Below are 57,671 nucleotides of genomic sequence, written 5' to 3' on the forward strand. Positions count from 1 at the left end.
GAAAAATCCAGCTGATTTATTCATTGAAAGAAAAGGCGATGAAGCGAATGTTTTTGAAATTTATAGCTAAGAAGTAACGATTCGCCCGCAAGACAGCTAAATTCGCCCGTAAGACAACCCATTCGCTTAATTAAGCTCAAAATAGGCGCGTGTCTAAAAAGGTGCTACCTTTTTGGACACCCCTTTTTTCATATTTATTTACTTTCACTCTTAAAAATCTAGCTTTATTTTATGTAAACGATGGGGAAATACCTCAAAGAAATTAATCTCCAAAGTACTCCTAAGGTATCTATAGTTGAAATGCTCGCTTATTATAATCAATATATTCTCATAATATAAATTTATTTTACTATGTACAAATCATGCCAAATTACCTAAAATGGAACAAAAGGAGGAATTTTAATGAAAAAATCCATGGCAGTAATTATTAGTGTGTTTGCTTTATTCCTAGCTTTTAGTATGGGAACATATGCCGCAACAAAGTATAAATTTACTTTTGATGGCAAAAATAAAGAGGTTGATGTGCAAATTATCAATAAGAAAGCGTATGTACCTTTAGATAGTGTTGTAGGCTTGTATGGTGGGAAGGCTACATATGATGACAAGACTAAGACTTATGCCGTTACATCAAAAGCACCAGAAAAAGACGCTCCTGCATCACAAGGCAGTCTGACAAAAACAATCAAAGATGTAACGATTCGAATCGACAAAATTGTTCAAGATGCAGATTCTTTAAAGGTTTATGTATCATACATTAATAAATCTAAGAAGGAAGCTATGACTGGCGATAGCTTAACAAAAATCGTAGCGAACGGAAAACAACATGGATTTGATTTCGACTTTAATTTTGACAGATATTACGATAAAGACGTACCTCACGCAGCCAATTTTATTGAACCTGGCGTGACTGAAAAGTCAGTTATTTTCTTTAAACCTGTAACAGCTGATAAAATTAATATTGTATTAAATGCAAATTTTGAAGATTACCGTTTCAACGACGTGAAAATTCAAAAATAAACAACTATGCCTAGGTACTCAATTTTATAATGAGCATCTGGGCATTTGTTTGAATAAACTTTATTAAAACTAAATCAAAGCCGTAAGCAACTAAATGCTTACGGCTTTTCATATAACGTATTTTTCTAATGATGGATAGCCCTACTATTTTCTTTCTCTTTGAATAGCAGATAGTGAGCAAACCCTTGATATACCTACTATTTACTATCGTCCATTTTCAGAACTGCCATGAAGGCCTCCTGTGGTACTTCCACAGAGCCAACTTGCTTCATGCGCTTTTTCCCTTCTTTTTGCTTATCAAGAAGCTTACGTTTACGGGAAATATCACCGCCGTAACATTTAGCGAGTACGTTTTTACGGATGGCTTTGATTGTGGAACGAGCCACAACTTTTTGTCCGATTGCCGCTTGGACAGGGACCTCGAATTGCTGTCTTGGAATTAATTCTTTCAACTTCTCTACAATTACTTTACCACGCTCATAAGCAAAGTCGCGGTGTACGATAAAGCTAAGTGCATCGACTTGCTCAGCGTTTAATAAAATATCCATTTTTACAAGCTTGGATGGCTTGTAGCCAATTAGCTCGTAATCGAATGATGCGTAGCCTTTCGTGTTTGACTTTAAGTAGTCAAAGAAATCATAAACGATTTCAGAAAGTGGAATTTCGTATTGGATGCTAACGCGTGATGTATCGATATAATCCATCCCCATGAAATTACCGCGCTTCATTTGGCAAAGCTCCATTACTGCGCCTACATAATCATTTGGCACCATAATTGTTGCCTTTACATATGGCTCTTCAATACGGTCGATTTTTTGTGGATCAGGCATCATTGATGGGTTATCCACACGAATCGACGAGCCACCTGTCATAAATACTTCATAAATAACAGAAGGTGCTGTTGTAATTAAATCGATATTAAATTCGCGCTCGATACGCTCTTGAATGATTTCCATATGCAGTAAGCCTAAGAAACCACAGCGGAAACCAAAGCCTAACGCTTGTGAAGTTTCTGGCTCATATTGTAAGGCAGAATCGTTTAGCTCTAATTTTTCTAGCGCATCACGCAAATCATTATATTTCGCTGTATCAATTGGGTATAAACCACAGAATACCATTGGATTTAACTTACGATAACCTGGTAACGCTTCGGTTGCCGCTTTATTGCCTGCAAATGTTACCGTATCCCCCACACGCGTATCGCCTACATTTTTAATCGATGCCGTTAAATAACCTACATCTCCAACCGTTAATTCCGCTTGTGGTACTGCTTTTGGTGTATGAATTCCTACCTCAATTACCTCAAATTCTGCACCTGTTGCCATCATGCGGATTTTATCGCCAGGCTTTACTGTACCATTCATGATTCGAATTGAAATAATAACACCTTTATACGCATCGTAAACAGAGTCAAAAATAAGCGCTTGTAGTGACGCTTCTGGGTCACCTGTAGGTGCTGGCACTTTTTCAACGATTTGCTCTAAAATCTCTTCGATTCCGATACCTGCTTTCGCTGATGCTAAAACTGCATCCGATGCATCTAAACCAATCACATCTTCAATTTCCTGTTTGACGCGCTCTGGGTCAGCCGCTGGTAAGTCGATTTTATTAATAACAGGCATAATTTCTAAATCATTATCTAATGCTAAATAAACGTTCGCGAGTGTCTGTGCTTCGATACCTTGTGCTGCATCGACAACTAAAATAGCACCTTCACATGCGGCTAAGGAACGCGATACTTCATATGTAAAGTCGACGTGTCCCGGTGTATCAATTAAATGGAATGTATATGTTTCTCCATCTTTTGCTACATATTTTAACTGTACTGCATTTAATTTAATCGTAATGCCACGCTCACGCTCTAAATCCATTGAGTCTAGCAATTGCGATTTCATTTCGCGCTGTGTCACGGTTTTTGTTGATTCTAAAAGTCGGTCTGCTAATGTTGATTTCCCATGATCAATATGGGCAATAATCGAGAAATTTCGGATATTCTCTTGGCGTTTCAAACGTTCTTCTCGGTTCATATAATTGTTCTCTCCTAAGTGTAAACTATTTTAAATTATACTATGAACAACACACAAAGCACAACATTAGACTGAATGGAAATGCGATTATATCAACATTTCAGAGATATGTATGACGCTAATATGCCCAATTCAAAGCAAAAATCCTATGTAAGTAAATCATCGAGTGTGCTTTAATACGCTTTATTTTTCTTTGAAATTTACTGCGATTATCAGCAATTAGCTCTACTTATATGTTCTCCCTTCATAGAAATACAGGAATAGCTAGGCTAGCTATTCCTGTACTCATGTCAAAAATGTTCTACTCGTCTTCCACTACTACAAAAGCCGTCTCACTCTCTACACCTGTAGCAGATACCGCCATAATGCCGTATGTGTAGCTACGCTTAGCAAGGGCTGTCTTGTCCACAAATGTTGTGAAGCCATTCGTATTATAAACAACATCCACTATATTTCTAGAGTCCTCGTAAGAGCCTTCCTCGTTGCCCATAAAGCGATAAATGACATACTTACGTGGCTGTGTTATGTTTTCATCTATAATTTCAATTTTGCGACCAGCTGCTTCCTTCGTCACCTGTACAAAAGTTGGCTCGGCAGGTATTGTGTCACCGCTCCAAGATATGTCAGGTGTTAGTGCCGTATAGTTATAGAGTTGCTGATTGACAATTGTTGCATAGCCTAGTTTATTGTTTTGCATACTTTTCAAAGAAAAATGCATTTGCCCCATAGCTGCTGATTTTTCTGCACGGTTCGCCGTAATTTGACTTGGCAGCTCCATTTTATTTTTCCATGCAGCATCACTGTCATTGCCTACCTTATAATCCGCAAGCCCAATATATAAATTCACAGGGTGTGTCTTCGCATATGTTTGCACTTCATGACTCCACCAATCAAGAAGCGTCCCATATTTTGCAACAGCTAATGTTCTTGACCAATAAATTTGTGGCGTAATGTAATCGACCGTCCCATTTTTAATCCATGTTCTTACGTCCGCATATAAATCATCATAATTATTGACACCTGCTCGTGTATCGCTTCCTGTTTTATCAAGCGATTTGTTACGCCATACACCGAATGGTGAGATACCAAACTGAACATGTGGCTTCGTATCTTTAATTGCTATATAAAGATTTTTCACAAGCTGGTTAACATTATTTCGTCGCCAATCCTCGACTTTTTTAAAGGAACCACCATATTTTTTATAGGCTGCTTGATCTGGAAAGGCTTCCTTCGCAATTTTATACGGATAGAAATAATCATCCATATGAATGGCATCAATATCATAATTAGCTACTAGCTCTTTTACGGTTTTCACTAAGTAATCTTGCACCTCTGGCAAACCAGGATTTAAATAATATTGCTTGCCATATTTCACAACCCAGCCTGGATTTTTTCTTGCAACATTATCAGGCGCAAGGTCCGTTAATTTTTGACTAGACATTGTCACACGATATGGGTTCATCCATGCGTGTAATTCCATCCCACGTTTATGTGCCTCCTCTACCATAATCGCTAAAGGGTCGTATCCTGGATTTGTCCCTTGCTTTTTCCCTGTTATGTAAGTTGACCATGGTGCTAGCTTTGACGGATACATTGCGTCATTTGTTGGCCTTACTTGATAAATGACCGTATTGAGTTTATTGGCTTTTAATTGATCCAATGTTTGACGTACCCAAGCCGTATATTGCGTCTCATTCATGCCTGCTTTCATATCAATATTCAATACTGTTGAAATCCATACCGCACGCATTTCTCTCTTAGGCTGTGTTGTACTTGCTGATGCTGGATGAACAGCAATTGTTGATAGACATAAAACAAAAATCATCGTGACTAAATGTACAATTCTCCATTTACTATGTTTCTTTTTCATAATTCCTCCATCTTATTATTTTTCTATTTTAGTATACGTCAAGTGCTTTGATGAATGCAAAAAACTGCGAGGAAGCAGCTTTCTCGACAGTTGATTTACCCAGTTCAAAAGTAACAATTTGCCCAACGAATAAACAAATTCGCTCAACCAACACCTATTTACGTTGAGATACACACGCAAAACCAAAAACAGAGGCATGTCACTTTTCGGACATGCCCCCACCCTATTCCTCATCCATCATAACTAGCTCTTGCGGCGTTTCCTTCTTCGCACTAAAGTGAATTAACGTATCGGAAAAACGATCAAGCAATACCATAAAATCTTCCTTAGCAGATTCAGGAATTCGATCTGCGATATGGAACATGTCATCGAAGCATTCTTTTAAGATGTACTCCGTATACTGTTGATACAATGCATAGCCTTCACTCGAAGGCTTGACATAAATATCTTTGCGATTGCCACTTAAGCGATATTTTTCGAGCAAACCTTTTTCCGCTAGATTTTTGACATTTTTAGAAAAAGCGCTCCGACTAACTCCTAGACGTTCCGCCATTTCAGACATTTTCTGATCCTCATCATCCGCTTCAATAATATATTCTAAGGTTTGAATTTGTGAAGCAGTCAGCAGTATATTTGTCCCATAAGTAAACTGCCGCTTATACGTGTTAGAGTAAGCATTTCCATATTTAATCATCTTTTCTATTAAAGCTCGATGATTACCCATCCATTCTAATTTCATAAAATAAACCTTTTCCTTGCTTAAATTTATCCCGCATTTGCGAGTGGTGAGACAAAGGAAAAGTCCCCTGCTTCACTTTATTGAATCATATCACACCACCATATCATTAGAATAGAGATGGAACTTGTTATATGCGCTTTTCAATCCAGGAAATGGCTTCCTCAATTACCTCATCACGAGCAGTTTCATTAAAGATTTCATGCATTAAATGTGCATAAATTTTTAGCGATTTATCTGTTGAAGCAATATCCCCATATAAAATAAGCGAATCTTCGTCACTAATAATACCATCATTTGCCCCATGCATAATGAAAACAGGGTCGATGAATTGCTGCGCATTGACTTTCAACCACTCTACACCCTCAATCAGGTTGTTTAATAAATCAACAGAGATTTGCTTTTCAACAAGTGGATCATTAGCATAAGCGGTTACCACTTCTGGATTACCACAAACCCCATCGCCAAGTTCATTTGGCAAATACGTGCCTAAAGGAAGGTCAATCGGCGTTTCACCGAAAATCTTTTTCGTATAACGCGTCAATGCCCCCGACAAGACAATTCCCTTCACTTTGCCAGGATATTTCGTACCGAAAGCCGTAGTCGCAAACCCCCCCATGCTATGACCAATCACAAACACAGGAACATTTGGATTCTCCTGTAAAGCCACATCAACAACACTATTGACATCATCAATAATTTCATTAAAATCACTGTAAAATATGCGCTTGCCCTCTGACCGAGCATGTCCACGATGGTCAAAGCGATAGACATTAAAACCGCGCGCAATTAGCTTCTCTGTTACATAATCATAGCGGTTTGCATGCTCACACAAGCCATGGACGACAACAACAGCTGCCTTCGCATTGTCCACTAAATCCTTTTTCAAATAAAGCTTCGTACCATCAAATGATGCTAACATTGTTTCTCCCATGCTAATTCCCCCATTTCCTTTGTTTCCTTAAGAAATAAAATAGTTTCCTAAGGATACAATTATCATATCACCTTCAGAATTATCTGTCTATAAGTTAGCAAAGCAAATGTTCGGTGCTAAAATTAATGGTATGGAAAAACCGCTCACAACAAAGGTCTCTCATTTAGATATTGTAGAGCTTTTAGTGAAGGACCAAGCTACTCACACTATGAATGATTGGATTAATTTTGCTAATAGCTCCAAAGCCCAATTTGAAATTAATAAGGAATTAGCATAAAGCTCAAAAAGATGGTCAGCCAAAAGCTAACCATCTTTTTAGTTTACACTCTTCTCTCAATCCAAGAAATCGCCTCTTCCATCACTTCATCGCGCACTGTTTCATTGAAAATTTCATGCATTAACTGTGCGTAAATTTTTAATGATTTCGATGGGATTTATACGGAATAAAGCAAAAGTGGCACTCTTTCAGACACCACTTTGTTCGCCTGCATTAATTTTCGCAATCGCTTGCGCTAATACCGCCACCGTACGTAAAATTTCTTCCTCTGTATTATCAATGCCGCCAAGCTCGACTAGCAGCATTTTATGAAATAAATCTTGGTTATACACACCATCTACGCCCGCACCCGATTTTTTCATTACACCTCTTGAAATACCTGGCACAATATTTTCCATTGCTGTATGGAGTGCTTCTGCATATTTTAAATTGCCCTCGTAGCCAGGATGATCTAAACCAACCACAAACGCCACTTTCGCAAAATTCATTTCAGGCGTTTCTAATGTTGTCACCTTTCGCCCGACTGCATCACGATGAAAATCGATGACCAAATCATATAAATTTGTTGTAAGCTCTTCCTTAATGTAAGGGCGTACAACCCGATATGCTTGATGAAAATCTGAACCTTGCTGTTTCATTACATTCATCACATCTACATCGAGTACAGTTCCTTTTAAATGGTTCAATTGAAAATGATTGAGCATCGCTTGCTGCATTGAGAAAATATTTGTTTGTTCATCATATACTGCCTGCATGCCCGTTTTGCTTTCTACAGCGGGCTTGTAAGCTTCATGAGAATGGGTATAAACAAAAAGAATCTCCAAAGGCTTTGGTGTAGTATTTACAGGAAGCGGATTTAAATTTGTTGCAGCGGCATAAACGACCTTTTTTTCAGGTGCTGGTTTCGGTTCATTTACAGCCATTTGGTTATTCGGAAAAGGAAGCTGTCCTATCAAAATTGGTAGCAAAAATAAAATAAAGAGCAGTATCAAAAAGCGTTGCATCACTTTCATCGCTTGCACCCCCTCCTTCCACTACTCTATGGAGGGAGGGGACTATTTAGAACTTAGGAATTCGTTAAATCGAATAAGCTATTTGAGATTAAAAGAGCATATTGCATGAGCCATATATCGACTTCCTTTGGCGTTACGATAAAGCGCTCCTGTGCATGAAATACTTCCTCGAAAAGCTGCCTTTTATCATCAATCGACCATGTCGACCACTCACCAAAAATCGGCTTGACTAAATTTAAATCTGCATCCTTTGTATCTCCGCGCCAGCCTGTTACTGAAAGCTTGCCCGATGGCTTGCCACGCTCGCTAATACGTGTGGCAATTGTGCGAAATACAGTATCGACTGCATCTGCTAGCAAGACTGTCGCCTCCACAACAGTTGGAATACCGATAGCTAAAACAGGCACACCTAGCACTTCCTGCGAAATTTCTGCACGTTGATTGCCAACACCTGACCCTGGATGAATGCCTGTATCTGTTAATTGAATCGTTCGACAAAGTCGCTTGCTACTTCTTGTCGCTAACGCATCAATAACAATAACGGCAGCTGGCTTAATTTTTTCCGCTAATGCTTTCACAAATTCACTTGTTTCAAAGCCCGTTTGCCCCGTTACACCTGGTGCGTACATAATAAATTGCTCATTTGGATTTTCTGAAAAAGCACTTTGCAATTCATCAATTGCAATTGGTCCAATCGCATCTGGCGTAATCGTTTTATTGCCGAGCCCAACAATGAGTATTTTATTTGGCGCTTTATATTGAATATCTTCCAATAGCATGGCAATATATTTTTGCAAAACTTCCTGTAATTGTGTAAAGCCATCTGTATCGCTCGGGTAAAGTGTCGGAATTGATAATGTAATGTAAGTGCCTTGCTTTTTGCCAATTTGCTTTTCACCTTCTTGCGATACCGTTACCTTTGTTATTTCAACGCGTTGCTCCTTCAGCTCCTCCATGACAACACCACTTTGACGTGCTGTTTTCTCCTTTTGTTGCTGCGTTTCATACGTTAAAACTTCCTCTGCTTCATCTACTAAATCTGTTCTTCCCCAATTTACTTGTTCCATATTTTCACCTCATTTTTAGTGTGGTCAAACTGTCAAGTAAATATTCTTTGCATTTATGTATTGCAATTACTGCTGTGGTTTGGTAGAATGATTTTTGTTGTATTGACACATGAAATAAGTGAGAAGATACTCATCTCGTACCTAATATTTAGGAGGTGAAAGTTATGCCAAATATTAAATCTGCTATCAAACGCGTTAAAGTTAACGCAAAAGCAAACGAAGCAAACTCTCAAGCGAAATCTGCTATGCGTACTGCAGTAAAAAAAGCTGAGCAAGCTTTAACTGCTGGTGCTGAAAATGCACAAGAATTAGTAGTTGCTGCTTCTAAAGCAGTTGATAAAGCTGCTGGTAAAGGGCTTATCCACAAAAACGCAGCTGCTCGTACAAAATCACGTTTAGCTAAAAAAGCGTAATCATGAAACATTGGTCAGCACTCGTAGCTGACCTTTTTTCGTTTTATCCTTGAAATTTAGAGAATAGAACTATTTAGAGAGCTACCTTAATTAGGTTTCTTCTCATGATTTAAATGCTATTTCGCAAATTATCTGCGGTTTTCTAGGATTTATTTGCGGATTTCATATTTTATCTGCGCTTTCTCATGGTTTATCTGCGAATTTCGCAATTTATCTGCGCTTTCTCACGATTTATCTGCGTTTCCCCAATTATCTGCGCCTTCCCACGGCTTATCTGCGGATTTCACCTTTTATCTGCGCTTTCTCACGGTTTATCTGCGGATTTTACATTTTATCTGCGCTTTCCTACAATTTATCTGCGGATCTCCTCAGTTATCTGCATTTTCCCCAGTTTATCTGCAAATTCCCTCAACCTTGGAATTCCACAGAAAAAACCCCTTCCTAAAGAAGAGGTTTCATTAAAAATAGCTCCAATACGCGGGCGCGGTTGCTGCTCGTCGATTTCAATTGTAAGTCTACGGTTGCGAGCGCGTTTAACGCTTGCAATAAACGCTCTGCTGATGGTCGATTGCGCTGCTCTAGTATCATTTTGATACGGTACGGATGGACCTTTAGCTGTTTCGCAATTTGCTGTGGATGATAGCCTTTTGTCAACAAATAAAACGCTTGGCTCATCGTCCGAATATTGGATGCTAACAAGCCGACAAGCATAATCGGCTCCTCTTTTTGACGCAATAAATCATGATAAATCGTTAAGGCCTCCGCCTGTCGATTGCCTAAATAAGCATTCAGCATTTTAAAGGCGTCATGCTCCAATGTTTTTGCGACAAGCTCCTCGATGAGCTCACCTGTTATTTCATGTTCTTCACCTAAATAAAGCACCATTTTTTCTAGCTCTGCTTTTAGCTGTAGCATGTTTGCACCAACCATTTCCACCAACTTTATGGCAGCAGCATCCCCCATGATTTTTCCATGCGCCTCTACTTCATGCTTCATCCACACATATAAATCTTGTTCCTTTGGTGTTTCAGCCGAAATGAAAATAGCGCGCTCCTTCATTAACTTTGTCACTTTTTTACGCTCATCTAATTTTTCATATGGTGCTATAAAAAGGGTTACTGCTGTATCAGTAGGATGAGACAGCCAAATTTCCAAGCGCTTTAAATCGTGCTCGATTTTTTCTTTTCCTTTTTCAGCCACCTTTAAAAACGAAGCATTTTTAGCAACAATTAGCTTTCTATCTGTAAAAAACGGGATTGTATCTGCTTCATCTATCACGACATCTACAGGTCGCTCAGCTAAATCAAAAGGAATCGTCTCTACTTCCTCTTGTCCACTTAGTGCTTCCTTTAAGCGCTTAACCGTCTCATCTATAAAATATGTTTCTTCACCAACAAGTAAATAGACAGGTGCAATATCACCTTTCTTTATATCGTTCCAAATTTTCGTAATCATCGCGAAACTCCTCTTTTACATCTTCCTTCTCAGTATAGCATTTATCCCGCATTAACGGACAGTAGACTCCACCTAAAAAGCAAAGTATTCCCCTTTCAATAATCCATAGAAGATAAGATCTTACACCATATCCCGTGTGTCAAAAAACTTTATCTCACTTTAGCAAATGTGACAGATTTTGAATGTGTTTAAATTGCGACAAATGAACATACACTATAGCGACGAAAATTGTATTGCATATAGATTTTTACAATAGCTTGACTTATAATTGTAAGGGAGTAGGAGGGATATATATGGCAGGACATAACGACCCAAATTACGTAACTGAAAACCCGTTCGAAGGGCGTGGTCGCGCTTCTCAACGCAATGATGCAATCGACGCTGGTATTGGCTTCGTCGTACCTTTTGGGGTATTCACAATAATGTTCATCATCGCGATGGTTATAGAAGTAGCTTCTCGCTAATTTATGAAAAAAGACTTTGTCGTACCATGACAAAGTCTTTTTCTCATTCTTTGAAATGGGTATAGGTGAGCTGATTTCCATCCCATTGGATAGTGATTGTCCCCACTTCGCCAGTTACCAAATATGCAATTTGATGGCTTTGTAAACGCTCAGTTACTTCTGGATGTGGATGATTGTAGCGATTATTTTTGCCCGCCATAATAATCGCTAATTGTGGATTAGTCACTTCAATAAATTCATCGATGCTCGATGTTTTACTGCCATGATGGCCGAGCTTTAATATGCTTACATCGCGAATCTCCTCATAAGCTGTTTGCACTAATGCTAGTTCTCCTTCGCGCTCTAAATCACCTGTTAATAATATTTTTAGCTCATCGAATTGCATCAACAAAACAAGTGAGTCATTGTTTCCTTCATACGCAACATCTTTTGGCCATAAATAACGAAACTGAGCTTTTCCCGCTTGCCAAGCATCTCCAGCCATTTGTTCACGAATTACTAACTTTTTACTTGCTGCCTCCTGTAAAAAATCTCCCATAACGGACTTCTCCAATGAGCGAGGTGAGACATGTACTTCTCGCACAATGATTTCGCGCAATAGTTCCTCAGCCCCTTCAACATGATCGGCATCCGCATGCGTTAAAATCAGCTTATCAACCTTGCCAATTCCTTTTCCTTTTAAAAACGGTACAACCACTTGACGACCGACTTCATACTCGGTATGACGTTGCTTCCATGCCTCCTGCTCAAAACGTAACAAGCCACCTGTATCAATGACATAAACTGCTCTCCGATAAGGTAACTCAATAACAATACAATCTCCTTGTCCAACATCTACAAAGGAAACGAGCAATTGTTTATTCGTATAAGGTAAGAGCTGCACAATAAGAGCTGGCACAATCAATACGAACAGCGCAAGTCGCCATCTCTGTAATTGAAAATAATATAGCGTAAGACAAGCACTGCAAAATAAGAGGACAACCACTATCATTGAGGGTTTACCTGCAACCCACATTTGATAAGGCATACTTTGCACGAAAAAAATTCCTTCTGTCAAAAGGTTGCGACACGGCTCATATAAGAAAAATAACAACGATGCAAGCGGTTGCAATACATATGTCAAAATAAGAAATACAATATTCAAAGGTAAAATCACGAAGGAAAATAGCGGTACAAACAAAACATTGGTGAGAAAGGAGGAAAGGCTCATCTCATAAAAATGCAGCAATAACAACGGATAAACGAGCACTTGGCATACGCATGTCATCATCAATGTTTGCATCAATACACCTTGCATCGATGCCAGCAATTTGCTCGATAAAATTAAACTGAGCGTTGCTAAAAAAGATAATTGAAAGCCGATTTGATAAAAGACGGCTGGCTGCCAAATAAGAAACAGAATGAAGCAGATAGAAAGGGCGTCTAGAGCGCTTAACTGCCATTTCAAATAACGTGCGAGCATGACGACCTCAACGACTAAAACCGCACGCCAAACGGATGGCGCTCCGCCTGCTAATAGCGCATAGGCAGGTAAAATAACTAACAACAATACTGTCGCTAGCTCCTTGCGTACATGCAACCGTAACAACACTTCAAAAAATAGCATAGAAATAAGTGCGACATGTAAGCCTGAGATGGCGAATAAATGCGTAATACCGAGCTTTTGGTACGCCCGAGTCAAATCGGCATCAACCTGCTCCTGCGAGCCGATTAATAACGCCTGAGCTTCTGTCACAAGCGATGGTGGGAACGTTTTTTCAATATGTCGCAGTATGCCAAAGCGTTGCTGTGCTAACAAGCTTGTAAAGGAATGTTGCACATCTATAAAACGCCAAGAGGAAATTTCAAGTACACCAAGTGCATGCTTGCTCTTTAAATAATGTGTCATCGCAAAGCTATATGCATGTGCAGGCATTTCTGGTAGCACAAGTTGTCCTTCAACAAAAAAACGTTGCCCAGCTAATGATTGCTCATTATAGTAGCGTTTTTCCTGCTCACTGCGAAATGTGTAATGCACATATATTTTACGCCCCTTCTCGTCCTTCATAAAGCCGCGCAATGATGCCCCGTCTACTTTATACTCGCTCGTCCAACGAAGCGTTATAGGGGCTGTTAAAGGCTCAGATAGCTTACCCATTTGCCACAATGTGTAGCCGTACATCGCACCACAAACAATAGCAAGTGCAATCAAATGGACGAATGGTAGCCGTTTATAATAACAAAAAGCGATTAGTGCTACAAGCCATAAAAAAAGCCATGCGGATTCAAATGCTGCTCCTGCTGCAATGAGAACCGTCATGGCGTAGTATAACCATTTATTTTTTAATATATTGCCCAAAAAGTTCGTTCACCTTCTCTTCTAAAGGATCTAATTCCTCCTGAGAAGCACCGTGGCTACGCAATTTTTCAAGCATCTCCGAAAGCAGCTGCAATTTTTCATCTTGCAAAAAGTCGATTTTCGCTTCATTAAATGGAATATGCACGACATTGACACTTGCTTTCGCTAGCAACTCTAATGCATACGGATTGTTTTTATAATCCTTTGCATAATAAACATTTTTAATGCCCGCTTGAATAATTGTTTTCGTACAAGGAAGGCACGGGAAATGCGTGACATACAAGTCTGCCCCATTCGCAGGCGTACCATATTTGGCACATTGCAGTAACGCATTCGTTTCCGCGTGAACTGTTCGCACACAATGATGATCGACGACATAGCAACCTTTATCGATACAATGCTCATCACCTGAAATCGAGCCGTTATAGCCACCTGCAATAATGCGCTTCTCCCGAACAATTGTGGCGCCAACCGCTAATCTTGTACATGTGCTTCTTAACGCTAATAAATGGCTTTGTGCCATGAAAAATTGATCCCATGTAATACGCTCCATATGACAACCTCCAAAATTTCTTAACTTTAGTTTAGTCTTTTCGCCTAGTTGACGCAATGGGGTGTCACTTGACTTCAATTAAATCTTTTATACGCTCAAATGATTTCTCACCGATGCCAGATACTTTTTTGATATCCTCGATTGTCTGAAACTTTCCCGCCTCATTGCGATAGCTAATAATTGCCTGCGCTTTCGCAGGGCCGACACCGGGAATGGTCATGAGCTGCGCTTCATCAGCCGTATTAATATTGACCTTTGTTGAGGCTCTATTTTGAGGGATTATACTATTCACATGTTCTTCTACTTTCTCACCTTGAAAAGGCACGTAAATAACCATTTCATCTTGCAACCGTTGCGCATGGTTAATCATTTTTGTATCTGCTTGGTCCGTATAGCCACCTGCCAATTGAATCGCATCAATAATACGATGCTCTTCCGTTAGCTCATAAACACCTGGAAAATTCACTTGTCCCTTTATATCGACGATAACGGCTGAAACAACGACAGTTATTTCTTCTATCTCATTGTGAATCGGCTGTTCTTCTACTGCATGGATGATTTCTACTTCGGCTGAATTGTTTTGTTGAAGAAAAAAATAGAGGAGTCCAATGATGAGTGCAATGGGGAATAGCACTCTTTTTCCGTATTTTTGAAGGTATCGTTGCATATTATATCTCTCCAAAAGAGGTCTCACATGGAGCTATCTTAACTATACAAAATTTTTCGATGAATGAAAAGAGGCTGTCTGGAAAAATCCAGACAACCTCCTATTTCACCGCGCGAATAAAAATACGCTCGCTGTTCTTCTTTGGTGCCTCCACGGACCAATCTGCTGTTAGATGCACTTCGTTAAAGCCGATAGCACATAACCATGCCTCATATTGCTGTGGGGCAAATGTGCGCTGATAATGCTCCTCGTCAAAACGTTCATATAAACCGTTCGCTGTTTGGGCAAAGAACGTCATATAATGATAAACGGAGTGGGCTTCTTTACCTTGCTCCGTATGCCAAACATAGGCAATTTCCTCATCATCATACGTGAATGGACTGTCTAAAAAGACTTCATCCATTTTATAAAGCGAGTGGACATCGAAAAATAATTGCCCACCTTGGCGCAAGCTGTCATAAATACGCTGTAACGTCTCTATAACAGCCTGCTCCTCGCGTACGTAATTAATCGAATCAATCGGAATAATCGCTACATCGAGCTCCTGAAAGCCTTCTAGCTGCTCCATCGACATTGCGATCAATGGAATCGATTTATTCGCCTCTGCAAAGCGAGTACTTGCAATCATTAGCATTTCCTCTGATACATCCACACCGCTTACTTGATAGCCTGCCTCATCAAACAAAGCAGCTAAAACTCCTGTTCCACATCCAATATCTAATAATATTGGATACTCACTTTGCGGTGCGTAAGTTTTCACCCATTCCAAATATTCGTCATATGGAATGTCTGTCATTAACGCATCATACACTTCCGCAAATCGTGCGTAGCTTGCCATTATAATTCAGGTGCGTCCAACTGAGGTGCATCTCCCCATAAACGCTCTAAATTATAATAAGCACGCTCATCTTTATGAAATACATGCGCCACAACATCGCCTAAATCAACTAAAACCCAGCGTGCTGTATCAAAGCCTTCCATACGCTTTACTTCATAGCCATTTTCGTGTGCCTTCTCTTGCAGCTCACGTGCAATCGCCTGTACTTGGCGATCTGAATTCCCGTGGCAAATGATAAAATAGTCCGCTAACAAAGAAATATTGCCCATATTTAATACAACAATATCCTCCGCGTGTTTATCATCTGCCGCTTTATATGCTAATTGTAATAATGTTTCATTCATTAATTTTTAGTCCTCCCTAATCTATTACACCTCGGCTAACTTTAGTCCAGATTTCTTCGAGCTAGCTCAGTCACAATATGCGCCAACGGTTAACTGAGCTGCATCGTGCAGTCTTCTCTTCAAAATCGGTGACATCCGCCAGAGGCTTTATTTTGATTTAGCAAGCGTTTAGATACTCGCTAAATTCATTGTTATCTACGTATTCATCTTGCAATTTATTGAAGCGAGGGCTTCTGCTCCATCGAAATATAGTAGTTATAGCATTCAATTGATCGTGGATAAATCGCCAGTTCCATCTTTATTAAATGTGCCACTGAATGCTGAATACATGCGCGCATCGCTAACTTTAAATCTTGCTGCGCAATTTCACGTAAAGCATCTACACCAGGGAATTTGCGATTTGGCTCAATCATATCTGCTATGAAAAGTATTTCTTCTAATTTCGTCATATTCGCGCGTCCTGTCGTATGGAAGCGAATCGCATTTAAAATGGCTTCATCTTCCACTTGAAATTCAGTTTGCGCAACCCACGCACCAACAGGTCCATGTAAAATTTCAGTTCCCCAAGCAATTAAATCGGAGCCAAGAGAATGTGTGCGTACAATATCTCGCATCCATTCTTCATCCGCATATTTCGCTACATCATGCAAAACGGCTGCGATTTCTGCTTTTTTACTATCTTCACCATAGCGCTGCGCTAAGCCAATCGCCGTTTCCATCACACCGATTGTATGAATATAACGCTTTTCTGGCATGCGTGGTTTTATTGCCTTAAGTAGTTTTTCGCGCTCCATAAAGACCTTCCTTTCGAATATACGCCTCTACCGCTTCAGGCAGTATATACTTCAATGGACCACCATGTTGACAGCGCTGACGAATCACTGTAGAAGATAAATTCATTTCAGGTGTTTCTAACAGCTGTACTGGATACATCGTTTTTGCTGCTGTACCTGGTCGCTTAATGCCGACAAACTGCACGAACGAGACAAGCTCTTCAATATGATACCATGTATGCAACGAATCAATCATATCGCCGCCAATAATAAAATAAAACGTTGTATCAGGCTCGCGCTCCTGCAATAAACACATCGTATTATACGTATATGATATGCCGCCACTTTCTAGCTCAACTTTTTCAATGCTGAAATACGGTACTTCTGAAATAGCAAGCTCAAGCATCTGCACCCTTTGCTCATCCGTTACCAAGTTATGCATTTCTTTATGTGGTGGTATGGCATTCGGCATAAAGCGCACCTCATCTAGCTTAAGCGCATGAAAAGCCTCATTCGCCATCAGCAAATGACCACAATGTGGTGGATTGAATGTACCGCCTAGTATTCCCACTCGTCTCATTCGCTACTCACCTTACTTTTGTGCTGCCTTCGGTAATACGATTTTCTTATTTTTGCGTGACTCTTTATATAAAACAACTGTTAAGCCGATTAATTGCACAAGCTCTGCTCTTGTACCTTCTGCTAAAGCTTCTGCCACCTCATGCTTATCATCCTCGCAATTGTCTAAAATACGTACTTTAATCAGCTCACGTACTTCTAATACATCGCGTAATTGTGCAAGCATTGCATCATTGACGCCGCCTTTCCCCACTTGGAAAATAGGGTCTAAATGATGTGCCTCCGCACGTAAAAAACGCTTTTGTTTACCTGTTAACATAAATGATTTCCTTCCTGAAATAACATAATTTATTTTAATTGTGCTGTTAATTCGATTATTGTATTTGACGTATTAGGATAATGCCCTAGCCAATAATTATAAGCAATCGCTCCTTGATGCACGAACATACCTAGCCCGTTGATAATCGTTGCGCCCTTTTCTTCAGCTGCCTGTAAAAATGGCGTCATTAACGGATTATAAACAATATCTGCAGCAATCGCATCTTGTGGGAATTTCTCTAATGAAAATGGCAAATTAAGTGTGCCATTCGCCATGCCCGCAGGTGTCGTTTGAATAAAGATAGCAAACTGATTTAGCTTATTTTCTGCTTCCACTAGAGAAACAGCCTGCCCTGTACCTAGCTCCTCGCAAATAGCTTCTGCCTTCATAACAGTGCGGTTGGCGATTGTGATGTTTCGATAACCTCCAGCTAACAATGCAAAGGCAATCCCACGCGCAGCGCCACCCGCACCAATCAATAAAATGGGCTTGTCTCTATGTACCGTTCCAACAGCATCCTCTAAAGAACGGACAAAGCCTGCTCCGTCTGTATTATAGCCTTTATATTTCCCATCAGCCATTTTCACAACTGTATTCACAGCGCCCATTTTCGCTGCTTGCTCATCTAGCTCATCTAATAATGGAATGATCGCTTCTTTATGAGGAATCGTCACATTCCAGCCTGATGCCCCTAATAGTTTTAATGATGCAACCGCCTTTCGTAAATTAGCTGGCTCCACACGAATTGGTATATAAGTTGCATCAACATCCATTTCTGTATACCAAGCATTATGCATGGCAGGCGATTTGGAATGACTAATTGGGTCACCGATGACTGCAAACCATTTTTTCATCTCAGCTCATCCTCTACTGATTCAAGTTAAATTAATGACGGGCGAATAAATACTTGTACCCCTTTTGGTGCATAAGCTGCAACGACAACATTTGCATGCTGTGCTGTAATCCAGCCAAGTCCAGAAAAGACAATATCCGTTTTTGCTTCTTTAATGGAAAATTCATGACGCACAAGCTCTGGCAATTGCTCGATAAATTGTTTTGTCGGCGGCGCTAATAATTCACCTTTATGCTCAGCATATAAAGCATCCGCCTTTTCCAACTTTGTACGATGAATTGGTAAGTCATTTGCTACATGCACAGTAAACGCTGAGCGCTCACCTTGCATAAAATCAAAACGAGCAAGCGCACCAATAAATAGCGTCTGCCCCGCATTTTGCTGATACACCTTTGGCTTAATTTCCTTTTTCGGCATAATATATTTCAATTCACTCGCATCTAAATAATGCGCCATTTGATGATGATTAATAATACCTGGTGTATCATGAAGTGCTGAGCCATCATCTAGTGGAATTTCAATCATATCTAATGTCGTACCAGGGAAATGAGATGTCGTAATCACTTCGCCTTCACCAGTCGCCTGCTTAATAATGCGGTTAATAAACGTTGATTTTCCAACATTCGTACAGCCAACCACATACACATCCTTGCCATTTCGATACGATTCAATCGCTTCAACTACTTCCGCCATACCTTGTCCTTTATGCGCGGAAACAAGCATCACATCAATTGGCTTTAAACCAAGCGCCTTCGCCTCTCGTTTTAACCAATTAATCACCTTTTTTTCCTTCACCGATTTTGGCAATAAATCGGCTTTATTCGCAACGAGCAATACTGGATTTTTCCCAACAAAGCGGTGCAAGCCTGGCAGCCAGCTACCGTTGAAATCAAAAATATCAACAATTTTAACGATTAATCCTTCTTGCTCGCCAAGACCATTTAAAATGCGTAAAAAATCATCATCCGTTAAGCTAACAGGTTGAATTTCATTGTAATTTTTTAAACGGAAGCAGCGCTGACAAATAATCGTTTCCTTCTCTAAAGATGAAGCGGGCGCATAGCCTAGCTCGTCTTTATTTTCTGTTTGAATCACTGCTCCACAGCCTATACATTGTGGCATTTCGACCATTATTTCTCCTCCCAAGTTGTAATGCCTTTACGCTTTAAATCATTGAATATTCTACGTTCAATAAAGCGATTAAATAGTGTAACGACACCATCTGATTCTGCTACAGGGCGCACTAAAAACGTGTATAGCTTTTGACGCTTGCCACCAAAAATATCCGTTAATAGCTGATCGCCCACCATCGCCACTTTATCACGGCGCAAACGTAGCTTTAATAACCCTGCATAGTAAGCTGAACCGAGTGGCTTTTTTGCGCGGTGAATATACGGTATACCAAGTGGGGTTGCAAAATGCTTCACACGCTCCTCGTTATTATTCGATACAATAATAACATGAATCCCTGCATCCTGTAATTGTGCGAACCAAGCGATAATTTCCTCTGTAGCATCGGCTCGGTCCCATTCAACCAAGGTATTGTCTAAGTCCGTAATAATACCTTGAATGCCTAGTTCATGCAATCTTTCAGGTGTAATTTCATACACGCTATTGACATAAGCGTCTGGTAATAAAAAATTATACAAAATCATTACTCCTTTAAGGGCTATCTGAAAAGTGGTCTAACACACCTTTTTTCAGATAGCGATTTGCTATTTTATTGAAATTTGAACCATTTAGCAAAATGGTTGTCTTTTTTAAAAATTAAAAAACACTAAATTTTAATGGCTTTTTCAATTTTAAAATTAGATTTTCTGCTGTTTATCCAAATTATTATACCATAACTGCAAAAGCTTCTCCCATTCTTATCGCCTGTCCTTGTTTAACATTTTCAAGAAAAGCAACTGTTTCACTTTCAAATAGCATCACAACCGTTGAACCGAATGAGAAATAACCAACTTCCTCACCCCTTTTCCATTCCTTTAGCGTATTCGTTAAAACAATCGAATTAACAAATGTCGCACCTACTTTAATAAAGGCCGCATGCTTATTATCACCATATACAAGCTCACTAACCATACGATAATTATGGCTAATTGGCTTTTTGCCATATTCTAAACCTACTTGATTGACTGGAAAAGATTTTTTTCCAAGAATGTATTGCTTCTCAACATACGCATCAACAGGACTGTGCATGCGATGGTAATCTGCTGGACTTAAGTAAAACACGATATATTGCCCTTTGTCATAACGTTTCGCTGCTTGCTCGCTCCCTAATAAATCAACGAGAGAATATGGCTTTTCCTTCACTGTTAAAATGAGCTGATCCTTAATTTGCCCAAATGCCTCTAGCTTTGCATCAACAGGGCTAACAAGTATAGTAGGGTTTTCATCGATTGGACGGACTTCCATTTTTAACTCGCGCGTAAAAAAATCATGCAAACTTTGAAATTGCTCCATTTTTTTTGAAACTTCTTCTATATTAATACCGTATAATTTACTATAGCTTCGAATAAATTTTTTACTATAGCCCGATTTAGCAAATTTCATTAATATGTTAGAGCTTGTTTGACCATTTGTTAATTCAATCAGTCGTTGATAAATTTTTTCTTTCATATTTCATCCTCCACCACGTTTTATTTAGTTCGTGTTTTAAAAAAATAGAATATATGAAGCCTCAACTAACGCTATGCTATTATATAGTGTAACAGCTTATAAGAAAAGTAGATATATTCTAAAGAGCTATCATTTTATCGCTCAAAGCAGTATAATAGAAAAATATTCAGTCGAAGGAGTGTTTCTAATGTTTCTTCTCCAAAAAGTTGATTTAACTTTGAAGAAAATAAAATCAAACGCTGCCAATTTAATTACGCTTTTAAATCTATCATTTGGTGGTGCTTCAATTATGGCAGCATTAAATGAAGCATATAACTATAGTGTACTCTTTATTTTTATTGCAGCATTTTTAGATCGTTATGATGGTAAAGTCGCTCGAAAATATAATCAGGAATCTGCGCTTGGCAAACAGCTCGATTCAATGGGAGATATTATTTCATTTGGTGTAGCACCCGCAATTTTAATGTACGAAATTATTTTTTCTAACTTTGGTCTTCCAGGCATGTTTATCACCATCTTTTACATTACATGTGGTGCCTTCCGCTTAGCGCGCTTTAATTGCTCAGAATCAAATGGTTTCTTTGTAGGTTTACCAATTACTGCGGCCGGTACAGTATTAACGATCACATTTTTCTTAGTGCCTGTTGTCTCACCTGTTTTTTATTTAATCGTGGCACCGCTACTCGCATTATTAATGATTAGCACATTTACCTTAAAAAAAGTTTAACACATGGAGGCTGTCTGAAAAGGGAATCCCTTTTCGAACAGCCTTCGTTTTTTAATGAGTTATTTGCTACAAATATTTTTGCATTGAAAATAAAGTGGCAGCTGTTTTTTGTGTCAAAGCGGAATCAAAGCGTATGTTTTTCTGTTGTGAGAGCGAAGCTGCAACCTCTGTCTCTCTGTTGTGAGAGCGAAACAACAACGTTTATTGTACCGAAATCAAAGCAGTAGGTACTACTATTCGCGACGCAAAGAGACCGTCTTTTTCATGAAGTGCTAAAAATCGACATATACTGCTAAAAAGGCGGAAGGATGAAGCATTTTGAGCGGTATATTTTTTTCGCTCATTCAACTATGGTTAGAATTCCCTTCATTGCTCGGTTACTTAAAGGGGCAGGCGTTTTCTAAACCATTTTCTCGTGAAGAAGAAGCAGAAGTATTAGAAAAGTATTTAGCAGGGGATGAACAAGCGCGCCTTGATTTAATCGAGCGCAATATGCGACTTGTTGCACATGTCGTAAAAAAATTCCACCCTCCACATGAACAACTCGATGATTATATTTCCATCGGTACAATTGGCTTAATGAAGGCAGTCGCAAGCTACACACCAGACAAAAAAACAAGGCTCGCCACATATGCCGCAAGATGTATTGAAAATGAAATATTGATGCATTTACGCGCACAAAAAAAAGTACAGAAGGATATTTCACTCTTTGAATCAATCGGTGTTGACTACGAAGGCCAATCACTGCAAATTCGCGATTTACTACAATTAGATGAACAACCAACCATTGATATTTTAGAGCAGCAAGAGCGCTTTGCACAGCTCTATGCCTATTTAGATACATTGGATGAACGAGAATTAGAAATCATTACGTACCGTTACGGATTGCAGCAACAAGAACCACTTACACAAAAAGAAATTGCTAAAAAATTAAATATATCGAGAAGCTATGTATCACGCATTGAAAAAAGAGCATTAATCAAACTTTATCAGCAATTTAAACATAATCAGAAAGAGTAAAAGATCGGCTGGAAAGGGGCTGCCTGAAAAGGTATTACCTTTTTTAGACACGCCCCTATTTTTGAGCTTAATTGAGCGAATGTGGTAATCTTGCGGGCGAATTTCGCTTGTTCACGGGCGAATTCAGCTACCTTACGGGCGAATCATTACTTTTGAACTAGAAATTTTAAAAACACTCGCTTCATTACTTTTCGTTATTCAAAATAGTTGCTTTCCATTTTTCATCTAATAACAAAAACGCTTGAAAACAAGGTTTTTGTCCTTGCTTTCAAGCGTTGCATTTTATGCAGCATTGTCATGTATATCTGCTGCAATAACAAGCATTAATACTACTGTCACCATAATTGCTGCTGTTGCAATAAATACCATAAATATCTACTCCTCAAGATAAATCGTTTTATTATAGCTTTATCGTATCACTTTTGACAGAAGCTTGACTGTGACTTTTTTAACACTTCACGAAATTGTAATATGTTGTTGTTGTTGCTGACGCTTTGCTTTCGCAACAGAAAAACATCTGCTGACGCTTTGCTTTCGCAACAGAAAAACACGTGCTGACGCTTCGCTTTCGCAACAGAAAAGATTTGCTGCTTCGCTGTCGATACAAAGAAACCATGCTGAATTAAGTTTATAGCTTCGTAATAGCCTTTAAGACAACTTCCGTCGAATGCTTAGCTGCGGTTGGTAAAAACTCATCAAAGCTAATATTCGACTCTTGCCCTGCAATATCAGATAATGCACGAATAACAACAAATGGTGTGCCAAACTGGTAGCATACTTGCGCTACTGCTGCTGCTTCCATTTCGACTGCTTTCATGTGAGGGAAATTGGCGCGAACTGCTTCTGTACGCGCTGAATCAGCCATAAATACATCGCCAGAACAAATTAGTCCAACTCCGTATGGGTGCTCCCCTACTTCTGCAACAGCTTGCTTCGCAATTTCAATTAAACGTGCATCTGCTTGATAAGCAGCAGGCATACCCGCCATTTGCCCAATTTCATAGCCGAAAGCTGTGACATCTACATCATGATGACGCACTTCATCTGAAATAACGACCGCCCCTACTTCAAGTGCTGCATCAAAGCCGCCTGCTGAGCCTGTATTAATCACTACATCTGGTCTAAATTGTTGCAGTAACAATGTAGTCGACATAGCAGCATTCACTTTACCAATACCACTTTTTAGAAGTACTACTTCTTTTCCTTCATATGTACCTGCTGTATACTCGCTGCCTGCAATTGTTGTGACAGTCGTATTTGTTAGTGCTGCACGTAGCAGCTCTACTTCTTGCTCCATTGCACCGATTACGGCAATTTTCATTACTATTTCCTCCTACAAGGGGTCACCTTTTACCATGACCCTTCAATTGTGTTAAGCTTTTCTAATTTTACAGGTTTCCAGCCTTCGTTTGCAACCCATTCAATGCTGACACGGTACTTCTCTGTTTTATCATTTGAAGAGACAACTGCAATCGCGGTATCCGCACTGCCATTATTTCCAATGTTCCACAGAATGCTATTAGCCTGCTCTAAGGGCACTACAGCAAAAACAGTTGCTAGCTTTTCTTCATAATCGATATGCCCTCCCTGAAAAACAGATGTATGTGGACCTGTTTGTGTCGTTTTCGTTGGCTGCCAATTTGGATTAACGACGACTTCATCTACGAGTGGATCTGTTGATGATGTTGTTACATTTGTTGCGTCATTTTCCTCACTAGTCCCCTCCGTTTGCTGGTCACTATCTGACACATCAGGCTCATCCACTTCATTTGTCTCATTTTGAGCATTGTCGTTTGTCTCATGATTTTCTTCGCTTATATCGTTTGTATTTACATCCTTATCTGCTGGCTGTTCAACTGGTTCTTTTTCAACTGCTTTGTCGTCGCCCGTAAAAAAAATAATGTAGCTCGTAATGCCGATTAATACGACAACAAACGCGATTAAATAGTTAAGTAATCGATTCATCTTATTATTTTTTTGCTGACGATGCTGTCTATATTCCGAGCGTGAATTTTTAGTTTGTTCATAATCTGCCATACATTTCGCTCCTTTAGTTCATTTATCAATTACATCTTGAACTCATGTTAACTTGACGAGTTATTGATAAACAAAGTTCCGAATTATTATACGTTTACTATACAATGAAATGTATGAAAAAGCCCAAAAAGTAGCTTTACTTTTCGGACTCTTTATTATGACTAACCAAAGTTAGATTAGCCAATTTTTAAAATTTCTACTTCCATATCTCCACCAGGTGTCGTTAATTTCACTTTATCGCCAACTTTATGTCCCATTAATGCTTTGGCAATTGGAGAATCATTTGAAATAAGACCTTCTAATGGATCTGCTTCAGCTGAACCAACGATTGTGTAAGACTCTTCAAAATCAGCACGCTTGCCATCGATTAATTCGTCAAAAGTAACCGTTTTTCCTAAAGTAACTGTATCCGTTGCAGCTGACTCATCTTCAGTAATAATTAATGCATTACGTAGCATTGATTCAATTGCTGAAATACGACCTTCTACGAAACCTTGCTCTTCCTTCGCTGAGTCGTATTCTGAGTTTTCCGATAAATCTCCAAAGCTACGAGCAATTTTAATACGCTCCACTACTTCTTTACGCTTTACCGTTTTTAAGTGCTCTAATTCTTCCTCTAATTTAGCTTTCCCCGCTAAAGTCATTGGGTATTGTTTTTCGTTTGACATAATACTCATTCCTCCATTGTTCTAAAACTGACTATTTGTATTTTGCATATTTTATGCAATCGTTTACTTTTTAGAATTCATACTTTACTTACATCTCGTCCAGATTTTCTTAAGCTAATTAGAGAAAGCTTCTTTAAAGCTACTTACTATAAAGTTTAATGGACTTTGGACCATCCGTTGAATTCGTATAAAGTAGGTTGCTAGTAAATGTATGAATGAGCGGGCTTCGTTAGAAGTTAGCCCGCCCATCCTATTTGTATACTTCAGTTAATTCGTCTGAAATTACGTTTAAAACTGTTTTCTTTCTATGACAACACAGCGAAACTGCATGTTTAAATGTAAATACTTCCCTATCATATTATACATTTGATTCAGTTTCAAGAATTGTTTTAATTTTTGTTACCATTAAGTCGATTGCCACTCCGTTATCTCCGCCTTCTGGCACGATTACATCAGCATAACGCTTCGTCGGCTCAATAAACATATTGTGCATCGGACGTACCGTTGTTAAGTACTGCTCAATAATTGATTCCGTTGTACGACCACGCTCTTTAATATCGCGTTGCATACGACGAATAATGCGTAAATCTGCATCCGTATCGACAAATAATTTAATATCCATTAAATCACGTAGTCGCTCATCCTCAAGCACTAGCATACCTTCTACAATAATAACATCCTTTGGTGCTACATGAATGACATCACTAGCACGTGTATGCTGAACATAGTCATAAACTGGCTTGTCAATTGGCTGACGCTCAATTAACGTATGAATATGCTCAATCAAAAGCTCTGTATCAAACGCTAATGGATGGTCGTAGTTCGTTTGCAAACGCTCCTCAAACGACATATGACCTTGATCCTTATAATAGTAATCCTGCTCAATTACAACAACAGAATGGTCTTTAAAAACCTCATAAATGGCACGTGTGACACTTGTTTTACCTGAACAAGAACCACCAGCGATACCGATAACAACTGGGCGATTTGCCATTTAGTTATTCTCCTTACGCATCATATTTAATTTTGATAATGGACGGTCAACTTTAAATTTAATAATTTGCAATGGGTGACGGGCAACATCTAATTCGTTGTCCTCTTCATCCCAAAGCTGTCCAACCGTCATTTGGAACGTCTCGATATTTGGACCGAAAAACTCCACTGTATCGCCAGGCTTGAAATAATTGCGTTGCTCCATCGTCACCATTTGCGTTTCCGCATCATAATCAAGCACAAGACCTGCAAAATCCCATTTTACTTTGCCTGCATGGAAGCCGAACATTTGCTGCTTATAGCTTGGCTCACCCTCGAAGAACGAAGAAGCAGTTGCACGATTTGCACAACGTGACAATTCCTCTAACCACTCTTTTTTAATTGCAAAGTTTTCTGGGTCTGCACAATATGCATCAATCACTTTACGATAAACAGATACAACTGTCGCCACATAGTGAATCGATTTCATACGGCCTTCGATTTTCAATGAGTCAATGCCTAATTCAATCATATGTGGAATCGATTCAATTAGTTTTAAATCTTTCGGGCTCATCGCGAATGGTGCTTCGCCTTCTTGTGTCAGCGCTTTTTCCTCACCCTCAACCTGCTCATATAAATCATAATCCCAACGACAAGATTGGCAGCAGCCGCCACGGTTTGAGTCACGTGCTGTCATATGGTTTGATAATGTACAGCGACCTGAATAAGCAATACACATTGCACCATGCACAAAGGCTTCGATTTCAATATCGACTTCATCCTTCATTTTTTGCATTTCAATTGCACCCACTTCACGCGCTAATACGACGCGATGTAAGCCTTCATCCTTCCAATACTTCACAGCCTTCCAGTTCGATAGCGATTGCTGTGTCGAAAGATGGATTTCTAACTTTGGTGCAACGCGACGACATGTTTCAATGATTAATGGGTCTGCCACGATAATACCGCGCACGCCAACGCCTTCAATCGCTTGTAAATACTCTTCAAGACCTTCCATATTTTCATTATGAGCAAAAATATTTGTCGTTACATAAATAACAGCACCATATTTATTGGCGAATTCAACACCTTCGGCCATCTCCTCGATTGAGAAATTGCCCGCATTTGAGCGCAAGCCAAATTCCTGACCGCCGATGAAAACAGCGTCTGCTCCATAATGAACAGCTACTTTTAATTTTTCTAAACTACCAGCAGGTGCTAATAGCTCAGGCTTTTTGGTAATGACACGTTTGCCATCGACCATTTCGCTTATTTTATCATTTTGAATTAAATCAAGCATTCCGCGCACTCCTTTCTTAATATACTGTTTCTTTATAAATAAAGCCTGTATCTAATGGACGTAGCTCTGGTTGAATTGCTTCAATTTTCGCTAACAGCTCGTCCTTCAAATCTTCGTATGCTTCCTCACCTTGCTCGAAATAAGCATCAATTGCTTGACGGTATAAATTCGTTACCGTTACAACATAATCAAAGCTTTGTAACACACCGTCAAACTTCAATGAGTCGATCCCCGCCTCAAAAAGCTCTGTTAGCTCATCAATAATACACATATCGTTTGGTGAGAAAATATGTGTGCCGTTTAAATCTTCATAGATTGGGTATTTATTTTTGCGCTCTTTGTCATGTAAAAACATATTTTTCGACTCTTTACGCTTGTCAATTTCCATCACTTCATCGCGATATAAGAAGTAATTGCCTAACAGCGTGCGCTTCGACTGGAACATGCATGTCATGCCATGCACTTGCACTTCAATTTCATGCGTTGTATTTTCTTTAATTTCAATTACTTCATCTATTGAAAGCTCACGGGCTAGTACAGTTCGCTTCGCACCACGCGCCCCCCAATAATTCACTTGGAACCAGTTTGTCGCAATTGTTTCTGCGCTCCAATGCAGTGGAACCGTAATGCCTAATTCACGTACAACGGTCACAACTGCTGGGTCACCGAATAATAAAGCATCAACACCGATGCGCTGCATTTCTTGTACATAGCCTTCGAGCGCCTCAATGCGGTCATTATGGAAAAGTGCATTCACTGCTACATACACTTTCTTCCCTGCTGCATGAATCAACTTTGTTGCCTTTTCCACTTCTGCAACTGTAAATTCGCCGGCTAAGCGCAAGCCAAACTTTTGCTCCCCAATGACAAAAGCATCTGCTCCTGCCTCAATTAATGCCTCCACATGTTCAATTGATTGGGGTGTTACTAATAATTCAGGTTTCTTCACCTTTCTCACCTCTTCAAGCAAATTAATAAACCATCACCAATCGGGAAAAATGCACTCGTATAATCCGGGTGCTGCAAAATCCAATCCGTAAAGCTATGTAAATTACGAATCATTGTTCGCTTCCTTCTCGGTACTTCCTTCATATCTAAATCCGATAAACCATGCATATACATATTGTCAATGTAAAGCACACCACCCGATGGAACAAGCGGTGAATATTTTTCAAAAAACTTTTGATATTGCCCTTTTGCAGCATCAATAAATACTGCATCAAATGTCGGTGATAGCGCAGCAACGTCTACTTCTAACGCATCCCCTTCAATGACTTCAATACGCGCTGCAACTTCTGAGCGACGAATAAAGTTACGCGCGTGATGTACACGTTCTGCATCACGTTCAACCGTCACAATTTGACTATTCGGCAAGGCAAGTGCCATACGAATAGCTGAATAACCGATCGCTGTGCCAATTTCTAAAATCTTTGCTGGATTTTGAATACGTAGCAATTGATTCAATGCATCAATACCAATAAGCTGCATAATCGGAACGTGGTGCTCCTCCGCAAATTTCTCCATCTCTTGCAATAATTCATTACGTGGCTGAATAAAAGATGCAATATACGTATCTGATAATTCCATTTTGTATACTCCTTATCAATTACGCCTCGGTGTAACTGCGTTGGAATTTTGAATTGTGCTTGCAAAATCCCTGACATCCACCGGAGGCTTAACTTGAATCAGCAGGGCGCTTGGGACTCCCTCTGATTGAATTATTTTTCTTGCATTCATCTCAACACTTATGAAAGTAGGCAACTTCTGTACTTGTCGCTGACGCACAGGAAATATTTCCTTTCAATCCAAAAGAACATCACTGAATTAACTTAAATAAGCATCATTTTAACAAAAAGAAAAAGCGAAACGATAATGTTTACGCCTGTCGCCTATCCATGTGAGTCCATATAAAGAGAGGGCTGTCGAGAAATGTACATCATTTCCCGACACCCTTATACACTTTAATGAAAAGTAAACTTTTAGCTGCTATCCTCATGCGATAACCTTTTATCCTTTTACTTAAAAAACCACCATCTATAATAGCACGAATTAATCAAGAATGCGAATAATGTTTTTCACACTCAACAGGAAAGCTGGCGAGAAAAATCCAATCTTTCCCGATAGCCCATTTTAACGTAAATATTGCTCAATATTTGCTAAATGCTCGTCATATGTTTTGGCAAAATGATTGATGCCTTCTTTATCAGCTAAAAAGTAAAAATAGTCTGTTTGCGATGGGTTTAATGCGGCCTCAATCGATACTTTACCAGCACCAGCAATCGGACCCGGTGGTAAACCTTTATTTTTGTATGTGTTATATGGGTTGTCTACTTCTAAATCCTCATATAATACGCGATCTTTATGCGAGCCTAACGAATATAACACCGTTGGATCTGTTTGCAATGGCATATCAATTGATAAACGATTATAGAACACACTTGCAATCGTTTCACGGTCTGTTTGTGCTGTCGCCTCTTCCTCTAATAACGAAGCAAACGTCAGCAACTCATGCACGGTCATTTCCTTTTCTCCCATAACAACACGATATTCAGCAACAATATCATCCATCGTACCTAACATCGTCTCGATAATCGTCGCAAGCGAAGGCTTTTCTTCATAAAACGGATATGTTGCAGGATATAGATAACCTTCTAAAGTATGACGAATATTTTCATTATAAATGTCTTCTGTTAGTAGATTTGGATACTCTCCGATTAAGCTTTCAATATATGTAGCATCCGTTACTTTATCCATAAATTGCTCAGCAGTAAAGTCCGTATTTTTTGCTACAACCGCTGCGATTTGCTCTAATGTTAAACCTTCTGGTACCGTCATTGTAAATACAGGCTCATGGTATACTTTACCCGTTTTTAAACTTTCAATAATTTCATCTAATGTCATCGCTTTTGTTAGCTGGTAATTTCCTGCTTGGAATTGCGATTCATTTTTGAATTTCGCATAGTATTTAAAGATTTGTGCATTTTTCACAACGCCATTTTTCTCTAAAATCTTTGAAATTGATGTGACACCAGAGCCCATTGGAATTTCAATAGCAATTTCACCCTTTGCATTCGGATCAACTGGCTGCAATGCCGTATTGACATACTTATAGCCTGAGTAGCCACCTATCCCAATTGCAATAAGTGCAATAAGTGCAATGACGCTAACGATGCGGCGCACAATTTTCACTTCTTTTTTCTTACGTTTCATGTTATTAAACATTTGTTGCTTTTTTGATTCGTTATCCACGGGTCAACCTCCCTATCCCGTATTAACAGGCAACTATCTGTTGACCTGTAAAAACCCGATTAGTGAACACCAATCATCCTCATTGATTGAAGTTTCACTTGATTTCTCTTTCATATCATACAAGATAATACAAAAGGTGACAACCGAAAAGAGACTGTCGAGAAAGTCAATGAACACGCTATTTTCGCCCATTAAAAAGCGAAATTCGCCCACAAGACAACTACATTCGTTCAATTAAACTTAAAAATAGGAATGACTATGGGCTGTTTTCATAAGCTTCTTAACAAAAAATACGGTCTTCAAAATCCATAACCCTTTTGAATAATGCCAATAAACATAACATATACTATTAAAGCCTTGACAATTTAACGTGTTGAGGGTAAGATGGCAGTAGTAAGATTCTTGTCGTGAGGATCGCATGTAGTGCAAACGCTCAAGTGGCTCTTGAGCGTTTTTTATTTTTATTCAAGGAAAACGCCATTCAGCAAAAAATGCTGAATGGCGTTTCCTGCTTTACAACATCATACGAAAGAAACGATAAACGGTATCTAACGCACGGAATAGATCCGCTGCGTATCGAAAGATGGCTAATCTTTCTTTACGCCGTTTCTCTCTTTTAGCCTTACTCTTTTTTGTCGTGATGGCTTAGGCATGTAGTGCACCCCCCTTCTAAAAAAAGGAGTCAGCTAGATCTGCCTATTTATCCCGTATTAACAGGCTGTGAAGTGTTTAGCTTGTGTTCCTTTATCACCAATCAGTGGGGATGAGGAAAACCCCCACTGATTGAAGGTTCACTTTATTGTAGCATGTTATCAATACTTCTCGGTATCCTATAAATGTATCCCTACTCTGCAACCTCAGCTAACGAAGCAAGCACCTTTTCAATCATTGCCCATTCAGCATCCGTTTCAATCGGTAGTAGCTCTGACACTTCACCGTTCTCGCCTGCGATATAGGCAGAGGCAAATACTTCTGAAGGCTCTTCATCTTCTTCATCAATCGCATAAAATAAATACGATTTTCCTTCTACATTAAAACGATGTAAAATGTGGCAGTAAATATCTTCGCCATCTTCATTTGTTAATGTCATATAATTTGTTTGGTCATCGGAAAATTCATCGACAAGCGTATTTAGCACTTCCTGTACCATTTCCCATTCTGCCTCTGTTTCAAGCGGTGCAAAATCACTTACTTCACCGTTATCATCTAACTCACAGCGCAATGCTGAAATTTCAGCATTTTCTTCACCTTCGATTGTATAAAGGACATATGAACGCTCCTCTGCGTCAAATGTAAAAACAACGCGGCATAGGACTTCCTCGCCCGCTTCATTTAACAGCTTAAAAAACTGCTCTTCCATCATGTATTCCTCCTTTGTTTTATCAACAAGAAAGCAGAGTTGGCGTTGCTGCCTCCCCTGCCCTATTCATCCCTATTCTTCGTCGTCAAGCTCGTCTTCTAATGCGTTTAATACATCTTCGATTAAATCCCATTCTGCTTCTGATTCGATTGGCTCTAATTCGCCATCTTCACCATTTTCTGAAGGTGTGAATGAAGACGCGAAAATTTCCACTTGCCCGTCTGCATCCTCTTCTGCACCTACTAAAGAATATAAAACATATGATTTGCCGAATTCTTCTGACTCAAAAGTGTGTAGCACTTCGCAAAGCTGCTCATTACCGCTTTCATCAACAATTGTAATATGGCGTTGTTCTTGTTCCATTACCAGTCACCTCTTCATATTATTTAGGCATTGCCTATACATTATACAAAATGAACGGGGTTGCCGAAAAGGAAAAACCTTTTCAAGCACCCCATTTCTGTGCAAAAAATTAAATGCTTCGCCTTAACGAAACATTTAATTTTTACTATCTAAATATCCTTGCAAAATCATAACCGCCGCCATTTTATCAATGACTTGCTTACGCTTTTTACGGCTGACATCCGCTTCGATTAACATGCGCTCCGCAGCCATTGTTGTTAATCGTTCGTCCCATAGTGTCACAGGCAATGCAAAGGTTTCCTCTAGCAACGCTTTATAGCGCTCACTAGCCTCACCGCGTGGACCAACAGTATTATTCATGTTTTTCGGATAGCCAACAACAAACGCTGTTACAGCATATTCCTTCACAAGCTCCTTGATACGTTCAAGTCCAAACTGCTCTTGTGCCTCATCAATTTTTACTGTTTCGATTCCCTGTGCCGTCCAACCAAGCGCATCGCTAATTGCGACGCCGACCGTTTTCGTGCCGACGTCTAATCCCATAATTCTCATTTTGTCGCCTCGTTATTCTTTCGAATGTAAAACTTCACGAGCTCCTCTAAAATTTCATCTCGCTCAAGTTTACGAATTAAATTTCGCGCGTCCTGGTGGCGAGGGATGTATGCCGGATCACCAGATAACAAATAACCAACGATTTGATTCGTTGGATTATAGCCCTTTTCCTCTAATGATGCGTATACTGTTAACATCACTTGCTTTACTTCTTGTTCCATTGATTCTTCTGGAAAATTAAATTTCATTGTTTGATCAAACGAACTCAAGACCAGCACCTCGCTTTCAGAAAGTTGGGAGATGAAACTTCCTCATCTCCACTTTTTCTTATTATACTTGATTATGACTACAAGTTCAATTACGCCTTGGCGTAATTGCGTCCAGATTTTTTCGAGCGCGCTCGAAAACTCCTCTTCAAAATCTGTGACATCCGCCGGAGGCTTAACTTGACGCAACTAGGAGTTTGGGACCCCCCGCTATTTTGAAAACCTTTACTGTATTTTCACCCTCCTACTTAATAAAAGTAGGGACTTTAGTTGAGTTAAGTTAAATGCCTTTTACATAATCATACACAGAATTTAGTGCTTGTTCAAGTTTTGCGCCATCTTTTGCACCAGCCATCGCCATATCTGGTCGACCGCCACCTTTACCACCACAAGCTTCCGCTACCATTTTAACAATATTTCCTGCATGGTAACTTCCACCAACTAAATCTTTCGTCACACCTGCACAAAGCATGACTTTGTCGCCATCAACAGCACCTAACACGATAACTGCGTTGTCCATCTTGCCTTTTAAATCGTCCATCATTTGACGCAGTTGATTATTATCTTTTGCATCCACTTTTGTTGCTAAAACTGTGACATCACCAATTTTTTGTGCTGCATCTAAAATTGCACCCGCTTGTGCGTTCGCAATTTTTTGTGATAACGATTCGTTTTCGCGTTGTAGTTCTTTATAATCTGCTTGTAAACCTGTCACACGTGCTACTAAATCTTTCGGGTTCGCTTTCAATTGCGTTGCAGCCTCGATTAAAACAGCCTCTTCTTCCTTCGCAGCTAAATATGCACCTTTGCCTGTTACCGCTTCAATACGTCTTGTACCCGCACCAATACCACCTTCAGACACAAGTTTGAAGAAGCCGATTTCAGATGTGCGCTCCACGTGAATACCACCACATAGCTCGATGGAATAATCGCCTACAGAAACAACACGTACAACATCACCATATTTCTCACCGAATAAAGCCATAGCGCCCATCGCCTTTGCTTCATCAATCGCCATTTCAGCAATCACAACCTCAAGATCTTCCCAAATCATTTCGTTTACTTTACGCTCAATTTGCACCAGCTCTTCCTTTGTTACTTGACCGAAATGAGAGAAGTCAAAGCGCAAGCGGTCTGGTCCTACATACGAACCTGCTTGATTTACATGCTCACCTAAAATATCTTTTAATGCACGGTGCATAATATGTGTCGCTGTATGGTTTTTAATCGTTAATTTGCGCTCTTCACGGTTGACAGAAGCCTGTACCGTATCATGTAAATGAAGCTCACCCGACTCCACAACAACCGTATGTAACGGTTGACCGTTTGGTGCTTTTTGCACATCTTTTACAAACGCTGTGAAATTGTCATTTGAAATGTAGCCATGGTCTGCAATTTGCCCACCCATTTCTGCATAAAACGGCGTTTCAGCAAGTAATACCAATGCCTCTTGCCCTTCTGAAGCCACTTCAGCTACTTGCCCATCGATCACAAGTGCTGTTACCTTTGTTTCAGCCGTTAATGTATCGAAGCCAACGAATGTACTTGGCGCTGTCAAATTAGCTAACACTTCACTTTGTACTTGCATCGAATCAACATCTTGACGAGCCGCACGCGCGCGCTCACGTTGTTCTTCCATTGCCACTTCAAAGCCTTCGTGGTCAACTGTCATGCCTACTTCTTCTGCATATTCCTCTGTTAATTCAATTGGGAAACCATACGTATCATATAAGCGGAATGCATCAGCACCCGGAATAAATGTTTCACCTGCTGCTTTTTGTGTTGCAACGACTTCATTGAAAATCGATAAACCGCCATCTAATGTTTCATGGAAGCGCACCTCTTCATTTTTAATGACGCGTTGAATAAATTCCTGTTTCTCTGTTACTTCTGGGTAGAAATCTTGCATAATTGCCCCAACTGTTGGCACTAACTCAAACATGAATGGCTTTTCAATGCCAATTTGCTTTGCATAACGTACAGCACGACGCAATAAACGGCGAAGTACATAACCACGTCCTTCATTTGATGGTAACGCGCCATCACCAATTGCAAACGCCACTGTACGGATATGGTCTGCAATCACTTTAAATGGTGTATTAACATCTTCCTGCGAGCCGAAAATTTCACTTAAATCCACTTCGTTTGGTCGTTTATAAGAACGGTTAGCAAACTCTTCGATTTTTTCAATGATTGGCATAAATAAGTCTGTATCAAAGTTGGTTGGCACATTTTGTACAACCGAAACAATACGCTCTAAGCCCATCCCTGTATCAATATTTTGCTTCGGTAGCGGCGTGTACGTATGATCTGGGTTATGGTTGAATTGTGAGAATACAAGGTTCCACACTTCTAAATAGCGCTCATTTTCGCCACCTGTATACATTTCTTCCTCTGGTGTATTGACACCGTATGCTTCGCCACGGTCATAGAAAATTTCTGAGTTTGGACCAGATGGACCTTCCCCGATATCCCAGAAGTTCCCTTCTAAACGAATAATGCGCTCCTCTGGAATGCCGATTTCATTACGCCAAACATTATAAGCTTCCTCGTCCTCTGGATGCACCGTAATCGATAATAACTCAGGATCAAAGCCCATCCATTTTTTATCCGTTAAAAACTCCCAAGCATAATGAATCGCTTCTTTTTTGAAGTAATCGCCAATCGAGAAATTCCCTAACATTTCGAAAAATGTATGGTGACGCGCTGTTTTTCCTACGTTTTCAATATCGTTTGTACGAATTGATTTTTGCGCGTTTGTAATGCGTGGATTATCTGGAATAATACGCCCATCAAAGTATGGCTTTAATGTCGCCACACCTGAGTTAATCCATAATAAAGTCGGATCATTAATTGGCACAAGCGGTGCTGACGGTTCATGATGATGCCCTTTTTCCTTGAAAAACTCTAAATACAGTCGTCGAATATCAGTTGCTTTCATAAATAAATTTCCTCCTAATGTAAAATGATTGATGGCAAGTTAACTACTCCTAAATTTTCGAAAGTGCGCTTAAAAAACCAAACAAAAAAGCCCTCATCCCAAAAGGGACGAAGACATTGTTTCGCGGTACCACCCTAATTTATAAATTGCCTATACAATTTATATCTCAAGCGCTTGTAACGTCAGCAAACGGCAAGGATTAGTTGCACTCTGGAGTAGCTGTTCAGCTTTAACTTATGGAGATTTTTGCAGCCGAGAAATCTCTTTCTAAACATTTATTAAAGCCTACTTGTTCCATCATCGTTTTTCATTTATTCTGTTTAAATTATATGCCAAGGTATATAGGCTGTCAATCTGATAACGGGAAATTGGCTAGGCTACAGATTGATTCATCTATATTTCACAAATAATAATTGAAGGTTCACTTTATGACTAACATTTTCATCATCAATACATCTGTTAAATCTTCTCTTTTCTAATTCTGAAAATTGTAGTAAATTGAGAATAAGCGAGTTTTATTCCCCATAGCTCGTCTAAATATCAGCAAGTATATCCTCCTCATTTCTATAACTCTCTTGTACCTTCCATGAACACCGTTACATTTCGTCACCACAACGCTCTTCTCCCAATCTATATTTATCCTATATGAATAGACTGTAAAGCCCCTCTGACAATTAAGAAGAAAACCCCAATTTATGCTATACTAAAAGGAGAGATTAAATGAATCGAAAAGCGTTAAAGCGCATCCCGTTAGATAAATTAATTGACTTAAAAATTGACCTAGCTTTCAAGCAATTGTTTGGTAGCGAAAAGAACAAAGAGATTACTGTTGTCTTTTTAAATGCCATTTTGCAGAAAACAGGTCGTGATACAATTAAAGAAGTACTATTTATTAATAAAGAACTGGGTCGTGTACATGACGGAGATAAGGAATCTCGCCTAGATATTGTTGTACGAACACAAGCTGGTGAGTTAATTAACATTGAAATGCAATTATCGAATGAAAACGATATGATGAAGCGAACACTGTATTATTGGGCTCGTTTATTTACTAATCAGCTCGCACGTGGAAAGAGTTATCATACATTGTTACCGACCATCACTATTAATATTTGCCATTTCACATTTTTCACGACACCCCATTACCATACCACCTACCATCTGTATGAAAAACAAACGCTGCATCGTCTACTACCACAGGATGACGTATTAGAAATCCACTTCATCGAAATGACAAAATTCCTTCAGGCTTGGCACAAGGAACAGCTAAATCCACTGGACGATATTTTAGCTCGGTGGCTACTTTTACTCGGTATGGTCGATGCACGCAAGCAAAAAGTATATGATGATATTTATAATGAATTGGAGGTCCTAGCGATGAAGGATGAACGTTTACAACAAGCCTTTGATACTTGGCAAGAACTCAGTCAAAACCCGGATACAATCATTGCCTACCACTCTCGTCTGAAGGCCATCATTGATGCAGAAGCCAAGCTGGACTATGCGAGGCATAAAGGGATTGAGGAAGGCTTGGTACAAAAAGCTGAGCAAATCGCAAGAAAAATGCTTGCTAAAGGGCATAATGATGACGAAATTCAGGAGATAACTGAGCTACCTTTAGCAGCAATTCAACGTTTGCGACTTGAATATTAAGGTTCAACGTCAAATGTTGGGGTGAGGTAAAATTCACGTCACCCCAAATGAACCCCGATATTTTTATACTGAATGTTTAATAAGATTTTTGCTTTGAAGTGATCGAAACGCCGAAAGCCATATGCGTTGCGTTTCATCACTTTGGTTCTGTTGTTAATGCCTTCTAAAAATCCATTGGAATAAGGGAAGATAAAACTGTTCAAGATCTCTACCTGCCAGTTTCTAAAAGTTTTAATGGCCTTTAAAAACGCATGAATCTGCTTCGTTTCCACTTCCTGATAAAACACTTCTAACCGCCTTTTTACTTCTGCTATATTTTCTGCTGTTGTAGCCCCGTCAAACCATTCGCAATAAGCTTCTTTCAGTTCGTATGCCTGCCGTAATTCTTCTGACATCCCCAAATAACGGGCCACATACCAGCGTTCTTTTCCGGTCAGTTTAGATGCCCGTTTATAGAGCACATGACGCATCCGCTTACACTTCTTCCGGTCATATGCGTGCCATTCCTTCTGCACTTTTCTCCGTACCTCATCCAACGCCCAGTAGATGTACCGGCAATAGTGGAACCGGTCTGCAATGATGACGGGCCGGCTCCATGCTTTTTTGACGGCTGCTTTGAAGCTTGGATTCATGTCCATCACCACCAGCTCTACGTCCTGACCATACTGGCGCAGATAGTCCTGAATCGTTTCTTTCCGCCGGTTGGGGAGGATATCAAGCGGCTCCCGGGTTTTTGCATCCGCAACAATCAGTTGGAATTTTCCTTCGTCTGTATCCCCTTTATATTCATCAATCGCAATGACTTTCGGCAGGCGCACGCCTTCTGCCATCTGCGTTTTTGCGGCTGACTGAAAGCGGCGGATGATGGTGGAACTAGAGGAGCCGAGAACCTCACCGGCTTCTTTAAACGTCTTGGCTTTCACGGAGCGCACCTGTGCCACCTGATTCCATTCCTTTGTGAAGCGCTGATACCTTTCCACAAATAGAGCGCGTTCAGAGAACCTTTTTCCGCAAGAACACGCATAACGACGCCGTCTGTAAAACAGGCAAGTCAACCGTTCAAACCACTTCAAATGCTTGATTTTCTGCATGCGGTAATCATGGATTTTCTGTGTAGTTTCCCCGCAGTTCTGGCAGTGATGAGGCTTTTTAGGGAGAGACACATAAAGGCAAGTCCGCTCTCCAAGCTCCTCCACCTTCTCGATAATGACTCCTTTTAATCCAGGGATATTCATGATAAAATTCATATGCACGTCTCACCTTTCTCTTACTTGTTTCTCGACAATTCAAGTATAAAAGAAATCGGTGAGTACGTGGCTTTTTTTATCCAAATTGTGTGAACACCCCAACAAATATTATAGAACCCCTTTTTGAGGTATTTTTTTACTAATCTTTTACTAAAGATGAAATGCAACGATATACAGTACACAAAAAAGTCGATGGAAGCCCATATTTATTGGCTTCCATCGACTTTTATTTGTTTGTATTTCATTGGTCTTAATAAAAATTTTGTCATTAAAATTCCATGATTATATTTTTTTCATCCAAACATCTGCTGGCATCATTAGAGCACCCAGCTACATAAAATCAAATGGCGACACACCCTCCATGCCAATCAATGGATGAATATATGGAGCGGTTTCTACATTTAATACAGGTGGTGCTGTCGTGTATGATTCTTGTGCTTCTGCAATCACCTCTACGAGTTCTTCCTCCATTGGGTTTAAGCGTGCCGTTAAGCTTGTAAAACGCTGTAAATCATCCGTTTTCATTAAGCCTTGTGCGAGCACATCTGACTCACCGCATAAAATTAAAAAGTTTTTCGCACGCGTGATGCCTGTGTAGAGCAAATTACGACGTAGCATTTTCGAATAGCCGCGCACAATCGGCATAATGACCGTTTGAAATTCAGAGCCTTGCGATTTATGAATCGAGCAGCAATACGCTAATGTAATTTGATTCAAATCGCCACGCTGATACGTCACTTCAATGCCATCGTAGGACACAACGAGCAAGTCTTGCTTTTCCACTGTTTCCTTTGCACGAATAATTGCGACAACCTCGCCCATATCGCCATTAAACACATTGCTATCAGGCTGATTGACGAGCTGTAGCACTTTGTCACCAATGCGATAAACCGTATCACCAAAAGCTAGCTCCTTGCGTGTGCCATCATTTGGGTTGACGAGCTCTTGAATTTGCTTATTCAATGCATCAATGCCTGCTGGGCCTTTATACATCGGTGCAAGCACTTGAATATCGCGTATCGCCTGCCCTTTCGCCGTTGCACTTTTGACAATTTGTGTCACAACATTTGCGATTTGCTCTGTCGATGCTTGAATAAAAGAGCGATCGGCTGTTTTTTGCGTTAATGTTGATGGTACTGTGCCTTGTTTAATTTGGTGAGCAATATCAATAATTGTTGACCCTTCCGCTTGTCTATACACATCCGTTAATTCTACAGTTGGTACTTGCTTAGATGCGAGCAAATCCTTTAAGACTTGCCCTGGGCCTACAGGTGGCAATTGGTCTTGGTCCCCTACGAAAATCACTTGCACGTCCTTTGCTAAGCTTTTTAATAGCTGATGTGCAAGCCATGTGTCAACCATTGACATTTCATCGACAATAACAAGACGTCCTGCGATTTCACGTTCTGTCTCCTCTTCCTTTTCCTGCCCTGTAAACCCTAGCAAACGGTGAATTGTCATGGCGGGTAAACCTGTTGATTCTGCTAGGCGTTTTGCTGCTCTGCCTGTCGGTGCAACTAATATAATCGGGAATGGTTCTTCTTTTTTCGCATATGTTTTTGGATCAAGCGACAAGCCATGTAACTCCGCATACACTTCCACAAGCCCTTTCACAACCGTTGTTTTTCCCGTTCCGGGTCCACCTGTTAAAATCATGACGGCATTTTGCAAGGCGCATTCAATTGCTGCTACTTGTGACGGTGCATATTGTACGCTGTCACGCTCCTCTAGCTCACCGATTGCCTTTAAAATATCATCCTTCGAAAAATGTGATTGCTTTTTATTGTTCGCGACAAGCTCTAATATTTTCGACGCGATGCCGACCTCACTAAAATAAAGGGATGGCAAATACATGCGCGTTTCCTCACCGCAAATTTTGCTCTCCTCACGCATTTCAATACAAGCTTCCGAAATCGCATCAAATGGTATTTCTACTCGTTGGCTTTGCTCCAGCATCGACTTCACCGTTGGCAGCACCTGCTCCGCCTCTAAATAAACATGTCCATCTGATAATGCTGCTACTGTTAAAACATGAAAAATAGCCGCTTTAATACGGTCAGGGTGATTGCCTGTTATGCCGAGCTTTGCCCCTAAATCATCTGCACGTCCGAAGCCAATTCCTTCTACTTCCTCAATTAAACGATATGGATTTTCCTTCAATAAAGCCACAGCATCCTCACGATATGTTTGGTAAATTTTCATACCGAGCTGTGGTCCAAAGCCCCATTCATTCAATTGAATCATCACACGCTCTAAGCCTAAATTTTGCTCAATTACTTCAACAACCATTTGCTTTTTCTCTTGCGATAATCTCGGAATGACATCAAGCACATTCGGATCATCCATTATTTTTTTCAACGCATCGACACCGAGCTTCTCGACAATCGTTTCTGCTGTTTTGCGACCAATCCCCGTAAATAAATCGCTCGATAAATAATGAATAACGCCTTGTTCTGTCGCTGGCACTTCCTTTTCAAACGTATCGATTTGAAATTGCACACCGTATTTAGGATGTGTTTTGATATTGCCTGTAAAACGATAAAGCTCATCCTCTGTCAGCGGTGGGAAATAGCCAACAACGATAATTTCCTTCTCATCATAGGCTAAATTTGTTTCTTGAATTTTCACGCGCACAATGGAGTACATATTCGTTGCATTATGAAAAATAGAAACAATCGGGCGACCTAGTACAAAGCGTTTTTCCAGCTCAAATAAATTTAAGTTTTCCACGATTTTGCGCCCCCTTCCGATGCGCTGCTAAACGCGCTACATTCTATACGTTAGTTTAACATAATTTATTGCTTGTTGCTGGAGGAGAAACACCGATTTTTTTGCATCTTTATCTATGTTCACTGCCCATCCAATGGTATGATAGATATATATTTTCTGGGGAAGGACTGTGATTGCGGTGGAATTTCGACCGTGCATTGATTTACACGATGGAAAAGTAAAACAAATTGTTGGCAGCACACTTGGCTATACCGATAAAGAAGTTGTTGAAAATTTTGTTTCAGCGCATGATGCAGGCTATTTTGCGCAACTTTTTCAGCAAGACCGTCTAACAGGCGGCCATGTCATTATGCTCGGTAGCGGCAATGAGGAAGCATCATTACAAGCATTGCGAGCTTACCCAAATGCGCTACAACTAGGCGGTGGCATTACTGCACAAAATGCAGCACGCTTTATTGAAGCAGGCGCCTCTCATGTGATTGTGACATCCTATATTTTTCATGATGGCAAGCTCGATTTGGAGCGTTTAAATAATCTTGTTGCCGCTGTCGGTAAAGAGCATCTTGTCATTGATTTAAGCTGTCGCAGCCGTGACGGCAAATGGTTCGTTGTGACAGATAAATGGACGAAATTTAGTGATTTCGAAGTGAACGCTGCATCCATTCAAATGATAGAAAACTATTGCGACGAGCTCTTGATTCATGCCGTCGATGTAGAAGGAAAGCGCAGCGGTATGCAGGAGGATTTAGTGCGTCAGTTAGCTGACTGGACAACCATCCCGACAACTTATGCTGGCGGTATTCGCTCACTCGATGATTTACAAAAATTCAAAGCGATTGCACAAGGTAAGCTACATATTACAATCGGCTCCGCTTTGGATATTTTCGGCGGTGACTTGGCATATACAGATGTTGTACACTATTGTCAGAAAAAAATTGGAAAGGAAGTTTAGTTACTATGTATATTCGTTATCAAAATTTAATTTTTCCATTTGAAGATACAAACTTAGAGCGCATTGTGGATGAGGGCTATTTCAAAATCAATTTACGAGACAAGCCACAGGAAGTACGCGTTAATTTAGAAAATGAATTAATGCTGCTTGAATTTTCTAAATCATTAAAGGCGACTTGTAGCTATTTACGCGACTTTAAAAAGGAGCCGTATATTATGGTTGCCATTGATTTAGAAGTGTTCGTTGACGAATTTAATAAGCGTTATAAATTGGATGCGGTGATTAGTCAAGCATAATCAAGAGGCTATAAGGAAAGCAACTCGCTTCCCTTATAGCCTTTTACATGTCCATATCCTCTTCCACTTGCGCTGGTAAATTTTCTATCTCAATATCAGCAATATCTCCCATTACCTCTTTGTCATAAGCGTCCCAATTCCCTTGCTCCAGCGCAATTTCGAGCGCATTTACACCTTCTTCTTCACGAAACGGATGCAAAACGGGCTGCTCTGTGATTTTTTCCACAGTTTCACTATCTTCAACACAAACATTGGTATAAGGAATTGCACATAAACGGTCATAAGGAATTGGCTGCTTACAAACAACACAAACTCCATATGTGTCTTCATCCATTTGGGCAAGGGCCTTGTCAATTTGTTCAAGCTTGTCATAGTGTTGCGTGTGCAATGTTAAGTCCTTGCTGCGCTCGAATAGCTCTGTGCCTAAATCGGCAGGATGATTCGACAGAAGTGATAATTCATCAACCGAATCACGCAAACTCACTGGTTCCTTAGCTGCAATGGTTTTAGACATGTCTTCTTTTTCGACAATAAGCATTTTTCGCAATTTCATTAGTTGCTTTTCCGTTAACATAATAAAACCCGCCCTTTTTCATTAGTATGCTGAAAAAGGACGGGTGCTATACGCTAGTTCATGCGCTGTGTGACCATATCATAAATATATTTGGCTTGATCAAATGCAGGCTGCAATGTGAATGCTTGCTTTAAATGATAAAGTGCATCTTCGGTGCGCTCTGTGGACACTGCATAAAGCACACCTAAATTATAATGTGCATCCGCATTGTTCCAATCTTCATCAATAACAAATTGCAACTCACCTTGCGCAATTTCGAACATTTCCAATGAACAAAGCAATATGCCATATGATAAGCGAATTTGCAAATCGGCTGGTGCAAGCTCTGCTGCGCGCTGCATATATGGTAATGCAAGCTTATACTGCTCCTCACGTTCGAATGATTTCGCTAGCATATAATAAGCATCTGCGCCTTCAATGCCATGCTCAATCGATTTTTGATAAAGCTTCGCCGCCTCGATATAGCGCTCTGCGTTATAATATAAATTCGCTAAGCCATAATAGGCTGTCGCCGATTTTTCATCAACTGTAATCGCCTTTTGGAAAAAACGTTCCGCGCGCTCTGCATCATTTAATACAGCTAATAAATTGCCGAAATTGACATAGCCTAGTGCATCATTTGGCTCCGCTTCAATCGCCTGCGTAAAAAATTGCGCTGCTTCCTCATATTTTTTTTCCTGAAACGCTTGAATGCCTTGCTCATTCAAAGACATAGCCAATCTCCTACCCTACAAATGTTAATTTTTCACTATTTTTAAATACTTCATCAATCGTTCCGCCACCTAAGCACACATCACCATCGTACAAAACAACCGCTTGCCCTGGTGTAATCGCACGTACTGGCTCGGCAAACTCAATATAAGCAGTGCCATCTGGACGCAATTCTACCTTTACTGGTGAATCGTCTTGACGATAACGGAATTTCGCTGTGCAGTTAAATTCTTTTGGTAGCTCTCTTTCAGTTGTAAAATTCATTTTAACAGCAGATAATGCCGTTGAATAAAGTGACTCATGGTGGAAGCCTTGTCCAACATACAGTACATTACGCGTTAAATCCTTACCTAACACAAACCAAGGCTCACCATCTCCACCGATGCCTAAACCGTGGCGCTGACCTAATGTATAGTACATTAACCCATCATGCTGCCCCATTACTTGCCCATCAAATGTTTCCATCTTACCAGGCTGTGCAGGTAAGTATTGGCTTAAAAATTCTTTAAAATTGCGCTCACCGATAAAACAAATACCTGTCGAATCTTTCTTTTTCGCCGTTGCTAATCCCGCTTCTTCAGCGATTTTGCGCACTTCTGGCTTCGGTAAATGACCAATTGGGAACATGACATGCTTTAATTGCTCCTGTGACAATTGATTTAAGAAATACGTTTGGTCTTTATTGTTATCAACACCGCGCAGCATCGCTGTTTCCCCTTCACGCTGTTCCACGCGCGCGTAATGGCCTGTCGCTAAATAATCTGCACCTAGGTTCATTGCATGCTCTAAAAATGCTTTAAACTTAATTTCTTTATTACACATAACATCAGGGTTTGGCGTACGGCCCGCTTTATATTCTTCAAGGAAGTACGTAAACACTTTATCCCAATATTGTTTCTCAAAATTCACCGCATAATAGGGTATACCGATTTGATTACATACTGCGATGACATCCTCATAATCCTCTGTCGCGGTACATACACCATTTTCATCAGTGTCATCCCAGTTTTTCATAAAGATGCCAATCACATCGTAGCCTTGTTGCTTTAATAAATAAGCAGCAACAGACGAATCGACGCCCCCTGACATCCCAACGACTACACGAATTTCGGATGGTTTTCTTGTTTCTATCATCATTAATCACCTTTTCAATCCTGTCGCGTAAAAGGCGCGAAGCATTTATTATTTCACAAGACGTTGTACAATATTTATCGTACGTTTTCCAGCCTCACGTACAAGCTCTTCATTTAAACTATGTCCAAAGCTAAAGCGTATGGAGCTGCGCAAAACCTTTGAATCTTTGCCGTACATTGCAACTAGGACATGCGATGGATCAATAGAGCCTGCTGTGCATGCAGAACCACTTGATACAAAAACGCCTGCCATATCCAAGTTCACTAAAAATGACTCAACATCTGTGCCTGGCAATGTCACATTGAAAATATGTGGCAACATATGTTCCTCATCACCATTCACTGTAAAGTCAATATGTGCTTGCGTAAACTCTTCCATTAATATAGCTTTATAGCGAGCGTACACTTGGCGTGTTTGTTGTTGTATTTCCATCACTTGTTGTGCCGCCTTCGCAAAGCCAACAGCTGCTGGAATATTTTCTGTTCCAGCACGGCGCTTTTTCTCTTGAGAGCCGCCATAAAGTAAGCTATCTATCTTTGTACCAGCTCTCATATAAAGCAAGCCAATGCCTTTAGGTCCACCAATTTTATGACTAGAGGCGCTTAGCAAATCGACTTGTAATTTTTCTACATCGATGTTTTCCAAGCCAAATGCTTGCACAGCATCCGTGTGGAATGTTGCTGGATGCTCCTTCAGTAGCTTGCCAATTTCCTCGATTGGCTGCAATGTACCCACTTCATTATTGCCATACATAATCGTGACTAAAATCGTGTCATCTGTCAATGCATTTGCAACATCACCGACTGCAACACGTCCCTTGTCATCTACAGGCAAATAAGTAATCTTAAAGCCTTGTCGCTCCAACTTTTCACAAGCATGTAATACCGCATGATGCTCAATTTGTGTCGTAATAATATGCTTTCCCTCATGCTGTCGTGCATAAGCCACGCCGAAAATCGCCATATTATCCGCTTCTGTTCCACCACTCGTTAAAACCACTTCATTTGCCGATGTATTTAGTTGCTTCGCTAAAATGGCCCGTGCCCCATCCAATGCTTTACGCGCTTCGCGTCCAGCCGCATGAATACTCGATGCATTGCCATATACAGTTTCCATTGCAGCATTCATCTCAGCAAGTGCCTCTTTTAACATGGGCGTTGTTGCAGCATGATCAAGATAAATTGTTGTCATGTTATAAACTCCTTAAATATAGAACATATAGCCATCTGTAGGTGAAGATTCTGTATACTGTGCCAAATCTTCTAAGCTTGTTGTATCCAAGACATTTTTCACGGCATCACGAATGCGCATCCATAGCTCACGCTGTGGCGCTTCCTCATCTTCAATACCTTCTACTGGCTGAATTGGCCCTTCAAGCACACGGATAACATCCGCCGCCGAAATTTCTGCTGGTGGATTTGCTAGCATATAACCACCATAAGCCCCTCGTACACTTTTTACTAAGCCTGCATTGCGCAGTGGGGAAACTAGCTGTTCCAAATAGGCTTCTGATAAGTCTTTTTCAGCCGCAATTTGACGTAATGGAATCGGCCCTTCTCCGTGATGTTTCGCTAATTCAATCATAATTGTTAAGCCATATCGACCTTTTGTAGATATTTTCATAAATAACACCTCTAATTTTCTAGTCCATTCATTCGACTTATTATATCATATTTCCTGTTATTCCACTCGGAAATACGTTCAAAAATTAATCGAAAGAAGCAATTTAGAAAGCTTAAATCATCATCAATCAAAGGAAAACCTTGCTTTTATTTATTCATTTTAAATTTTTATATTCTGATCATTGTGCTCCCTTGACAAAGTATAGGCACAGTTAGATAATGCAAATAACTTCTATCGGTAAAGGGGGAAAATTAATGCTTCATCTAATAGCGATTGGCGTCTTATGGATTATTGCTTTGTTTCATGTATATTGGGCTTTTGGCGGACGCTTAGGCGTTTCCGTTGTCATTCCGTCCAAAACCGCATCACAGCATACAGCTTTTCAACCTAAAATGCCTGTTACCCTGCTGGTTGCATTACTACTCCTTTGCGCTAGTGGTCTCATCGCTGTACAAGCAGGCTACATCCAAAGCTTACAAGCAACTAGACTATCTTCAATTGCTTGCTTTATAGGCGCTATCATTTTTCTTATACGGGCGATTGGTGATTTTCGTTATGTTGGATTTTTCAAAAAGATTAAGCATTCTCGATTTGCCAAATATGATTCATGGCTTTATAGCCCCCTTTGCTTATTTCTAAGCTATGTTTATTTTGATTCGTCTAATGTTTTTTAGTAATGAGGAATCAAATGCAATTACAATAAAAAGTTGGTGATATTTATGCACAATGAACCTTTAGCTTATAAAATGCGACCGCGCAATTTAGATGAAGTCGTAGGACAACAAGACATTATTGGCAAGGATAGTGCTCTTTACAAAATGATCACCAAAGGACATGTGCCATCCATGCTCCTTTACGGTCCTCCTGGTGTTGGCAAAACATCAATCGCAAGTGCCATTGCAGGTAGCTCAAAGCTACCATTTTTTGCTTTAAATGCAACACAAGCAGGAAAAAGCGATATTGAACAAGTTGTGATGGATGCAAGGATGTCTGGTAAAGTTATTTTATTTTTAGATGAAATTCATCGCTTTAATAAATTGCAACAAGACACGCTGCTACCTCATGTAGAAAATGGTTCGATTGTTTTAATTGGGGCAACGACAGAAAATCCATTCCATAGCGTCAATCCTGCTATTCGTTCACGCTGCGGGGAAATTTTGCAGCTTAGACGTTTAACCGTTGAAGATGTAAGTACATTGCTAAAGCAAGCGCTAACAGATGAAGAACGCGGACTTGGCAAGCTCGGCATTTCTGCCACGGATGAGCAACTGATAAAAATAGCAGAGGCTAGTAATGGGGACGCACGTAAATCGTTAACATTACTTGAATCAGTGTACTATGCCTCTGATGAAAAAGATGGCATAACCGTGCTTAGCGACCGCGCAATTGAGCATTTAGCGAAACGAATCGGCGTCTATGGTGATAAAGGCGGCTCGCATTTTTATAATTTATTATCCGCCTTGCAAAAATCCATTCGTGGTAGCGATACAAATGCTGCTTTATATTATTTAGCACATTTATTAGAATCAGGCGATTTAGTTGCTGTCTGTAGACGTCTCTTAGTTATTGCCTATGAAGATATCGGCTTAGCAAACCCCGCTGTTGGTGCACATGTCAATGCAGCAACCGATGCCGCTGGAAAGCTGGGGCTACCAGAGGCTCGCATTCCCCTTGCTGCCGCTGTTGTTGAAATGTGCTTAAGCGATAAATCCAATTCTGCGTATCAAGCGCTCGATGCCGCCATTGCAGCCATTCATGCTGGCAAAACTGGTGACATCCCAAATCATTTAAAGGATGCCCATTATGCAGGGGCAACAACACTTGGACATGTCGGCTATCAATATCCACACGACACGCCAATTGGCACTTTTGGTGGCTGGGTTGATCAGCAATATTTACCTGATATACTTGTCGGAACAGAATTTTACAAGCCTGTTATTGCAGGGGAAGAAAAGCGGATGGCTAGTATTTATGAGAAATTAAAATCCTTTAAAAAATAAAGCAAGCCTCCATCGTCAGTTGACTGGTGGATGCTTGCTTTTTATATGTATTTCTTATGATTCTATCAGCAATTTGTCATAATATTAGCGAGTTTCGAGAATATATCGGCGCTTTTTCAATTATATCAGCGCTTTTCATAGATATATCAGCGAATTTTTTAATATATCAGCGCTTCGCCAATTTTCATCCTTATCTGCTTTTTCCAAGACATAAAAAAAACGAGCAGGGGCTCATCTCCCTGCTCTTTGGCAGAAGCTTCCCAGCGAATCCGTGCTGTTAATGGACGCTTCTGTTGTAAAGCCGAAGCTTTACGTAGGTTTGGCACCTAAACTTTATTATAGCAAACTATCATTATGCTTTCAAATGAATTGCTTTGCCGAAAACTGCGCGTGCCGCATCACCGATATGCTCACTTACAGTTGGATGTGGGAACACCATACGAGCTAAGTCTTTCACAGAGCCACCTGTAATTTTACATGCGAGCATGGCATTAATCATTTCTGTCGCACCATCCCCTACAACACAAGCGCCGTAAATGTCACCTTCAGGGCTTGCAACAAATTTCATAAAGCCTTGAATATTACCTTCAAGTAATGCTTTCGGATTTGTTGGCAAATACATTTTCGTGACAATCGCATCTGCTGGTGCCTCATGCTCCAGCATGCCGAATGTTGCAATTTCAGGATGTGTATAAACACAGCGTGGGATTACTTGTTGATTAATTACGCGTGGATGCTTGCCTAAAATATAGTCCACTGCATGTACACCTTCTGCGCTTGCCGAATGGGCTAACTGGAAGCCGCCAACTAAATCACCAATCGCAAAAATACTTGGGATACTCGTTTCATAATGGTTATTGACCGCAATTAAGCGACCATCCATTTTTAATTCTAAAGCTTCAGCGATTTGTGTATTTGGGCGACGACCTGTTGCGAACAATAAATTTTCATACGTAAAGACCCCTTTTGACGTATGTATTTCATCGTTGCGAATTTCTTCAAATGTAAAATCGGTTACAAGTTCAATGCCTAGTTGCGCCATACGTTGGCGGATAATTGGGCGCGCATCGGGCTCCTCTGTTTGTAAAATATCTTGACTGTGATTTAAGACAGTTACTTTCGTGCCCATTGGAGCTAGCGCAAATGCCATTTCGATAGCAATGACACCACCGCCAATAATCGTTAGCTGCTTCGGCAATTTTTCAATAGAAAAAAATGTATCTGTCGTATAATAATTTGCTGTTTCAATGCCTTTAAAAGGCGGTACAAATGGGCGACTACCCGTCGCTAAAACAACATGATCCGCTGTAAGCGCTTCCTCGCCAACCATCACTTTGCGCTCCGCAGTCACGCTTGCTTCTCCACGGTACATCGTGATTTGTGCGCTTTCAATAAAGCCTTCAATATTATCCAAAAGCTCTGCGACTACAGCATCTTTACGCTGCATTAACTTTGGAAAATCAATATCAATTGTCGGTACCGTAATGCCCCAATCTGTGCCACGACGGATTTCCTGCACAAGCTTGCTATGCTCTAGCATAATTTTTGATGGGATACAGCCCACATTATAGCAAGCACCGCCAACTTTATCTTTTTCTATAAGTGCCACCTTTAAGCCACTCTTGGCAGCATGAATCGCCGCAACATAACCACCAGGTCCTGCGCCAATAATTGCAATATGATAATGCTCCATAAATTCTCCCCCTTTTTATTACGATACCATTTTCTATTTTTCCTTACTACACAAAAACAAAAAGACTGTAGGAAAATCTCCTACAGCCCCAAATTTATTAATTTTCTTCGATATCTTTACGATTTTTCTTCAGCATTTTTGAAAGTAATTCATAGACGATTGGTACAACAACTAATGTCAATAATGTTGATGATAGTAAACCACCAATTACGGTTACAGCTAAGTCTTTTGAAATCAAGCCGCCACCTGCGCTACCAAATGCCATCGGTAACATCGCACCAATTGTTGCGATTGCTGTCATTAAAATTGGACGTAAACGTGTCATCCCTGCTTCTAAAATTGCCTCACGCATCACCATACCTTCGCGTTCCATATGAATAATACGGTCAACTAATACAATGGCGTTCGTGACGACGATACCGATCAACATGAGGAGACCCATCATAACAGATACAGAAATCGTTTGCCCTGTGACGAATAGACCAACAAATGCACCGATTACTGCGAATGGTAATGAGAATAAAATCGCGAATGGCGCTAACCCTTCACCAAATGTCACAACAAGAATGAAGTAAACAATAGCAATCGCCGCAAGCATCGCAATACCTAATTGCGTAAATGCTTCGATCATGTCTGCCGCAACACCAGAAACGCCTGTTGTCACACCTTTTGGTAAATCTAATTCGTCCACTTTTTTATCCGCAGCAGCAGTTGCTTTGGAAATATCGTTGCCAACAATTTTTGCCTTCACTGTTGCAAAATACTCACCTTTTGAACGTGTTAACGAATTTAATGCTGTGCTTTCTTCCACTTCTACTAAGTCTCCAATTTTCATTGTTGTGCCTAGTGCTGTTGGAATTTCTGTTGCTAAAATATCGTCGATTGATTTCGCCGCAGTTCTCGCTTCACGCTGTACAATCACATTAATATCTTTACCGTTATGCTCGACAGTCGTCAATGTTTCAGATGTGCCCTGTGGCGCTAAAGCCATCACGATTTGCGCTGTCGTTAAGCCGTATTGCAGAACGTTTTGTTGCTCTACTTTTAATACGTGCTCCACATAAGGGTTTTCGTTATCTGACTTCACATCTTCCAAGCCGTCAACGCTTCGCAACGCTTCCTCTACTTGCTCAACCGATTTACGTAGATTATCAAGATTTTCACTATATAATGTGTAGCTTACTTCGCTTGAGCCCATGCCCATTGCAGCGAAATCTTGTGACTTCCATTCACCTGATTGCCCAATATTGAACACATAGTCCTCTACCTCTGTACGAGCGCCTGGGAAATCCTTCATATCTGGATCAAAAATTAAGTACATCAATGCACCGCCACCTGCGCCACCCATCATCATTGTTGCAGGGTCAGCACTTTCAGCATCTGTAATTGATACTTGCACGATATCCACATCATCGCGCTTGATTAATTCTTGCTCCACGATGTGAACGTTCTTCTCTGTTTCATCTTTTAGCTCACCTGTTGCTGGTGTATACGTTAAATACATGACCTTTTCTTCCTGTGAACCTAAGAAGCTAAAGCCAATTAATGGTGTTAATGCTAATGAACCAACAAGCATTGCAATCGCAATGAGCGATGTAATAACTTTATGGTTTAATGCTTTTTCTAATACGCCTTTATACCAAGCTGCTAATTTACCAGCCTCTTTATGCTGACTTTCTGTCTTTTCACCATAAATTTTCTTGCGGAACAAGAAGTGAGATAATGCTGGTACAATTGTAATCGCCACTAATAATGATGCACCTAATGCAAATGACATCGTTAACGCGAATGGCATAAATAGCTCACCAACCATACCACTCACGAACATTAACGGTGCAAATACCGCCACTGTTACTAATGTAGATGATAAAATTGGCTTGAACATTTCAATTGTTGCCTCACGAATCAACGCGCGACCTGTTAATTTTTCTTGCTTCAAGTGAATACGACGATAAATATTTTCCACGACGACGATGGAATCATCAATAACGCGTCCAATCGCAACCGTAATCGCACCTAGCGTCATAATATTTAACGTAATATCCATCCAGTTCAATAATAGCAATGCCATAAAGACAGATACTGGAATCGAAATAATCGAAATAATTGTCGATTTGAAATCACGTAAGAACAGTAAAATAATTAATACAGCGATAGCACCACCGAATACTGCTTTCTCAATCATCGTGAAAACCGAATCTTCAATTGGTTTCCCTTGGTCAAGCGATACATCAATGATTAAGCCATCAATTCTTGCTGTTTCCTCTTCAATTAAATCTTTCACTGCATTGACAACTGTTACAGTATTCGCATCTTGCGCTTTGACAATTTGCACACTAATTGAATCTTCACCGTTTGTACGTGAAATGGATTGAACTTTCCCTTGCACTTCAATTGTTGCAATATCGCCTAAACGAACAAATGGCGATGGATTTTCCGCTGATGGTGTAACAGGAATTAATAATTCTTTTAATTCATCAACTGATTGTACTTTTCCATCGACAGAAACAGCTTGCTCACCGACAGTAAATTCATATAGACCTAGCGATAAAGCCATATCGCTTGCTTGAATCATTTGCTTAACCGTCTCTTCTGTTAAGCCAAGCTCTGCCATTTTCGCTTCGTCATATTTGAATGATACTTGCTCGATATGCTGACCTGTGATGGAAGCCGATGCAACACCTTCAATTTTATTAAGCTTTGGTAGAATAATATCTTCTACTGTTGAAGTCAGGTCCACAATGTCTTCTTGTGAGCTACTTACGGATAATGCAACAACAGGCATCATATTCATGCTAATTGCCATAACAGAAGGCTTTTGTGCTCCCTCTGGTAAGACAATGTCATCTAAAGCTGATTCTAATTGACGCTTTTTCTCATCCATATCAACGCCATAATCATACTCGATTTGCACTTGTGAAACGTTCGATGATGACGTTGAAAAAACCGATTTCACATCTTCTAAACTCTCTACCTTTTTCTCAAATGGTATGGATATATCGTCCATTACTTGCTCAGGTGTTGCTCCAGGATACACACCTACAACAATTAAATACGGGATCGAAATATCTGGAATTGATTCCATCTTCATTCGCGTGCCTGAATAAATACCTGAAGCGGTAATAATAATCGTTAATAACCATACAGCTAGCTTATTTTTCAAAACAAAATTGACTAAAGATTGCACGTTTATACCAACCCTTCCTTGACACTTTTTTTCACAAATCCTATAATAATGACTAATCGGTCAGTTGTCAATTCAGAGAGGTGGTTAAATTTATGTCAAAGAAGCAACTTATTTTAGAAACGGCCGCTCAGCTCTTTGCTACAAAGGGAATTGATGCGACATCCGTTCAACAAATAACAGAGGCTTGTGGCATATCCAAAGGGGCTTTTTACTTATCATTTAAATCAAAGGATGAGCTCATCATCGCAATTATTGACTATTTTGTGAAAGATGTTGCGGCAAGGATTGACCAAGCAGTCACAGAAAGTCAAAACAATGAGGAAAAGCTCTATAACTATTACTATCAAATTTTTTCAATCCTGCAGGAGCATGCCACACTTGCCTCAGTCTTTTTCAAAGAGCATACACAGTTCGTCAATGAGGACTTTATTAAAAAAATGGCACATTACGATACGCTAATGAATAAGCTGATTGAAAATTTATTATTGGAGCTTTACCCACAGGCAGAAGCACATGTATATGATTTAGCAGTGATTGTACGCGGCTTTATTTCAGGCTACTCAGAGCATTTATTCCATAAAATCAATGGTCATCCATACGATTTACAAACACTTGCTAAGAGCCTTGTTGAAAAAACAACAATTATTGCTACACACGCAAAAACGCCTTTTATTACAAAGGAAATGGTCGCAATCCAATCCGCAGATGAAACATTAATTACAGCGGAAAATATTATACATGAAGCAAGCATATTGAGTTCTTATTTGGATGATGAAGTGCTGCAAGATTCCGTCAATATTATTAAAGAGCAGCTGCAATCTTCTAAACCTCGCCCCGCTATCATACAAGGTATGCTGAATAATTTGCGAGTTGAACCTGTATGCAATTGGTTTTGCTTTCTCGTTAAAGAATATATGCAAAAAGAAGGCTGACGGGTTTCCATCAGCCTTCTCTTAAAATGCACGTCTATAAAATGGAATACTCATTAATACGAGTAATGCCACAATAAAGAACAATTGCGCCTGTAAGTGAATTAATAGCCAACCACCTAATACAGGTCCTATAAAGCCACCAATATTTTTTAATTGAGAGGCGCCTAAATAAGTGGCTTTCTGTGTTTCTGGAGCAATTTCTTCGATAACAGCATTCATCATTGGAAAAGCAAAAATTTCGCCAATTGTAAAAACAATCATCGCTATAATAAATAGCCACGCGGTATTGGCCATACCAAATAGCATTAAACCAAGCGCAAAGAAAATAATACCTGCAATAAGCGAAGCTAATATTGAAATTTTTTCTGCTAGCATACTAATTGGTAACTGTAAGATTAAAACAACGACTGCGTTTAAGGAAATAAGTAGCGAATAAAGCTTTACACCGTCCTCTAATTTTAACTGAATAAATTGTGGTAATGTCGAATCAAATTGTGCATAGCCAAGACCAATTAATGTACCACCAGCTAAAAATAACAATAACTTATAATCGGAGAACACAACACGCAAAATACTAGCGATATTTTGTCCATCTGCCAATCGTTTTTGACGCATTTCATATTTATTCAAGACACCAATTAAAAACAAGCCATAAACTACATACATGACACCTGTTATAATGAATGGAATGACAGGGCTCGCTAAAGTCGAAATCATCACACCTACCAAAGGGCCTATAACAGCAGCAATGTTAATCGCTGTATAACGCACAGAAAACAGGCGACGCTTTTTCTCATTGTCCGTAAAATCAATCATCAATGCTTGAGTTGCTGGCTCAAAAAAGGAGCGACATAGACCATTGATCGCATTTAAAGCGACAAATAGCAATGCAAAGGTTGTCAGAGCGAAGCCAAAAAATACGCTTCCCCAAACAAAAATCGTGACAATAATAATCACTTTGCGCCCAAAGCGGTCTGTTAAATAACCGCCTAAAAAGCCTCCAAATGTCGCGAAAAGTGGGGCAATACCTATCGTAAGACCAATAAGCATTGGCGATGCGCCATGCACATTATGTAAATAAATTGCTAAAAATGGCATTGTCATAAAACTAGCAATGCGCGTGAAAATCGTTCCGAATAAAATAATCCACACAAGTGGATGAAAATAATGTATTAGTTTCATTGAAGCACTTTCTCACTCCCTTCAAAATTCACTGATTGTTCTGATATTATAACTTAGCTAATCATACTCCATGTTATTCCTCTGAGGCTAGTTAATTGTTTGGAATCGCCATTGAATCAAGTTAGTGTTTTTTAGCATATACTATATTTATGTGAAAAGCTATTAACTTTTAAAAAGGAGTAGAGAAATGAAAATTTTACTTTTAACAGGAAGTACAAGAACTGACGGCAACAGTGAGCAACTCGCACATGCGGCATTGCAGGGACTGTCCTATGAAACGATTCAATTAAAAGACTTAAACATTAAGGCGATTGAGGATTTACGCCATACGGATGAAGGCTTTCATCCTGTCGATGATGATTACACGAAAGTGTTGGAGGCTATTTTAAGAAGCGATTTGCTCGTGTTAGCGACACCAATTTATTGGTATAGCATGTCAGGCACGATGAAAAATGTCATTGATCGTTTTAGCCACGCTATTCGAGACACGCGCTATCCAAATGTAACGGAGCATTTAAAAACGATGAAAGCCGTCGTTATCGCAGTTGGCGGTGACCAGCCGCGCATTAAAGGCTTACCCTTGATTCAACAATGCCAATATACATTTGACTTTTTAAAAATCGAATTTTATTCGTATATTATCGGAGAGGCGCGTAAGCCTGGAACGATTCACAATGATAAGCTAGCACTTCAGCAAGCCGCTTACTTAAATGAGCAGCTTCGCACATTGTCATAAAGCGAAACTTTAATTTGCGGCAATTCTTTTCGCTTTCCATACAGGGAATTAAAGGGGCGTGTTAGGCAAAAAACCTAACACGCCCCCTTTTATCACCAACCATTGAGGGACGTTCACCTCCCAATGATTGAAGATTCACTTTATTGTTGCTGTGCTGCAATCCACTCGATAGTGCCCGCACTAAGGCCCCCTGCACGCCATAAGACGAAATGCTCATATTTTGGGTCTTTCTCCTGCACATAGGCAACCCACTTTTGCAAAGTTTCCGCATCCGCATACCACGCTTCATAATCCATGCCATTGTCGTTATAATGGAAATAGATAGCATGACTATTTTGATCACGCTTTATTGTTGCATTTGTAGAAGCAACTAATTTTTCTGCTTCATCACCTGTTAATGCCGTAATTTT

General features: G+C 40.0%; 55 protein-coding genes and 1 other annotated feature (1 of these 56 running past the window's edge). Of the genes, 12 read left to right on the forward strand and 43 right to left on the reverse strand.

The window, feature by feature from the left end:
- Positions 1–402: 402 nt before the first annotated feature.
- Positions 403–1,017, forward strand: coding sequence for a hypothetical protein (locus tag C9J34_RS04830; protein ID WP_107838735.1), 615 nt, complete (start codon positions 403–405; stop codon positions 1,015–1,017).
- Positions 1,018–1,214: 197 nt separating this feature from the next.
- Here C9J34_RS04830 and lepA read toward each other — a convergent pair whose 3' ends face one another.
- From lepA to gpr, 6 genes are all read right to left on the reverse strand, one after another.
- Positions 1,215–3,044 (reverse strand): translation elongation factor 4, encoded by a 1,830-nt coding sequence (gene lepA / locus C9J34_RS04835; RefSeq protein ID WP_107838736.1) that lies wholly within the window; start codon positions 3,042–3,044, stop codon positions 1,215–1,217.
- A gap of 301 nt (positions 3,045–3,345) precedes the next feature.
- Positions 3,346–4,914, reverse strand: a complete 1,569-nt coding sequence (locus C9J34_RS04840; RefSeq protein ID WP_107838737.1) for a glycoside hydrolase family 10-like protein — start codon at positions 4,912–4,914, stop codon at positions 3,346–3,348.
- 223 nt (positions 4,915–5,137) lie between these two features.
- Positions 5,138–5,653, reverse strand: coding sequence for a MarR family winged helix-turn-helix transcriptional regulator (locus C9J34_RS04845; protein ID WP_107838738.1), 516 nt, complete (start codon positions 5,651–5,653; stop codon positions 5,138–5,140).
- A 127-nt stretch (positions 5,654–5,780) separates the two neighbouring features.
- On the reverse strand, positions 5,781–6,584 hold the full coding sequence (locus C9J34_RS04850) for an alpha/beta fold hydrolase (protein WP_107838739.1): 804 nt from the start codon (positions 6,582–6,584) through the stop codon (positions 5,781–5,783).
- Positions 6,585–7,049: 465 nt separating this feature from the next.
- Positions 7,050–7,874: a stage II sporulation protein P gene (gene spoIIP, locus C9J34_RS04865; protein WP_107838740.1), complete on the reverse strand. Its 825-nt coding sequence runs from the start codon at positions 7,872–7,874 to the stop codon at positions 7,050–7,052.
- Between the two features lie 53 nt (positions 7,875–7,927).
- A complete protein-coding gene (gene gpr / locus C9J34_RS04870; protein WP_107838741.1) occupies positions 7,928–8,941 on the reverse strand; it encodes a GPR endopeptidase in 1,014 nt (337 codons plus the stop codon).
- A gap of 164 nt (positions 8,942–9,105) precedes the next feature.
- Here gpr and rpsT point away from each other — a divergent pair, with 164 nt between their 5' ends.
- Positions 9,106–9,354, forward strand: coding sequence for a 30S ribosomal protein S20 (rpsT, locus tag C9J34_RS04875; protein WP_107838742.1), 249 nt, complete (start codon positions 9,106–9,108; stop codon positions 9,352–9,354).
- 441 nt (positions 9,355–9,795) lie between these two features.
- On the opposite strand, the gene holA is transcribed toward rpsT, so the two are convergent.
- Positions 9,796–10,809: a DNA polymerase III subunit delta gene (gene holA, locus C9J34_RS04880; RefSeq protein ID WP_107838743.1), complete on the reverse strand. Its 1,014-nt coding sequence runs from the start codon at positions 10,807–10,809 to the stop codon at positions 9,796–9,798.
- A gap of 293 nt (positions 10,810–11,102) precedes the next feature.
- Between holA and C9J34_RS04885 the strand changes: the two genes are divergently transcribed.
- A complete protein-coding gene (locus C9J34_RS04885) occupies positions 11,103–11,273 on the forward strand; it encodes a YqzM family protein (protein WP_107838744.1) in 171 nt (56 codons plus the stop codon).
- Between the two features lie 43 nt (positions 11,274–11,316).
- On the opposite strand, the gene C9J34_RS04890 is transcribed toward C9J34_RS04885, so the two are convergent.
- The 12 genes from C9J34_RS04890 to C9J34_RS04945 all read right to left on the reverse strand — a co-directional run bounded on the left by C9J34_RS04890 (position 11,317) and on the right by C9J34_RS04945 (position 21,156).
- Positions 11,317–13,611: a DNA internalization-related competence protein ComEC/Rec2 gene (locus tag C9J34_RS04890; protein WP_238600568.1), complete on the reverse strand. Its 2,295-nt coding sequence runs from the start codon at positions 13,609–13,611 to the stop codon at positions 11,317–11,319.
- On the reverse strand, positions 13,589–14,164 hold the full coding sequence (locus C9J34_RS04895) for a ComE operon protein 2 (RefSeq protein WP_107838745.1): 576 nt from the start codon (positions 14,162–14,164) through the stop codon (positions 13,589–13,591). Before C9J34_RS04895 ends, C9J34_RS04890 begins: the two co-directional genes overlap by 23 nt.
- Positions 14,165–14,228: 64 nt before the next feature.
- Complete coding sequence (locus C9J34_RS04900) at positions 14,229–14,831, reverse strand: helix-hairpin-helix domain-containing protein (RefSeq protein WP_107838746.1); 603 nt, start codon at positions 14,829–14,831, stop codon at positions 14,229–14,231.
- A gap of 100 nt (positions 14,832–14,931) precedes the next feature.
- On the reverse strand, positions 14,932–15,669 hold the full coding sequence (locus C9J34_RS04905) for a class I SAM-dependent DNA methyltransferase (RefSeq protein ID WP_107838747.1): 738 nt from the start codon (positions 15,667–15,669) through the stop codon (positions 14,932–14,934).
- On the reverse strand, positions 15,669–16,013 hold the full coding sequence (gene rsfS / locus C9J34_RS04910) for a ribosome silencing factor (RefSeq protein WP_107838748.1): 345 nt from the start codon (positions 16,011–16,013) through the stop codon (positions 15,669–15,671). The genes C9J34_RS04905 and rsfS overlap by 1 nt, the downstream gene beginning before the upstream one ends.
- 215 nt (positions 16,014–16,228) lie before the next feature.
- Positions 16,229–16,807 (reverse strand): bis(5'-nucleosyl)-tetraphosphatase (symmetrical) YqeK, encoded by a 579-nt coding sequence (gene yqeK, locus C9J34_RS04915; RefSeq protein ID WP_107838749.1) that lies wholly within the window; start codon positions 16,805–16,807, stop codon positions 16,229–16,231.
- On the reverse strand, positions 16,785–17,366 hold the full coding sequence (locus C9J34_RS04920) for a nicotinate-nucleotide adenylyltransferase (protein ID WP_107838750.1): 582 nt from the start codon (positions 17,364–17,366) through the stop codon (positions 16,785–16,787). The genes yqeK and C9J34_RS04920 overlap by 23 nt, the downstream gene beginning before the upstream one ends.
- A gap of 12 nt (positions 17,367–17,378) precedes the next feature.
- Positions 17,379–17,684 carry a ribosome assembly RNA-binding protein YhbY gene (yhbY, locus tag C9J34_RS04925; protein WP_107838751.1) on the reverse strand — a complete coding sequence of 102 codons (306 nt, stop codon included), beginning with the start codon at positions 17,682–17,684 and terminating at the stop codon, positions 17,379–17,381.
- A 29-nt stretch (positions 17,685–17,713) separates the two neighbouring features.
- Positions 17,714–18,538 (reverse strand): shikimate dehydrogenase, encoded by an 825-nt coding sequence (gene aroE / locus C9J34_RS04930; protein WP_107838752.1) that lies wholly within the window; start codon positions 18,536–18,538, stop codon positions 17,714–17,716.
- A 26-nt stretch (positions 18,539–18,564) separates the two neighbouring features.
- Positions 18,565–19,668 (reverse strand): ribosome biogenesis GTPase YqeH, encoded by a 1,104-nt coding sequence (yqeH, locus tag C9J34_RS04935; RefSeq protein ID WP_107838753.1) that lies wholly within the window; start codon positions 19,666–19,668, stop codon positions 18,565–18,567.
- Positions 19,668–20,186 (reverse strand): YqeG family HAD IIIA-type phosphatase, encoded by a 519-nt coding sequence (locus C9J34_RS04940; protein ID WP_238600569.1) that lies wholly within the window; start codon positions 20,184–20,186, stop codon positions 19,668–19,670. Before C9J34_RS04940 ends, yqeH begins: the two co-directional genes overlap by 1 nt.
- 187 nt (positions 20,187–20,373) lie before the next feature.
- Positions 20,374–21,156: a phosphatidylserine decarboxylase gene (locus C9J34_RS04945; RefSeq protein WP_107838755.1), complete on the reverse strand. Its 783-nt coding sequence runs from the start codon at positions 21,154–21,156 to the stop codon at positions 20,374–20,376.
- Between the two features lie 187 nt (positions 21,157–21,343).
- Between C9J34_RS04945 and pssA the strand changes: the two genes are divergently transcribed.
- Positions 21,344–21,883, forward strand: coding sequence for a CDP-diacylglycerol--serine O-phosphatidyltransferase (gene pssA, locus C9J34_RS04950; protein WP_107838756.1), 540 nt, complete (start codon positions 21,344–21,346; stop codon positions 21,881–21,883).
- Between the two features lie 318 nt (positions 21,884–22,201).
- Positions 22,202–22,903, forward strand: coding sequence for an RNA polymerase sporulation sigma factor SigK (gene sigK, locus C9J34_RS04955; RefSeq protein WP_107838757.1), 702 nt, complete (start codon positions 22,202–22,204; stop codon positions 22,901–22,903).
- A gap of 628 nt (positions 22,904–23,531) precedes the next feature.
- On the opposite strand, the gene mtnN is transcribed toward sigK, so the two are convergent.
- The 13 genes from mtnN to alaS all read right to left on the reverse strand — a co-directional run bounded on the left by mtnN (position 23,532) and on the right by alaS (position 36,611).
- The gene (mtnN, locus tag C9J34_RS04960) at positions 23,532–24,224 is read right to left on the reverse strand and encodes a 5'-methylthioadenosine/S-adenosylhomocysteine nucleosidase (protein ID WP_107838758.1); all 693 of its coding nucleotides are present in this window, start codon (positions 24,222–24,224) and stop codon (positions 23,532–23,534) included.
- 29 nt (positions 24,225–24,253) lie between these two features.
- Positions 24,254–24,940 (reverse strand): YrrS family protein, encoded by a 687-nt coding sequence (locus tag C9J34_RS04965; RefSeq protein ID WP_107838759.1) that lies wholly within the window; start codon positions 24,938–24,940, stop codon positions 24,254–24,256.
- A 176-nt stretch (positions 24,941–25,116) separates the two neighbouring features.
- The gene (gene greA / locus C9J34_RS04970) at positions 25,117–25,608 is read right to left on the reverse strand and encodes a transcription elongation factor GreA (RefSeq protein ID WP_107838760.1); all 492 of its coding nucleotides are present in this window, start codon (positions 25,606–25,608) and stop codon (positions 25,117–25,119) included.
- Between the two features lie 358 nt (positions 25,609–25,966).
- Positions 25,967–26,602, reverse strand: coding sequence for a uridine kinase (gene udk, locus C9J34_RS04975; protein ID WP_107838761.1), 636 nt, complete (start codon positions 26,600–26,602; stop codon positions 25,967–25,969).
- Entirely contained in the window at positions 26,603–27,880 is a 1,278-nt protein-coding gene (locus tag C9J34_RS04980) for a peptidase U32 family protein (protein WP_107838762.1), read from the reverse strand.
- A gap of 16 nt (positions 27,881–27,896) precedes the next feature.
- Entirely contained in the window at positions 27,897–28,829 is a 933-nt protein-coding gene (locus C9J34_RS04985) for a peptidase U32 family protein (RefSeq protein ID WP_107838763.1), read from the reverse strand.
- Between the two features lie 5 nt (positions 28,830–28,834).
- A complete protein-coding gene (locus tag C9J34_RS04990) occupies positions 28,835–29,467 on the reverse strand; it encodes an O-methyltransferase (protein ID WP_107838764.1) in 633 nt (210 codons plus the stop codon).
- A 543-nt stretch (positions 29,468–30,010) separates the two neighbouring features.
- On the reverse strand, positions 30,011–31,129 hold the full coding sequence (gene mltG, locus C9J34_RS05000; protein ID WP_107838766.1) for an endolytic transglycosylase MltG: 1,119 nt from the start codon (positions 31,127–31,129) through the stop codon (positions 30,011–30,013).
- 844 nt (positions 31,130–31,973) lie between these two features.
- The gene (locus C9J34_RS05005; RefSeq protein WP_107838767.1) at positions 31,974–32,489 is read right to left on the reverse strand and encodes a DUF1292 domain-containing protein; all 516 of its coding nucleotides are present in this window, start codon (positions 32,487–32,489) and stop codon (positions 31,974–31,976) included.
- Positions 32,490–32,561: 72 nt separating this feature from the next.
- Entirely contained in the window at positions 32,562–32,852 is a 291-nt protein-coding gene (locus C9J34_RS05010; protein WP_107838768.1) for a DUF1292 domain-containing protein, read from the reverse strand.
- Between the two features lie 135 nt (positions 32,853–32,987).
- Positions 32,988–33,404, reverse strand: coding sequence for a Holliday junction resolvase RuvX (gene ruvX / locus C9J34_RS05015; protein WP_107838769.1), 417 nt, complete (start codon positions 33,402–33,404; stop codon positions 32,988–32,990).
- A complete protein-coding gene (locus C9J34_RS05020; protein ID WP_107838770.1) occupies positions 33,401–33,673 on the reverse strand; it encodes an IreB family regulatory phosphoprotein in 273 nt (90 codons plus the stop codon). Before C9J34_RS05020 ends, ruvX begins: the two co-directional genes overlap by 4 nt.
- 277 nt (positions 33,674–33,950) lie before the next feature.
- Positions 33,951–36,611 (reverse strand): alanine--tRNA ligase, encoded by a 2,661-nt coding sequence (gene alaS / locus C9J34_RS05025; protein ID WP_107838771.1) that lies wholly within the window; start codon positions 36,609–36,611, stop codon positions 33,951–33,953.
- Between the two features lie 100 nt (positions 36,612–36,711).
- Positions 36,712–36,921: a binding site (T-box leader), on the reverse strand.
- Between the two features lie 410 nt (positions 36,922–37,331).
- On the opposite strand from alaS, the gene C9J34_RS05030 reads away from it, so the two are divergent.
- Complete coding sequence (locus C9J34_RS05030; RefSeq protein ID WP_107838772.1) at positions 37,332–38,264, forward strand: Rpn family recombination-promoting nuclease/putative transposase; 933 nt, start codon at positions 37,332–37,334, stop codon at positions 38,262–38,264.
- A gap of 38 nt (positions 38,265–38,302) precedes the next feature.
- On the opposite strand, the gene C9J34_RS05035 is transcribed toward C9J34_RS05030, so the two are convergent.
- Both C9J34_RS05035 and recD2 read right to left on the reverse strand, forming a co-directional pair.
- Positions 38,303–39,517, reverse strand: coding sequence for an ISL3 family transposase (locus tag C9J34_RS05035; protein WP_107838773.1), 1,215 nt, complete (start codon positions 39,515–39,517; stop codon positions 38,303–38,305).
- A 324-nt stretch (positions 39,518–39,841) separates the two neighbouring features.
- Positions 39,842–42,244: an SF1B family DNA helicase RecD2 gene (gene recD2 / locus C9J34_RS05040; protein ID WP_107838774.1), complete on the reverse strand. Its 2,403-nt coding sequence runs from the start codon at positions 42,242–42,244 to the stop codon at positions 39,842–39,844.
- 175 nt (positions 42,245–42,419) lie between these two features.
- Between recD2 and hisA the strand changes: the two genes are divergently transcribed.
- Both hisA and C9J34_RS05050 read left to right on the forward strand, forming a co-directional pair.
- Positions 42,420–43,193 (forward strand): phosphoribosylformimino-5-aminoimidazole carboxamide ribotide isomerase, encoded by a 774-nt coding sequence (gene hisA / locus C9J34_RS05045; RefSeq protein ID WP_107838789.1) that lies wholly within the window; start codon positions 42,420–42,422, stop codon positions 43,191–43,193.
- A gap of 5 nt (positions 43,194–43,198) precedes the next feature.
- The gene (locus C9J34_RS05050; protein WP_107838775.1) at positions 43,199–43,489 is read left to right on the forward strand and encodes a hypothetical protein; all 291 of its coding nucleotides are present in this window, start codon (positions 43,199–43,201) and stop codon (positions 43,487–43,489) included.
- A gap of 43 nt (positions 43,490–43,532) precedes the next feature.
- Here the strand turns inward: C9J34_RS05050 and C9J34_RS05055 are convergent, their stop codons facing one another.
- Genes C9J34_RS05055 through cymR form a run of 5 tightly spaced genes read right to left on the reverse strand, consistent with a single transcriptional unit; the run spans position 43,533 to position 47,531 of the window.
- Positions 43,533–44,063 carry a TraR/DksA C4-type zinc finger protein gene (locus C9J34_RS05055; protein ID WP_238600570.1) on the reverse strand — a complete coding sequence of 177 codons (531 nt, stop codon included), beginning with the start codon at positions 44,061–44,063 and terminating at the stop codon, positions 43,533–43,535.
- Positions 44,064–44,116: 53 nt separating this feature from the next.
- Positions 44,117–44,776, reverse strand: coding sequence for a tetratricopeptide repeat protein (locus tag C9J34_RS05060; RefSeq protein WP_107838776.1), 660 nt, complete (start codon positions 44,774–44,776; stop codon positions 44,117–44,119).
- Positions 44,777–44,786: 10 nt separating this feature from the next.
- A complete protein-coding gene (mnmA, locus tag C9J34_RS05065; protein WP_107838777.1) occupies positions 44,787–45,908 on the reverse strand; it encodes a tRNA 2-thiouridine(34) synthase MnmA in 1,122 nt (373 codons plus the stop codon).
- 48 nt (positions 45,909–45,956) lie between these two features.
- Entirely contained in the window at positions 45,957–47,099 is a 1,143-nt protein-coding gene (locus C9J34_RS05070; RefSeq protein WP_107838778.1) for a cysteine desulfurase family protein, read from the reverse strand.
- Positions 47,100–47,111: 12 nt separating this feature from the next.
- Positions 47,112–47,531 (reverse strand): cysteine metabolism transcriptional regulator CymR, encoded by a 420-nt coding sequence (gene cymR / locus C9J34_RS05075; protein WP_107838779.1) that lies wholly within the window; start codon positions 47,529–47,531, stop codon positions 47,112–47,114.
- 254 nt (positions 47,532–47,785) lie between these two features.
- On the opposite strand from cymR, the gene C9J34_RS05080 reads away from it, so the two are divergent.
- Together C9J34_RS05080 and C9J34_RS05085 are read left to right on the forward strand one after the other, a co-directional pair.
- The gene (locus C9J34_RS05080) at positions 47,786–48,205 is read left to right on the forward strand and encodes a DUF3995 domain-containing protein (protein ID WP_238600571.1); all 420 of its coding nucleotides are present in this window, start codon (positions 47,786–47,788) and stop codon (positions 48,203–48,205) included.
- Positions 48,206–48,250: 45 nt separating this feature from the next.
- Positions 48,251–49,531, forward strand: a complete 1,281-nt coding sequence (locus C9J34_RS05085; RefSeq protein WP_107838781.1) for a replication-associated recombination protein A — start codon at positions 48,251–48,253, stop codon at positions 49,529–49,531.
- A gap of 352 nt (positions 49,532–49,883) precedes the next feature.
- Here the strand turns inward: C9J34_RS05085 and lpdA are convergent, their stop codons facing one another.
- Together lpdA and C9J34_RS05095 are read right to left on the reverse strand one after the other, a co-directional pair.
- The gene (gene lpdA / locus C9J34_RS05090) at positions 49,884–51,224 is read right to left on the reverse strand and encodes a dihydrolipoyl dehydrogenase (RefSeq protein WP_107838782.1); all 1,341 of its coding nucleotides are present in this window, start codon (positions 51,222–51,224) and stop codon (positions 49,884–49,886) included.
- 97 nt (positions 51,225–51,321) lie between these two features.
- On the reverse strand, positions 51,322–54,411 hold the full coding sequence (locus C9J34_RS05095) for an efflux RND transporter permease subunit (protein ID WP_107838783.1): 3,090 nt from the start codon (positions 54,409–54,411) through the stop codon (positions 51,322–51,324).
- Positions 54,412–54,503: 92 nt separating this feature from the next.
- Between C9J34_RS05095 and C9J34_RS05100 the strand changes: the two genes are divergently transcribed.
- The gene (locus C9J34_RS05100) at positions 54,504–55,343 is read left to right on the forward strand and encodes a TetR/AcrR family transcriptional regulator (protein ID WP_107838784.1); all 840 of its coding nucleotides are present in this window, start codon (positions 54,504–54,506) and stop codon (positions 55,341–55,343) included.
- A 21-nt stretch (positions 55,344–55,364) separates the two neighbouring features.
- Here C9J34_RS05100 and C9J34_RS05105 read toward each other — a convergent pair whose 3' ends face one another.
- Positions 55,365–56,525, reverse strand: a complete 1,161-nt coding sequence (locus C9J34_RS05105; protein ID WP_107838785.1) for an MDR family MFS transporter — start codon at positions 56,523–56,525, stop codon at positions 55,365–55,367.
- A 187-nt stretch (positions 56,526–56,712) separates the two neighbouring features.
- On the opposite strand from C9J34_RS05105, the gene C9J34_RS05110 reads away from it, so the two are divergent.
- A complete protein-coding gene (locus tag C9J34_RS05110) occupies positions 56,713–57,261 on the forward strand; it encodes a flavodoxin family protein (protein ID WP_107838786.1) in 549 nt (182 codons plus the stop codon).
- A 140-nt stretch (positions 57,262–57,401) separates the two neighbouring features.
- Here the strand turns inward: C9J34_RS05110 and C9J34_RS05115 are convergent, their stop codons facing one another.
- Positions 57,402–57,671: the 3' end of a glycosyl hydrolase family 18 protein gene (locus tag C9J34_RS05115; RefSeq protein ID WP_107838787.1), read on the reverse strand. 765 nt of this gene lie beyond the right edge of the window; only the last 270 of its 1,035 coding nucleotides appear in the window; its start codon lies beyond the right edge, outside the window; its stop codon occupies positions 57,402–57,404.

It is taken from the genome of Metasolibacillus meyeri (assembly GCF_003049505.1).
In the GTDB taxonomy this organism is placed as follows: Bacteria; Bacillota; Bacilli; order Bacillales_A; family Planococcaceae; genus Metasolibacillus; species Metasolibacillus meyeri.

What these genes read in the sequence shown, in the direction of transcription:
- C9J34_RS04830 (WP_107838735.1), top strand. Translation starts at nt 403, where the DNA reads ATGAAAAAATCCATGGCAGTAATTATTAGTGTGTTTGCTTTATTCCTA.
- lepA (WP_107838736.1), bottom strand. Translation starts at nt 3,044, where the DNA reads ATGAACCGAGAAGAACGTTTGAAACGCCAAGAGAATATCCGAAATTTC.
- C9J34_RS04840 (WP_107838737.1), bottom strand. Translation starts at nt 4,914, where the DNA reads ATGAAAAAGAAACATAGTAAATGGAGAATTGTACATTTAGTCACGATG.
- C9J34_RS04845 (WP_107838738.1), bottom strand. Translation starts at nt 5,653, where the DNA reads ATGAAATTAGAATGGATGGGTAATCATCGAGCTTTAATAGAAAAGATG.
- C9J34_RS04850 (WP_107838739.1), bottom strand. Translation starts at nt 6,584, where the DNA reads ATGGGAGAAACAATGTTAGCATCATTTGATGGTACGAAGCTTTATTTG.
- spoIIP (WP_107838740.1), bottom strand. Translation starts at nt 7,874, where the DNA reads ATGAAAGTGATGCAACGCTTTTTGATACTGCTCTTTATTTTATTTTTG.
- gpr (WP_107838741.1), bottom strand. Translation starts at nt 8,941, where the DNA reads ATGGAACAAGTAAATTGGGGAAGAACAGATTTAGTAGATGAAGCAGAG.
- rpsT (WP_107838742.1), top strand. Translation starts at nt 9,106, where the DNA reads ATGCCAAATATTAAATCTGCTATCAAACGCGTTAAAGTTAACGCAAAA.
- holA (WP_107838743.1), bottom strand. Translation starts at nt 10,809, where the DNA reads ATGATTACGAAAATTTGGAACGATATAAAGAAAGGTGATATTGCACCT.
- C9J34_RS04885 (WP_107838744.1), top strand. Translation starts at nt 11,103, where the DNA reads ATGGCAGGACATAACGACCCAAATTACGTAACTGAAAACCCGTTCGAA.
- C9J34_RS04895 (WP_107838745.1), bottom strand. Translation starts at nt 14,164, where the DNA reads ATGGAGCGTATTACATGGGATCAATTTTTCATGGCACAAAGCCATTTA.
- C9J34_RS04900 (WP_107838746.1), bottom strand. Translation starts at nt 14,831, where the DNA reads ATGCAACGATACCTTCAAAAATACGGAAAAAGAGTGCTATTCCCCATT.
- C9J34_RS04905 (WP_107838747.1), bottom strand. Translation starts at nt 15,669, where the DNA reads ATGGCAAGCTACGCACGATTTGCGGAAGTGTATGATGCGTTAATGACA.
- rsfS (WP_107838748.1), bottom strand. Translation starts at nt 16,013, where the DNA reads ATGAATGAAACATTATTACAATTAGCATATAAAGCGGCAGATGATAAA.
- yqeK (WP_107838749.1), bottom strand. Translation starts at nt 16,807, where the DNA reads ATGGAGCGCGAAAAACTACTTAAGGCAATAAAACCACGCATGCCAGAA.
- C9J34_RS04920 (WP_107838750.1), bottom strand. Translation starts at nt 17,366, where the DNA reads ATGAGACGAGTGGGAATACTAGGCGGTACATTCAATCCACCACATTGT.
- yhbY (WP_107838751.1), bottom strand. Translation starts at nt 17,684, where the DNA reads ATGTTAACAGGTAAACAAAAGCGTTTTTTACGTGCGGAGGCACATCAT.
- aroE (WP_107838752.1), bottom strand. Translation starts at nt 18,538, where the DNA reads ATGAAAAAATGGTTTGCAGTCATCGGTGACCCAATTAGTCATTCCAAA.
- yqeH (WP_107838753.1), bottom strand. Translation starts at nt 19,668, where the DNA reads ATGGTCGAAATGCCACAATGTATAGGCTGTGGAGCAGTGATTCAAACA.
- C9J34_RS04945 (WP_107838755.1), bottom strand. Translation starts at nt 21,156, where the DNA reads ATGAAAGAAAAAATTTATCAACGACTGATTGAATTAACAAATGGTCAA.
- pssA (WP_107838756.1), top strand. Translation starts at nt 21,344, where the DNA reads ATGTTTCTTCTCCAAAAAGTTGATTTAACTTTGAAGAAAATAAAATCA.
- mtnN (WP_107838758.1), bottom strand. Translation starts at nt 24,224, where the DNA reads ATGAAAATTGCCGTAATCGGTGCAATGGAGCAAGAAGTAGAGCTGCTA.
- C9J34_RS04965 (WP_107838759.1), bottom strand. Translation starts at nt 24,940, where the DNA reads ATGGCAGATTATGAACAAACTAAAAATTCACGCTCGGAATATAGACAG.
- greA (WP_107838760.1), bottom strand. Translation starts at nt 25,608, where the DNA reads ATGTCAAACGAAAAACAATACCCAATGACTTTAGCGGGGAAAGCTAAA.
- udk (WP_107838761.1), bottom strand. Translation starts at nt 26,602, where the DNA reads ATGGCAAATCGCCCAGTTGTTATCGGTATCGCTGGTGGTTCTTGTTCA.
- C9J34_RS04980 (WP_107838762.1), bottom strand. Translation starts at nt 27,880, where the DNA reads ATGCTTGATTTAATTCAAAATGATAAAATAAGCGAAATGGTCGATGGC.
- C9J34_RS04990 (WP_107838764.1), bottom strand. Translation starts at nt 29,467, where the DNA reads ATGGAATTATCAGATACGTATATTGCATCTTTTATTCAGCCACGTAAT.
- C9J34_RS05005 (WP_107838767.1), bottom strand. Translation starts at nt 32,489, where the DNA reads ATGGAAGAGCAGTTTTTTAAGCTGTTAAATGAAGCGGGCGAGGAAGTC.
- C9J34_RS05010 (WP_107838768.1), bottom strand. Translation starts at nt 32,852, where the DNA reads ATGGAACAAGAACAACGCCATATTACAATTGTTGATGAAAGCGGTAAT.
- ruvX (WP_107838769.1), bottom strand. Translation starts at nt 33,404, where the DNA reads ATGAGAATTATGGGATTAGACGTCGGCACGAAAACGGTCGGCGTCGCA.
- alaS (WP_107838771.1), bottom strand. Translation starts at nt 36,611, where the DNA reads ATGAAAGCAACTGATATTCGACGACTGTATTTAGAGTTTTTCAAGGAA.
- C9J34_RS05030 (WP_107838772.1), top strand. Translation starts at nt 37,332, where the DNA reads ATGAATCGAAAAGCGTTAAAGCGCATCCCGTTAGATAAATTAATTGAC.
- C9J34_RS05050 (WP_107838775.1), top strand. Translation starts at nt 43,199, where the DNA reads ATGTATATTCGTTATCAAAATTTAATTTTTCCATTTGAAGATACAAAC.
- C9J34_RS05055 (WP_238600570.1), bottom strand. Translation starts at nt 44,063, where the DNA reads ATGTTAACGGAAAAGCAACTAATGAAATTGCGAAAAATGCTTATTGTC.
- C9J34_RS05060 (WP_107838776.1), bottom strand. Translation starts at nt 44,776, where the DNA reads ATGTCTTTGAATGAGCAAGGCATTCAAGCGTTTCAGGAAAAAAAATAT.
- mnmA (WP_107838777.1), bottom strand. Translation starts at nt 45,908, where the DNA reads ATGATAGAAACAAGAAAACCATCCGAAATTCGTGTAGTCGTTGGGATG.
- C9J34_RS05070 (WP_107838778.1), bottom strand. Translation starts at nt 47,099, where the DNA reads ATGACAACAATTTATCTTGATCATGCTGCAACAACGCCCATGTTAAAA.
- cymR (WP_107838779.1), bottom strand. Translation starts at nt 47,531, where the DNA reads ATGAAAATATCTACAAAAGGTCGATATGGCTTAACAATTATGATTGAA.
- C9J34_RS05080 (WP_238600571.1), top strand. Translation starts at nt 47,786, where the DNA reads ATGCTTCATCTAATAGCGATTGGCGTCTTATGGATTATTGCTTTGTTT.
- C9J34_RS05085 (WP_107838781.1), top strand. Translation starts at nt 48,251, where the DNA reads ATGCACAATGAACCTTTAGCTTATAAAATGCGACCGCGCAATTTAGAT.
- lpdA (WP_107838782.1), bottom strand. Translation starts at nt 51,224, where the DNA reads ATGGAGCATTATCATATTGCAATTATTGGCGCAGGACCTGGTGGTTAT.
- C9J34_RS05100 (WP_107838784.1), top strand. Translation starts at nt 54,504, where the DNA reads ATGTCAAAGAAGCAACTTATTTTAGAAACGGCCGCTCAGCTCTTTGCT.
- C9J34_RS05105 (WP_107838785.1), bottom strand. Translation starts at nt 56,525, where the DNA reads ATGAAACTAATACATTATTTTCATCCACTTGTGTGGATTATTTTATTC.
- C9J34_RS05110 (WP_107838786.1), top strand. Translation starts at nt 56,713, where the DNA reads ATGAAAATTTTACTTTTAACAGGAAGTACAAGAACTGACGGCAACAGT.